This window comes from Gemmata palustris, from assembly GCF_017939745.1.
In the GTDB taxonomy this organism is placed as follows: Bacteria; Planctomycetota; Planctomycetia; order Gemmatales; family Gemmataceae; genus Gemmata; species Gemmata palustris.
In genome coordinates this window covers 115,343-173,013 of sequence record NZ_JAGKQQ010000002.1, presented here as the reverse complement: position 1 = coordinate 173,013, position 57,671 = coordinate 115,343, and the positions used below count along the sequence as shown (strand labels likewise).

At 63.5% G+C, this 57,671-nt stretch carries 37 protein-coding genes and 6 pseudogenes (2 of these 43 running past the window's edge); 15 read left to right on the top strand and 28 right to left on the bottom strand.

The features are described from left to right. Positions 1-1,159, bottom strand: the 5' end (the start) of a protein-coding gene (locus tag J8F10_RS35210; protein ID WP_210662621.1) for a hypothetical protein. Its footprint begins 2,879 nt before the window's first position; the window shows 1,159 of its 4,038 coding nt (coding positions 1-1,159); it begins with the start codon at positions 1,157-1,159; its stop codon lies off the left edge, out of view. 260 nt (positions 1,160-1,419) lie between these two features. Between J8F10_RS35210 and J8F10_RS35205 the strand changes: the two genes are divergently transcribed. Beyond that, positions 1,420-1,854, top strand: a complete 435-nt coding sequence (locus tag J8F10_RS35205; RefSeq protein WP_210662620.1) for a winged helix-turn-helix transcriptional regulator — start codon at positions 1,420-1,422, stop codon at positions 1,852-1,854. Positions 1,855-2,245: 391 nt separating this feature from the next. Here J8F10_RS35205 and J8F10_RS35200 read toward each other — a convergent pair whose 3' ends face one another. Then, positions 2,246-2,584, bottom strand: a complete 339-nt coding sequence (locus J8F10_RS35200; RefSeq protein WP_210663725.1) for a hypothetical protein — start codon at positions 2,582-2,584, stop codon at positions 2,246-2,248. 185 nt (positions 2,585-2,769) lie between these two features. Between J8F10_RS35200 and J8F10_RS35195 the strand changes: the two genes are divergently transcribed. The 7 genes from J8F10_RS35195 (at position 2,770) to J8F10_RS35165 (ending at position 13,008) form a co-directional block, all read left to right on the top strand. Beyond that, positions 2,770-3,624 (top strand): sugar phosphate nucleotidyltransferase, encoded by an 855-nt coding sequence (locus J8F10_RS35195; RefSeq protein WP_210662619.1) that lies wholly within the window; start codon positions 2,770-2,772, stop codon positions 3,622-3,624. Between the two features lie 74 nt (positions 3,625-3,698). Next, entirely contained in the window at positions 3,699-7,022 is a 3,324-nt protein-coding gene (locus J8F10_RS35190) for a UTP--glucose-1-phosphate uridylyltransferase (protein ID WP_210663723.1), read from the top strand. 67 nt (positions 7,023-7,089) lie between these two features. After that, positions 7,090-7,935, top strand: a complete 846-nt coding sequence (locus J8F10_RS35185; RefSeq protein WP_210662618.1) for a metallophosphoesterase — start codon at positions 7,090-7,092, stop codon at positions 7,933-7,935. 326 nt (positions 7,936-8,261) lie between these two features. Next, complete coding sequence (locus tag J8F10_RS35180; RefSeq protein ID WP_210662617.1) at positions 8,262-10,187, top strand: serine/threonine-protein kinase; 1,926 nt, start codon at positions 8,262-8,264, stop codon at positions 10,185-10,187. Then, positions 10,187-11,020: a hypothetical protein gene (locus J8F10_RS35175; RefSeq protein ID WP_210662616.1), complete on the top strand. Its 834-nt coding sequence runs from the start codon at positions 10,187-10,189 to the stop codon at positions 11,018-11,020. The genes J8F10_RS35180 and J8F10_RS35175 overlap by 1 nt, the downstream gene beginning before the upstream one ends. Before the next feature lie 81 nt (positions 11,021-11,101). Then, entirely contained in the window at positions 11,102-11,995 is an 894-nt protein-coding gene (locus tag J8F10_RS35170; protein ID WP_210662615.1) for a hypothetical protein, read from the top strand. Positions 11,996-12,129: 134 nt separating this feature from the next. Beyond that, positions 12,130-13,008 (top strand): hypothetical protein, encoded by an 879-nt coding sequence (locus J8F10_RS35165; protein WP_210662614.1) that lies wholly within the window; start codon positions 12,130-12,132, stop codon positions 13,006-13,008. A 766-nt stretch (positions 13,009-13,774) separates the two neighbouring features. On the opposite strand, the gene J8F10_RS35160 is transcribed toward J8F10_RS35165, so the two are convergent. The 3 genes and pseudogenes from J8F10_RS35160 to J8F10_RS40485 form a co-directional block, all read right to left on the bottom strand. Further along, positions 13,775-13,999, bottom strand: coding sequence for a glycosyltransferase (locus J8F10_RS35160; protein WP_210662613.1), 225 nt, complete (start codon positions 13,997-13,999; stop codon positions 13,775-13,777). 988 nt (positions 14,000-14,987) lie between these two features. Further along, positions 14,988-16,821, bottom strand: a pseudogene (gene glmS, locus J8F10_RS35155) (glutamine--fructose-6-phosphate transaminase (isomerizing)). A 156-nt stretch (positions 16,822-16,977) separates the two neighbouring features. Further along, positions 16,978-17,451, bottom strand: a complete 474-nt coding sequence (locus tag J8F10_RS40485; protein WP_210662612.1) for a GNAT family N-acetyltransferase — start codon at positions 17,449-17,451, stop codon at positions 16,978-16,980. A gap of 656 nt (positions 17,452-18,107) precedes the next feature. Here J8F10_RS40485 and J8F10_RS35145 point away from each other — a divergent pair. Further along, complete coding sequence (locus J8F10_RS35145; protein WP_210662610.1) at positions 18,108-19,208, top strand: FHA domain-containing protein; 1,101 nt, start codon at positions 18,108-18,110, stop codon at positions 19,206-19,208. Between the two features lie 111 nt (positions 19,209-19,319). Here J8F10_RS35145 and J8F10_RS35140 read toward each other — a convergent pair whose 3' ends face one another. Both J8F10_RS35140 and J8F10_RS35135 read right to left on the bottom strand, forming a co-directional pair. Beyond that, positions 19,320-19,799 (bottom strand): hypothetical protein, encoded by a 480-nt coding sequence (locus J8F10_RS35140; RefSeq protein ID WP_210662608.1) that lies wholly within the window; start codon positions 19,797-19,799, stop codon positions 19,320-19,322. 79 nt (positions 19,800-19,878) lie between these two features. Further along, complete coding sequence (locus J8F10_RS35135) at positions 19,879-20,940, bottom strand: polysaccharide biosynthesis/export family protein (protein ID WP_210662606.1); 1,062 nt, start codon at positions 20,938-20,940, stop codon at positions 19,879-19,881. 204 nt (positions 20,941-21,144) lie between these two features. Here J8F10_RS35135 and J8F10_RS40115 point away from each other — a divergent pair, with 204 nt between their 5' ends. Both J8F10_RS40115 and J8F10_RS40110 read left to right on the top strand, forming a co-directional pair. Next, positions 21,145-21,897 (top strand): ISAs1 family transposase, encoded by a 753-nt coding sequence (locus J8F10_RS40115; RefSeq protein ID WP_210662603.1) that lies wholly within the window; start codon positions 21,145-21,147, stop codon positions 21,895-21,897. A 22-nt stretch (positions 21,898-21,919) separates the two neighbouring features. Further along, complete coding sequence (locus tag J8F10_RS40110) at positions 21,920-22,306, top strand: hypothetical protein (protein WP_315854250.1); 387 nt, start codon at positions 21,920-21,922, stop codon at positions 22,304-22,306. A gap of 57 nt (positions 22,307-22,363) precedes the next feature. Here J8F10_RS40110 and J8F10_RS35120 read toward each other — a convergent pair whose 3' ends face one another. The 13 genes from J8F10_RS35120 to J8F10_RS35060 form a co-directional block, all read right to left on the bottom strand. Beyond that, a complete protein-coding gene (locus tag J8F10_RS35120; protein ID WP_210662599.1) occupies positions 22,364-26,695 on the bottom strand; it encodes a tetratricopeptide repeat protein in 4,332 nt (1,443 codons plus the stop codon). 143 nt (positions 26,696-26,838) lie between these two features. Beyond that, the gene (locus J8F10_RS35115) at positions 26,839-27,579 is read right to left on the bottom strand and encodes a hypothetical protein (protein ID WP_210662597.1); all 741 of its coding nucleotides are present in this window, start codon (positions 27,577-27,579) and stop codon (positions 26,839-26,841) included. Positions 27,580-27,630: 51 nt separating this feature from the next. Then, complete coding sequence (locus J8F10_RS35110) at positions 27,631-28,746, bottom strand: hypothetical protein (RefSeq protein ID WP_210662595.1); 1,116 nt, start codon at positions 28,744-28,746, stop codon at positions 27,631-27,633. A gap of 59 nt (positions 28,747-28,805) precedes the next feature. Next, a complete protein-coding gene (locus tag J8F10_RS35105; RefSeq protein ID WP_210662592.1) occupies positions 28,806-30,083 on the bottom strand; it encodes a glycosyltransferase family 2 protein in 1,278 nt (425 codons plus the stop codon). 120 nt (positions 30,084-30,203) lie between these two features. Continuing rightward, positions 30,204-30,767, bottom strand: coding sequence for a serine O-acetyltransferase (locus J8F10_RS35100; protein ID WP_210662590.1), 564 nt, complete (start codon positions 30,765-30,767; stop codon positions 30,204-30,206). A gap of 252 nt (positions 30,768-31,019) precedes the next feature. Next, on the bottom strand, positions 31,020-32,360 hold the full coding sequence (locus J8F10_RS35095; protein ID WP_210662588.1) for a nucleotide sugar dehydrogenase: 1,341 nt from the start codon (positions 32,358-32,360) through the stop codon (positions 31,020-31,022). A 143-nt stretch (positions 32,361-32,503) separates the two neighbouring features. Continuing rightward, positions 32,504-33,517, bottom strand: coding sequence for a glycosyltransferase (locus tag J8F10_RS35090; protein WP_246524749.1), 1,014 nt, complete (start codon positions 33,515-33,517; stop codon positions 32,504-32,506). Between the two features lie 320 nt (positions 33,518-33,837). Beyond that, positions 33,838-35,220 (bottom strand): glycosyltransferase, encoded by a 1,383-nt coding sequence (locus tag J8F10_RS35085; protein WP_210662583.1) that lies wholly within the window; start codon positions 35,218-35,220, stop codon positions 33,838-33,840. Next, entirely contained in the window at positions 35,217-35,882 is a 666-nt protein-coding gene (locus J8F10_RS35080) for a polysaccharide deacetylase family protein (RefSeq protein ID WP_210662581.1), read from the bottom strand. Before J8F10_RS35080 ends, J8F10_RS35085 begins: the two co-directional genes overlap by 4 nt. 277 nt (positions 35,883-36,159) lie before the next feature. Next, entirely contained in the window at positions 36,160-37,311 is a 1,152-nt protein-coding gene (locus tag J8F10_RS35075) for an acyltransferase family protein (protein WP_210662579.1), read from the bottom strand. A gap of 139 nt (positions 37,312-37,450) precedes the next feature. Next, complete coding sequence (locus tag J8F10_RS35070; RefSeq protein WP_210662577.1) at positions 37,451-38,668, bottom strand: glycosyltransferase family 4 protein; 1,218 nt, start codon at positions 38,666-38,668, stop codon at positions 37,451-37,453. 200 nt (positions 38,669-38,868) lie between these two features. Further along, positions 38,869-40,269 (bottom strand): phenylacetate--CoA ligase family protein, encoded by a 1,401-nt coding sequence (locus J8F10_RS35065; protein ID WP_210662574.1) that lies wholly within the window; start codon positions 40,267-40,269, stop codon positions 38,869-38,871. Positions 40,270-40,323: 54 nt separating this feature from the next. Further along, positions 40,324-41,427 (bottom strand): glycosyltransferase, encoded by a 1,104-nt coding sequence (locus J8F10_RS35060; RefSeq protein ID WP_210662572.1) that lies wholly within the window; start codon positions 41,425-41,427, stop codon positions 40,324-40,326. A gap of 534 nt (positions 41,428-41,961) precedes the next feature. On the opposite strand from J8F10_RS35060, the gene J8F10_RS35055 reads away from it, so the two are divergent. Continuing rightward, on the top strand, positions 41,962-45,663 hold the full coding sequence (locus J8F10_RS35055) for an FG-GAP-like repeat-containing protein (protein ID WP_210662570.1): 3,702 nt from the start codon (positions 41,962-41,964) through the stop codon (positions 45,661-45,663). 205 nt (positions 45,664-45,868) lie between these two features. Here the strand turns inward: J8F10_RS35055 and J8F10_RS35050 are convergent, their stop codons facing one another. The 5 genes and pseudogenes from J8F10_RS35050 to J8F10_RS41165 form a co-directional block, all read right to left on the bottom strand. Continuing rightward, a complete protein-coding gene (locus J8F10_RS35050) occupies positions 45,869-47,056 on the bottom strand; it encodes a glycosyltransferase family 4 protein (protein ID WP_210662568.1) in 1,188 nt (395 codons plus the stop codon). Between the two features lie 135 nt (positions 47,057-47,191). Continuing rightward, on the bottom strand, positions 47,192-47,944 hold the full coding sequence (locus tag J8F10_RS35045; protein WP_210662566.1) for a class I SAM-dependent methyltransferase: 753 nt from the start codon (positions 47,942-47,944) through the stop codon (positions 47,192-47,194). Between the two features lie 284 nt (positions 47,945-48,228). After that, positions 48,229-49,356 (bottom strand): acyltransferase family protein, encoded by a 1,128-nt coding sequence (locus tag J8F10_RS41035; RefSeq protein WP_390891160.1) that lies wholly within the window; start codon positions 49,354-49,356, stop codon positions 48,229-48,231. Further along, entirely contained in the window at positions 49,295-50,467 is a 1,173-nt protein-coding gene (locus J8F10_RS35035; protein WP_210662562.1) for an ISAs1 family transposase, read from the bottom strand. Before J8F10_RS35035 ends, J8F10_RS41035 begins: the two co-directional genes overlap by 62 nt. Positions 50,468-50,493: 26 nt before the next feature. Next, positions 50,494-51,323 (bottom strand): annotated as a pseudogene (locus J8F10_RS41165) (IS701 family transposase); the annotation flags it as partial. 67 nt (positions 51,324-51,390) lie between these two features. Between J8F10_RS41165 and J8F10_RS41030 the strand changes: the two are divergent. Beyond that, positions 51,391-51,651 (top strand): annotated as a pseudogene (locus J8F10_RS41030) (transposase); the annotation flags it as partial. Here the strand turns inward: J8F10_RS41030 and J8F10_RS35015 are convergent. Further along, positions 51,652-53,154 (bottom strand): annotated as a pseudogene (locus tag J8F10_RS35015) (ISNCY family transposase). Positions 53,155-53,313: 159 nt separating this feature from the next. Between J8F10_RS35015 and J8F10_RS35010 the strand changes: the two are divergent. Next, positions 53,314-54,219 (top strand): annotated as a pseudogene (locus J8F10_RS35010) (IS3 family transposase); the annotation flags it as partial. A gap of 30 nt (positions 54,220-54,249) precedes the next feature. Here the strand turns inward: J8F10_RS35010 and J8F10_RS35005 are convergent. Next, positions 54,250-54,417: pseudogene (locus J8F10_RS35005) on the bottom strand (IS701 family transposase); the annotation flags it as partial. Between the two features lie 697 nt (positions 54,418-55,114). On the opposite strand from J8F10_RS35005, the gene J8F10_RS35000 reads away from it, so the two are divergent. Then, the gene (locus J8F10_RS35000) at positions 55,115-55,585 is read left to right on the top strand and encodes a hypothetical protein (RefSeq protein ID WP_210662552.1); all 471 of its coding nucleotides are present in this window, start codon (positions 55,115-55,117) and stop codon (positions 55,583-55,585) included. Positions 55,586-55,881: 296 nt separating this feature from the next. On the opposite strand, the gene J8F10_RS34995 is transcribed toward J8F10_RS35000, so the two are convergent. Further along, positions 55,882-57,671: the 3' portion of a HEAT repeat domain-containing protein gene (locus J8F10_RS34995; RefSeq protein WP_210662550.1), read on the bottom strand. Its footprint extends 13 nt past the window's final position; 1,790 of the gene's 1,803 nt are visible here — the last part of the coding sequence; the start codon falls outside the window, past its right edge; it ends in the stop codon at positions 55,882-55,884.

Genomic DNA, 57,671 nt, shown 5'->3' with positions numbered 1-57,671 from the left:
TGGTCGGGTCGTCGCTGAAACTGGTCCCGCGGTTGCCGTACTTGGCGAACGGCCCGGAGTGGACCGGGGACCGGTCGTTCGCGTAGGCCACGTGGCACGCCGAGCACCCGCTGCTGCGGTAGTCGCCGGGGTTGTCGTTGGTGCCCAGGAAGTTCAGCGTGGGGTCGAAGAGGCGCGTCTTGTTCGCGCTCACGAGCACGGGGTCGGTCCGGTTGCTGGTGCCCAGCCCGCGGAGGCTGAGCCGGACGCGCGTGCGCCCCGGCTCGTCTTTCATTTCCGGGATGCCGATTTCGGGCAGGAACCGGCCGCCCGGCTCGAAGATCCGCAGCACGTTACCGGGCTGGCTCATCTCGAACCGCGGGAGCGGCACGAGTTGGGCCACCACCCCGCGCTTCTCTTCTTCCGGCGTGGGCGGCGGGTACGTTTTGAGCATCAGCGGGGCGCCGTTCATGCCGTAGGCCTCGCCGATGATCGAGCGCTTCACCGGGAGCGTGCCGTTGTTGTACGCCGCGGCCCCGAGCAACATGCAGCCCGTGTTCATGATCTGCTTGCGGTTCGTTTGCACCTCTTTGGGGTGGCACCCGCTGGTACCGCAACTGATGTGCGCGATGCGGAAATCGCCGGGGTTGATGAACCGGACGAACGCGGGCGATTCGTTGTTGAGCAGCGTGTAGGACCGCACCGGGTTGGCGGTGCTGGTCCAGAACTGGGGCATCTTCGGCAGGACGTGCGCCTTGTTCTTGTCGGTACACGAGGCGTCCCCGCCGTGGCAGTCGGTGCAGCCGATGCGGAGCGTGTCCTTGCCGTGCGGGTCGCCGACCCCCTTGTGGCACACCATGCACCCGGCGGACTTGGCGTAGGCCTCTTCGTGCGTCTGCTTCATCAGCTCGACGTTGGCGAGTTCCGGGGGCATCGGGAACGGGTCGGCCGGGTCCGTGGACCACTCGGGGTTCTTGGGGTCGCGGGTACCGTCCCCGGCGGCCGGGAGTACCGCCGACTTGGGCGCGCTGACCGCGGGCGGCTGGTTGGCGTAGGCGACCACCGCGCACAGCGTGAGTACGCACGCGAGCGGCAGGAACATCACGAGTGCCCGGAGCGCCGCGCGGCGAGCGCGGCGGTGCGGATAGCGACCTGGAACCGGTGTATCGACCGCGTCCATGCGGAACTCCCCCCGATAATCCGCGGATAGCGCAGAGAACCGGCGGCTATACCCGGCCCCATCACGCTGTCAAGAGTATCCGAACGAAAAAGTATGGCCGTTTAGACTGGGTAAAATGCGGCCCTACGCCCGGCAGGACGCAACAGGTTAAAGGCGGTCATGGCTTCTTTCCTCGTTAGTGGTTGCGATTTGCAACTTAACGAGGTATACTGAAAGTGTGGTTGCATCTTGCAACCAGCTCGGAATATTCGGAGGGAGCCATGAAACGCACGAGTTTCGCGAAGGAGGAGTGCCCGATTGCGCGGTCGTTGGACACGGTGGGCGACTGGTGGGCGCTGTTGATTGTGCGGGATGCGTTTACCGGGAAGAAGCGGTTCGGGGAGTTCCAGACGAGCCTGGGTGTGGCGAAGAACATCCTCACGGTGCGGCTCAAGAAACTGGTCGCCGACGGGGTGCTGGAAATGGTCCCCGCGTCCGACGGGAGTGCATACAAGGAGTACGTGCTTACGGAGAAGGGGAGGGGGCTACTGCTCGTGTTGGTCGCACTGGGGCAGTGGGGGTGCGGGGAGTCCGAGTTCGCGCTCGTGGACCGCAAGAAGGGAAAGCGCGTTCAGCTAGAACTGCGATCGGAAGACGGGCGCAAGCTCGATTTGGCCGACGTGCAACTGGTGCCCGCGCCAGCGCCCGTGGAGTAGCGGAACGTCCGTGTTCCGCCGGAATCGGGCCGTGTTCCCGTGGCGTTTACTTCCGACCCGGAACGCGGAGCGCTCACCGGCCCGCCGGGGTTCCGTTTAAACTGGCGTTTGAACACAACCCCGACGGGCGGGGTTGGGGCCGGCTGTTCCAACGTTAGTTTGAACGGAACCCCAAGCGGGCCGGAAAAAGCGATCCTCGTGTCGTAAGGGCACAATCTGCTCGGACGACGCAACATCGTCCCGCTGCAACGCAGCGAGCTAAACCGACCACGAGAACAGGTTCACACGATACCCGGACCGCTGGCCGATGCAAGCGCCGGGGCAAAGGCTCGCGGAGCGAGCGGATCGTGCGCACGAATGCGGTAAGCGAGAATGGTTCGCAATGCCCGTATCAGTTGGGCACGAGGTGGCGGAACCAGTCGTCCGCGGCGCGGGCTTCGGCGGGCGAGATTTCGCCGTTGCCGTCCGTGTCGATCCGCTTGAACTGCTCATTGGTCCCGATGAATTCGGCTCGCGTGAGCTTCCCGTCGGTGTTCCGGTCCATGTTTCGGAACCAGTCCGTGAGGGCCGGATCACCCTCGGCCGCCATCGAGCGCGGGCGGCGCTCCTCCTCGCGGTTGGCGTGCTCGCCCCCGCGCCGGGCCTTGACAATTCCGGTCACAACGAGCGCCGCTACGAACAGCCCCAACAACCCGAACGCGATCACGTTTGCCGGCCGCAGTTCGCCCATCGGATGCCCTCGTGAGGCGCGACGGTTCCAGTACGCAGCGCGGGGGCGGACGGTTCAACAGGTGCCCGCATAACGTGCGTGACGCGGCCCGTTATGCGACCGCCCGGCGCGGCCCTTCCTTTCTCGGTTCTCATTGCCTATTCCTACCCGTCGCGGGCGTTTCCTCATTCGGCGAGTGCGGTACGATGAAAATCACCAGGGCGGTCATTACTACCGCCGGGCGCGGGCAGCGCGCGTTGCCCGTTCAAACGCTGGTCGATCGGGACGGCGTCGAGAAAAAGGCGCTGGAGATCGTCCTCGACGAAGTCGTAGGTGCCGGGGCCGAGGCCGTCTGTCTGGTGATCGCCCCGGGTGATGAATCGGTCTACCGAGCCGCGGCCGGGCCACACGCGCCGCTACTCACCTTCGTCACGCAGCCCGAACCGCTCGGCTACGGGCACGCGGTGCTGCTCGCGCGCGCGTTTACCGCGGGCCAGCCGTTCCTTCACCTCGTCAGCGACCACCTGTATGTGGCTCGCGGCGCGACGCGGTCCGCGCGGCAAGTGGCGGACCTGGCGCGGGCGGAAGGGTGCGCGGTGTCGGCGGTGCAGCCCACGCGCGAGAGCGTGCTGCGGTTCTACGGGACCGTGGGCGGGCGCCGGGTCGCGCTGCGCCCGGATCTCTACGAAATTCAGCACGTTCTCGAAAAACCCACGCCCAGCGAGGCCGAACAGGTGCTCTCCGTGCCCGGGGTGCGGGCCGGCTTCTATTTGTGCTTCTTCGGCATTCACGTGTTCACACCGCTGGTGATGGACATCCTCGCTGAACAAGCGGCACTGGACCGCGGCGGGCGCCCGCTCGATCTGTCGTCCACACTCGCTGAACTCGCCCGACGCGAGCGTTACCTCGCACTCGAAGTGGCCGGTCAGCGACACAACATTGGACTGAAGTACGGGCTGCTCACGGCCCAACTCGCGCTGGCCCTCGACGGTGTGGACCGCGAGAAGATCCTGGCCCAAATCGTCGAACTCCTCGCCCAGCGGAACGGCGCCGCCGAATGATGGAGCGCGTAATCGGGGGCAGCCCCCGGCGCGATTCTACCGTGGTGCGGCTCACCATCTTCGCACGGATACGTATGCTCCTCGACATCATCACGTCTTCTGACCCCGCCGTGCGGAACACGCCGCTGGCCGCCGCGTGCCGCAAGCTGAGTTATTCCGAACTGCTCGCCGAGCGCGCCGCCCTCGACCGGTTCCGCCGCGCCAGCACGAACCTCTACGACCGCGTGCGCGCGCTGTTCTTCCTCTACGCGATCGACCGGTTCCACCTGCCCGCGCGCCCGGAACTCCCCACCAGCGGGCGCATCCCCTATGCCGGCGTCGAGCGCCTGTTGGCCCGGCGCTTCGACGAGGCCGTGCGCCTGTTCCGTGCCGAAGAACAGGCCCGCGGGCCGAGCGATCCCGTGTGTAGCGCGCTGGCCGTGGCGCACCACGCGCTCGCGTTCCAAACACTGGCGGATCAGGTGCGCGCCAGCGTCCGCGGGGTTGCGGGTAACCGGTGGATGTTCCGCACCGGGTCGGCCGATGAGCACCCGCTGCGGGTGCGCCCCGAACTGCGCACCCGAGCGACCCCGGGCGGGGCGTTCCCGGTGCTGCGCGAGCGCACGCCGGTGCGCATGGACCTCTCGCACTCGTGCTGGAGCGACATCTTTTTCCTCGGGATGGACTACCCCGAAGGCGCGCGCGTTCTGAACGTGTCAATCGACCTCGGGGTGAACGGGCGCGACGCGCACCCGCGCCCGCCCATCGAGGTGTACTTCCGCGTGATCGACGAACCGGTGCTGCGGCTCGTCAGCGTCGATCTCGACACCGCGGCCGATGTGAAGTCGCTCGCCGAGGTGTTCGACTTCGCACGCGACTACTTGGGGCTGCTGAAAGCGGCGGTCATCGCGTCGGGTCTGATTCCGCCTGGGCTGGAGGGCGTGCGCCAGGAACTGAAGCAGGTGCTCGAAGCGTTAGTCGGGCCGGGGTTGGGCATCGAACTCGTAAGTGTTGTGAACGACATCCCGAAGGGCTCGCGGCTCGCGGTGTCCACGAACTTGCTCGCGGCCCTCATTTCGGTGTGTATGCGCGCGACCGGGCAAGCGAAGGCGCTGACGGGCGGGCTCACGGAATCCGAGCGCCGGCTCGTGGCCGCCCGCGCGATTCTGGGCGAGTGGATCGGCGGGTCGGGTGGTGGGTGGCAGGACTCGGGCGGGGTGTGGCCCGGGATCAAGCTCATCGAAGGCACTTTCGCGGCGGAGGGCGACCCGGAGTTCGGCGTCAGCCGCGGGCGGCTCCTCCCGCGCCACACGGTCCTCGGCCCCGATCGCGTGTCGCCCGAAGCCCGCCAGCGCCTCGAAGACAGTCTGGTACTCGTTCACGGCGGAATGGCGCAGAACGTCGGCCCGGTTCTGGAGATGGTCACCGAAAAGTACCTGCTGCGCGAGGAGCGCGAGTGGGCCGCGCGCCAGGAGGCGCTCGGGATCTTCGACGAAATCGCGTCTCACCTCCAGAGTGGCGATGTGAAGCAACTCGGTGGCGCCACCACGCGGAACTTCGCGGGGCCGATTCAAACGGTTATCCCGGCCGCGACGAATGCCTTTACGGAAGCGCTGATCGCGTCCGCGCGGGCACAATTCGGCACGGATTTTTGGGGCTTCTGGATGCTCGGCGGCATGTCCGGCGGCGGGATGGGGTTCATGGTCGCGCCGAACCGTAAGCGCGAAGCACAAACCTATCTGCGTGCGGAAATGGGGCGCTTGCGGAACGCGCTGCGAACGAGCCTGCCGTTCGCGATGGAACCGGTCGTTTACGACTTCGCGATCAACCCGAACGGCACCACCGCCGACTTACTTCCGCTCGATGAGGCGTTGCTGCCGCGCGGGTACTACGCACTCCTGGTGCCGCGCTGGTTGCGCGAAGACCCGCGCGCCGTGCCCGCGTCCCGGCGCGCGGAACTCGACCGCGTGGGGCAGGCCGCCCGCCGAAACCCCGATCTGTCCGGGCTGGTGGAATCGCTCTTCGACCGGATGTTGCCGAGCGCGCCGACCTCCCCGACGCGGAGTGGCAATATCACCGAACTGCTGACCGCCAACGGCTTCGACCGCGACCAGCACGAGCGCATCCGCACCGACCTGCGCCGCGGACTCATCGGCCTCGCGCTGAACCGGCTCCCGGCTTCGACCGTTGTGGAGGACGTGCGCGCGGGGGACGTGGTGGACGCACGCGGCGGTTTGAGTGCGGCCCACGAATCGCGCGGGCGCGCGGCGCTGGCCGCGGGGGAGGTCGCGGTGGTGACGCTGGCGGCCGGGGCGGGCAGTCGGTGGACCCAGGGCGCGGGCGTGGTGAAGGCGCTGCACCCGTTCGCGCGACTCGCCGGGCACCACCGCACGTTCCTCGAAATCCACCTCGCGAAGAGCCAGCGCACCTCGAACACGTTCGGCGCGCCGGTGCCGCACGTCTTCACCACGGGGTACCTCACGCACGACCCCATTGCCGCGCACCTTCAGGAAAATCGGTCTTACGGCTACCCGGGACCGGTGCGTCTTTCGCGCGGGCTGTCCGTGGGGTTGCGATTGGTGCCAATGGAACGCGACCTGCGGTTCGCGTGGGAAGAAACCGCGCACCAGGTGCTCGACGAGCGCAAGCAACGGGTGCGCGAGAGCGCCCACGCCGCGCTCATCGGCTGGGCGCGCGGAGCGGGGGAGGGCGCGGACTATACCGACAACGAGCCGCTCCAGTGCCTGCACCCGGTCGGTCACTGGTACGAGGTGCCCAATTTGCTCCGCAATGGTGTGCTGCGCGATTTGCTCGCCGAGCGCCCGCAACTGAAAACGCTCCTCGTTCACAACGTGGACACGCTCGGGGCCGACCTCGACCCGGCAATACTGGGTTTGCACCTCGAATCGGGTCGGCAACTCACGTTCGAGGTGATCGGTCGGCGGCTCGAGGATCGAGGGGGCGGACTGGCGCGCGTGAACGGCCGGGTGCGGATTCTCGAAGGTCTGGCGATGCCGCGCGAAGAGGAAGAGTTCACCCTCAGCTACTACAACTCGCTGACAACCTGGGTGGACATCGACGGGCTTCTGAGCTTCTTCGGTCTCACGCGGAGCGACCTTTCGGACCCTGTGCGCGTGGGCGCTGCGGTGAGCCAAATGGCGACGCGCCTGCCGACCTATGTGACGCTGAAGGACGTGAAGAAGCGCTGGGGGCACGGGCACGAGGACGTGTACCCGGTGTGCCAGTTCGAGAAACTGTGGGGCGACATGACCGCGGTGGACGGCGTGGGCTGCGGGTTCGTGGCGGTTCCGCGGGTACGCGGGCAGCAGCTTAAAGACCCGGCGCAACTCGACGGCTGGCTCCGCGACGGCTCGGCCGACACCGTATCGCAGTTGTGCGCGTTTTCTGCGGGCGGGTAGAATGAGCCGTCTTCTGGCGAGTACAAATCGGGCGATCGTTTCTGGCCCGAGTAGCGATGGAGCGCCCATGAAAATTCGATTGACGCGCCGCCGGTTCGTATTGGGACTCGGCGCCGCGGCGCTGGGGGTCGGGGTGTGGACCTGGCGCATCGAGCCGCACTGGGTTACGGTCGTGCGGCGCGAGATGCCGGTTCACAACCTGCCCCCGGAACTGGACGGCAAGACGCTCGCGCAAGTGAGCGATTTACACGTGTGCCCGCGCGTCGATTCGGATTACCTCGCGGCGTGTTTGCGGGAGCTGTCCGCCCTGCAGCCCGATCTGGTTGCTGTCACGGGCGATTTCATGAGTCAGGGAAACTCGGAACGCATTGAGGACGTCGCGCGCGTGTTCGAGGCGCTCGCCGCGCCGCCGCTGGGTACGTTCGCGGTGCTGGGGAACCACGATTACGGCGAGCGCTGGTCCGATTCGCGGATCGCAGAGCAGCTCGTGCGCCGGCTGACGGATGTGGGCATCACCGTGTTGCGGAACGCGAGCCACGTCGTCGCGGGGCTTCGCATTGTTGGCGTGGACGACATGTGGGGGCCGAACTTCCGCCCCGCGGCCGTGCTCCCGAGCTTGACCGCGGACGAACCGGCCGTTGTGTTGTGCCACAACCCCGACGCCGTTGATTCCCCGGTGGATTGGGGCCGGTACCGGGGGTGGGTTCTCTCCGGGCACACGCACGGCGGGCAGTGCAAGCCGCCGTTTCTGGCCCCGCCGCTACTTCCCGTATCGAACACGCGCTACACGTCGGGGGCGTTCGACCTCGGGGACGGGCGCTCCCTCTACATCAATCGCGGGTTGGGGCACCTACTCCGAGTGCGGTTCAACGTGCGTCCCGAAATCACCGTCTTCCGGCTCGTGAAGGCGTAAGGCACCTTTTGGGAACAACTTCGTTGCGTGGGGCCGTCGCGAACTGCCAAGAAAACTCCGATCGTTCGCGGCCCCGACCTCCCGAAACGAATATCGCGAGGCGCTCGCCGTGCGAAAGAGGTCGCTCGCACCGGTAGCGAAACCTGCGCGCAAAGCCCGAGACCGGCGCCCGCGGAGACGTGATCGCGCGGGCGCCGTCGGCGCGGAAGACCAAATATGTGTAACATGTTTCGATTTTTAGTTGGATCTGGTAGTTTCATGGTGAGGTCGCCCTCTCCCCGACCCCAGCGAGGCTCGAAACCGTCCGGAACCACGGAGCGCCACCGATGGAACCCGACTCGGACCAGCGCCTGAACGCGGCCCTCGACGAACTCTTCGCGCTCGATACCGCGGGGGCCGAGCGCTACTTGCAAGAGCTGCGAACCACCGACCCCGAAGTCGCCGGGCGGTTGGACCACTTGCTCGGAATGTGCGGGGAGCCGCAACTCGCACCGACCGTCGAATCGCACAACAAGCTCCTTCCCCCACTCGGCCCGCCGTCCCTCGACATTTCGGGGCCGAACGGCGAACCCACGATTTCCGCGGACGGGCGCGGGACGCTCAGCTTTCCGCAACCGGCTCCCGCGTTCTTCGTCGGAACCGGGTGCAACGAATCGACCGCGCCCGGCCAGCTCCTGGGGCGCTACCGGCTCGTTCGCATGGTGGGTCGAGGGGCGTTCGGCGAGGTGTGGCAGGCGTTCGACCCGGTGCTGCAAAAATTCGTGGCGGTGAAGGCCCAAATTCCGCGCGAGCCCGGGCGCGAGCTCCCGCGCGACACGTTTCTCCGGGAGGCTCGCAAGGCGGCCGCGCTGCGGCACCCGGCGCTCGTTCAGGTTCACGACGTGGTCGAGAGCGCGAGTGGGTGGTACATCGTTTCGGAGTTCGTCGAGGGCGAGAGCCTTCGGGTCCGCGCCGAAGCCGGCCGGCTCCCGTTCGATCGGGCCGCGCGCATCGTCGCGTCGGTGGCCGGTGCGCTGAACGCGGCGCACCTCGCCGGGCTCGTTCACCGGGACGTCAAGCCCGCCAACATCTTGCTCGACCGGTCCGGTAACGTCTACCTCACCGACTTCGGGTTGGCCGTTCGCGAGGACGAACTGTTCGCGGAGCGGAGCCGGGTGGCGGGCACCCTCGCGTACATGCCGCCCGAACAGATCCGCGGGGACACGCACTTGCTCGACGGGCGCGCGGACATCTACGCGCTCGGGGCCGTGCTCTACGAACTGCTCACCGGGCGGGCGCTGTTCCGGGCCACGCACATCGAAGAGTACCGGGAACTGATCCTACGGCGCGAGCCGCGCCCGCCCCGCACCGTCGAGCCCGCCGTTCCCGAGGAACTCGAGCGCGTCTGCCTGAAGTGCCTCGCCAAAGAGGTTCGCGATCGTTACCGGACCGCGCAGGATTTGGCCGCCGACCTCGAAGCGTGGCTGGCGGAAACGACCCGGCCGGCGGTCGCGCCCCACGCGCGGCGCGCCGCGGCTCCGGGGGACTGGCTGAAGCCCGCCGCGGTCGGGGCCGGGACCGTGCTCCTGTTGGCCGGCTTCATCGGCTACGTGGTCTATGCCGGGGGAAATCGCTCGGGGGCGATCGCACACGTGGAGCCCGCCCCGAAGGTGCCCGCGGTGAAGGAGCTGGTTTGGCCCACGGGCCGCGCGGAGTGCAAGTGGGAAATACTCCCCGCGAACCGGCTCAAGGTATCGACCGACGTGGTCGGCTTGCTCCAGCTCGGCGAGGCAAGGGCCGATTCGTGGGAGTTTTGCGCGACGCTTCGGCAACTCAACAACGTCGGCTGGATCGGGCTGTTCCTGGGGCACCGGTTGAACCCGGCCACCGGCACGGTGGACTTCGAGTTGATCCAGATCGTCGTGGACCGCGACAACAAGGCCCATCTCAACCGGTCGGTCGAGAGCTACCGGTTCGACGCGCAACTCCCTACCGTTCACGGGAAGACCCTGGAGAGCGCGCCGGTTCCGGCCCTGCACGAGGAGAACAAGCTCCGCGTGATCGTGCGGAACAAGCGATTGGCCGAGGTGTGGTTCAACGACGTGGAGTACAAGGAACTCGGGGGCGCTGTGCCCGAGCTCCAACTGCCCGCGACCGGGCCGTTCGGTGTGTACACCCGCAGGAGCGAGGGCCTGTTCTCGAACCTGACGCTGGACGGCGCTTCTATTCCCCTACTCATCGACTCCAAACCGCGTGCCCCGGAGGGACCGTAATGGACCATTTCGCCCAATTCGCGCTGGTGGGCTTCGGCGGAATTCTGGCCGGCCTCTCCTTCGGCTATGTGCTTTTGAAGGCGATCGTCATGGCACGTTTCGCGACCCCGACCATAACCATCAACAGCGCCCCCTGCGCGAGCGGGCGGATCACCATTGGCGGCGTGATCGATGCCGATAACGCCGAGTTCCAGTTGAGGGCGCTCCACGTGAAGGTCTACGACAACCCGGCGACGACCGTCCCCGCGAACCCGCTTACCGAGTCGGGAGTGACCCGCTACGCCGTCACCGCGCTCCCGATCACCCACCCGGTCCCGGGCGGCACTACGGGTAACGACCTGGTCGCGGTCTGGGGCGAGTACACCGCGTGGACCCACGGCTCCAGGGCGTACCCCGCGTGCCCGGCGAGTTCGTCAGGGTCCTCGACCCACATGGTCCCGAAAGTGGTGTCCCCGGACCTCGACGCGGTGCCGCGCGAGGTCCGCGTGACGCTCGCGGTAGCGGGGGAACCGGCGCGCGGACCGGCGGCGGAACTGGCCGGGGCGCTGGGCCGGGCGCCCGGAACGGTGCTCCGGTACGTGCCCGAAGAGTCGAGCCCGTCCGAACCGTTCTGGCGGGCGCTCGGGGGCACGGACGTGATCCACGAGGCGACCCTCCGCTTGATGCACCGGGTGGACGGTACGGGGGCGCTCCTGCGGGGCGCGATCCTCGTCGCGGGGCAGCGCGTGGAATTGGTTTGGGTGACGAGCACCTGGCGCGCGAACGGGGCGAGCCGCTTTGTGTGCGAGTCGGACGAACCCGGTGTTCCCGCGCTCGTTGTGACCCCCGCGTGATCGCGGACAAAACAGCACAGCAAAACGAGTCGATCGGGCGCCGTGGTTCGTTCCCGGATCTCATCGAGAGACCCTGCCAAAATGTCTTCCGCCCATTTGCCCGCGTGCCGGCACCGCGGGGAGGAGTTGCTCCCCGACCGGTGGTTGTGTTACTCGGACCGACTCGTGCTCCGCACGGGGTTGGTGCCGAGCGAAACGTGCCGGGCACGGTGCCCGTATGTGGACCACGAACCCGCATCCGCCGGGGGCACCGAGCCGGATGCGCCGGGCGTCCGCGTCGAGTACCACCCCGACCTCGTCGCGGTCGGGGTCATCACCGCGCCGCGCCCGGTCGCGACGCTGCCACAAACGCTCGCGGAACTCCGGCGCGCGGGGTTCGCGCAACCGGTTCACGTCTTCGCCGAACCCGCGGCGCCGGTGCCCGAGCACCCGGGGCTGGTCCTTCACCCGAACGCCGCCCGACTCGGGTTGTGGGGGAACTGGCTGTCGGCGGCCCGGTGGATGCTCGAGGGAACGGGCGCGCCGTTTCTCCTGATTTGTGAGGACGACGTGCGGTTCAGCTCGTATGCGGCGCTGGCCCTTCAGCACGCGATCGACGTACTCCCGCGCGACAGTTGGGGGTACGTTTCTCTATACACGCCGCGCCACAACCTGCCCGATGCGAGCGGACCGGCCGGTTGGCGCCACGTGCCAGTGGGGGCGGGCACGTGGGGCGCGCTGGCGTGGTGCTTCACGCGCACGGGCCTTCGGGCGCTTCTGAGCTCGCGCACCGTTCGGACCCACGGTGACACGGTCGGAACCGATGAGGTGATTTCGCTGGCCGTGAGTGAACTGGGGCGGAAGAGCTACTTCCACGTACCGAGCCTCGGCGACCACACGGGCGGGGACAATTCGACCCAGGGGCACTACCACGGTCCCGGCGAGGCGTTCGGGATCGGCTTCTCACCGGCGTACCGCGGGTACCTTCCGAAATAACTTCCCCAACTGCCGCGACCGTCCCGCGGATGCGGGTCGAACAACTCTCGGGTAACACCCAATCGAGATTTCCGCTTCGTAGGGAGAACCGGGCGTTCGGCCCGGGCGCACCAAACGCAACGCGGAGAAAGTCGATGAGGACGTTACTGGCGAGTGTGCTCGTGGTCGGGTTGAGTGCCGCGGGCGCCGGGGCCGCCGACGAAACGTACACCATCAAGCTCTATCAGGGCAAGAAGGGCGACACGAGCGCGACCGAGAAGAGCGAGGGGACGAAGGTCACGGTTTTCGTCGACACCGCCGACACGAACGAAAAGGACGACGCGACAACGGACTCGCGCGAGTCCTACACCGAGGAGATCCTGGAGAAGAAGGCCGGCGACTCCCGGGCCACGAAACTGCTGCGAAAATATACCGTCGCCGAGAAAACCGTTCGGGGTGAGAAAGCCAGGGCCGTGTACGCGGGGAAGGCCGTTCTCATTGAAGAGAAGGGCGGTGCGTACCAGTTCAGCATTGACGGCAAGGCGCTCGACGAACGCGACGCGCCGGAGTTATACAAGAGCTTCAAGAAGAACAACAGGCCGAACAGTCGGGACTTCATGCCCCAAAACGCGGTCAAGGTTGGCGAGAACTGGAAGGTGCCCGCCGCCGAGAGCGCGAAAATGTTCAAAACACTCGGCGACGACAAGATGAAGGTCGATGCGGAGAAATCGACGATCGAAGGGACGTTGCTGAAAGCCTATAAGCGGAACGGGGCGCAGTTCGGTGTCATCGAGCTCACGGTCACGGTTATTGTGACCGAGGTCGAACTCGACGGACAATCGTTCAAGACCACGGCCGGTAGCAAAGTGGTCCTCAAGGGCACGCTCGATACGTGCATTGATGGCACTGTCGAATTCGAGGACGCGAAGGGAGAAACGATCATCGACATCACCGCCGAACTCCCCGACTCCGGGTCGATCACACTTCAGAGCACGATTACCAACGCCGCGAAGGTCGGTGCTCTGAAGAAGTGACTATCGCTGTTCGCTTCGCGGATTGAAGGGGAAGAGGAGAGTGCCAATAACGAAGCCGGGCGCACGTTGCGCCCGGCTTTTGCACTTCCTGCCTTCTCAAAACCACAGGTGAACCCCGCCCGCCAGGGCGGTGGGTGTGCTCATCGCCCTGGCGCTCGCATCGACTGCTCGCCCCGACCCCAGGTGAACCCCGCCCGCCAGGGCGGTGGGTGGAGGCGAGCACCCCGCCCTGGCGGGCGGGGTTCACCTTCCCGGTGTTACCTCGCGGCTAATCGGTAGTGATCCAGTGTGCCACGGGGAAACGTGTCCGGCGCTTCAACACGGAGCCAGCCGTCGGGGTCGAGATGGGCCCGGTGTCGAAGCGCCAAGCGTTCGCGCCGTGGCGGACGTAGACGAAGGTGCCGCGGTTCGGGAGCCGGCACAGCCGGTGGCCGCGCCCGAGTATGGCACGGAGAAGGGTCGCGTCCTCGCCACAGTTAACGGCTGGGTACCGTATCTGATTGTCGAGTAGCGATTTGCGAAACACGAGCGTGCCCCGTGGACGTCCCCGGCGAACATCCGCGCGTGCAGCGGGGCGGATCGACCAGAACTCGCCTTCCGGCAAAACGAGCACGCGATCGGTCACCAGCCCGGTGACGTCCGCGCCCGGGCGCAACGGTTCCGTCTGGTAGCTCAGTCGGTCGGCGGCGAACCAGTCGTCGTCGTCCCACTGGGCGATTAACGCCCCGCGCGAGTTCGCACGCGAGGTCGCGCTTCTCGCCGATCGTTACCACCCCGGGGAGCCGGAAGTAGCGCACGCCGGGGCGCCCGCGACCAGATCCGCCACGGAATCGGTGCCGTCGTCGATCACGACGAGTTCTTTATTCGGGTAGTCTTGCGCGAGGAAATTGTGGAGCGCGCGAGCGGAACGAACGCGCCGGTTGCGGGTCGGCATGATGCACGAGACGAGTTCGTCGGCCCGACTCGGCTCCGGGGCGAAAACGTCGGGCACGAGGTGCTCCTGTGGTGGCTGTGGCCGAATCCTACGAAATCAACGTCGACTCCGGCACGCCATTTCTGATTCGACATTTAGTGTTCGTGTGCCCATGAGGTGCGGCGTAAAATTGTGGACATGCGATCAGATTGGGTGGGGTCAAAAGACGAAATACCAATCAGCGCCCACTGCGGGCGCGAGCTTTTTTGACGTTTTTCGTAACAAATTGTGGTTTATGTGTTTGTGTCGAATGGCTAACAATTGCGGCCCCGAAAATGTTAGCCATTGTTAGTGGTTGTTTTCCTGTGATATTCGTCTGATTGGCTGGAAGTGGTGATCGGGAGCGATTGCTTGTTCGTGTTGGCTGGCACTGTTTCTGAAATCGCGACTCAACCGTGCTCCGGGTTCCGCAAAGGCGAAACGGAGTGCGTGCCCCGCCCACGTGCGGGGAAATCGAGCGACTCTCGAGCGAGGAGCTACTAGTGCCCCGGTCGGTGAACTTCAACATGGTTACGACCACGAAGTACGCACAGACCAAGAACGGTCCCACGAGGAACACGGCCAAGCGCCCGATACGGTCCTTGATTAACTGGCCCGCGGTGGTCGGGAGGACGCGGTTGCGCTTGTTTTGATACGTCGGTGCCGGAGGCGGCTGGAGTCCGATGGGTGGAATGGGTTACGCTTGGCATGGAGCGGCTCCTCAGCAGTTCTCGCGATATTCCCGCAGAAATCCGTTCTGAGGGGAATTGAGAGATAATTTTGAGGCGTCCGTTCCTCGTGGCTCCGGGCAATTATGGAGCCCCGCGGATTCGATTGAAACTTGAGCCCGGTGTTACTGCGACGGATTCAAATTCCAACCGATTTGCGTCAGATGTTGTTGTGTCAACTCCGGGTTAAAGCGTAAGGGGAAATTATCACAGTCTGTGACGAGATGGAGCGCCGAGGCGAAAAAATCCCTGTTATTGCGAGCCTCGACGCACATATCTCAAATTGCCTATTTAACCCATTACTCGACGGTGACACTCTTGGCGAGGTTGCGGGGCTTGTCCACGTCGCACCCGCACAAGATCGCGATCTCGTAGGCAAGGAGCTGGAGCGGGATCGCGGTGACGATGGGCTGGAGGTACTCGGGCACGTCGGGGATCTCGATCACGTCGTCGGCCACGGCCGCCACCTCGTGGTCCCCGGGGCTCGCGATCGCGATCACCGGCCCCCGCGGGCCTTGATCTCCTGCATGTTGGACATGACCTTGTCGAACACGTTGCCGCGGGACCAGGAACACGCTCTCGGGGTGCTCTCGTCCACCAGCGCGATGGGGCCGTGCTTCATCTCCGCGGCCGGGTACCCCTCGGCGTGGATGTAGCTGATCTCCTTGAGCTTCAGCGCGCGCCCTCCAGGGCCACCGGGTACAGGTACTGGCGGCCGAGGTACAGCACGTTCTTCGCGTCCGCGTACTTGGCCGCGACGCGCTTCACCTGGTCGTGGCACTCGAGCGCCTTGCGGATCACGTCCGGGAGCGCTTGCAGCTCGGCGATGATGCGCTGGCCCTGGGTGCTCGACAGGTGCCGGGTGCGCCCCAGGTACAGGGCCAGCATCGCGAGCACGGCCACCTGCGAGGTGAACGCCTTGGTGCTCGCGACGCCGATTTCCGGTCCCGCGTGGAGGTACACCCCGCCGTCGGCCTCGCGCGCGATCGAACTGCCGACCGCGTTGCAGATGGCCAGCGTGGTGTGGCCCATGCGCTTGCTCTCCCGCAGCGCGGCGAGCGTGTCGGCCGTTTCGCCGCTCTGCGTGAGCGCGAGCACGACCGTGTTGCGGTCCATCGGCGGGTTCCGGTACCGCAACTCGCTCGCGTACTCGACCTCGACGGGTATGCGAGCCAGTTCCTCGAAGAGGTACTCGCCGACGAGTGCGGCGTGGTAGCTCGTGCCGCACGCGGTCATCACCACGCGGTCGATTTGCCGGAGCTGTTGGGCGCTGAGGTTGAGGCCGCCGAAGTGTGCGGTGGCGTTGTCGGAGTCGAGGCGCCCGCGCATCGCGTTTGCGAGCGTTTCGGGCTGCTCGTAAATCTCCTTCAGCATGTGGTGCGGGAACTCGCCCTTTTCCGCGTCCCCGTCGCCGAGGAAGTGTGCGATGTCGTGGACCGGGACGTCAACTGTGTCGAAGTCCTGGTTCCGGATGACGTATCCCGTTTCGTCGATCTGGCACACCTGTCGGTCGTTCAGGTAGACGATTTTTTCGGCGAACCCGGCGAGCGCGGTCGCGTCGGACGCGAGGAAGTGCCCGTCCGGTCCGATCCCGATAACGAGCGGGCTCCCGAACCGCGCGCCGACGATCACGCCCGGCTCGTGCCGGCACAGGACCGCGATGCCGTAGGTGCCCTTCACCAGCGCGAGGGCGGCGGTCACCGCGCTCAGTAGGTCGTCCCGGTAGAAGCGAGAGATCAGGTGGCACAACACTTCGGTGTCAGTGTCCGAACGGAACTGGACCCCGTCGGCCCGGAGCTGTTGTTTGAGGGTGGCAAAGTTTTCGATCACGCCGTTGTGTACGAGGGCGATCTCGTTCTTGGCGTCGAAGTGCGGGTGAGAGTTGCGGTCGGTGGCGCCGCCGTGGGTGGCCCAGCGCGTGTGGCTGATCCCGTGGCACCCCGGAGCCGGTTGTACCGCGAGCAGCTTACCGAGTTCGGCCAGGCGCCCGGCTTTCTTGCGCGCGTGCAGTTGGTTCCCCGTGCTCGTCACGAGTCCCGCGCTGTCGTACCCGCGGTACTCCAGCCGGCGCAGGCCCTCGAACAGAATCGGCGACGCTTCCCGGCGGCCGGTGAATCCGACGATGCCACACATGGGGTAACTCCGGCGTGCAAAGGAGAAAGAGTTTTGAGTGGAGACACAAGTGTGTCGGTGCGGGGCCGCTGGGGGCACGGTGTGTCCGCGGCCCGCGCAGCTTCGGGGTGCCGAATGGCTTGTTTAATTTGGCTCGGATCGTGTCGCAAAAGGCCCTTAGATCGTCGTGCCGTCTGCGGCGACGAGTGCGGGCGATTCGGAAACGGGAACGAACCCGCACCCTTCGTAGAGGCGGCGCAGGCTCTCTTTGCTGGTGAGCATGACGTAGGGGGCGCCCCGCAGGAACGCTTGGTTCGCGGTCTCGGTCACGAGTGCGGACGCGATGCCGCGGCCGTGAGCCTCGGGGCTGACGACCACGTAATCGATCTGCCAGTTGACCGGAGCATTCACGAGGAGGAACCCGTCCGCGCGCCCGTCCAATTCGCGGTGAACTGCGACGAACCGCACCCCGCTCCACACGGCGAGAAACTTGCTGCGCGTGCGGAAGTGCGTGGACACGAGTTCCCAGAGCCGCTTACACGCGGGTTCATCGGCGAGGAATTCTTGCGTGGTGAGAAAATCGATCACGCGGGCGACGGGGTGTAGAGCGGTGGGCTTGCAGATGTAGTGCAGTTCGGATTCGGTCGACACGGGCGACTCCAGAGTTTGGTGTTAGGCGAATACCGAAAGCGGAGTTAGGAGGTGGAATGGTAACGGGCAACTACACCGTCTACAACGGAAGTGCGGATAAAATCGATGAATATTCGCGCCTGTTCTGAACGGATACCACCGTTTCGCCGAAACATTAATCGTAGATAGGGACGATTGAATTATTATTGAGACTAACGGGAGTGTGGGCGACCCGGCTCAGAAGCGGGTAATTGGGTACCGGATTTCGTGCAAGGCTTCGTCTCATTTGCTCGACCCTTTGAGGGCGGGACTCGAGCTTCGAGCGGGCGCTGACCCTTGTGTCGAGCGTGGGCTCGGCCGCGGTAACGGCCCCAGTAGTGCCGAAGTGTCGGAGACAAGGGCGGACGGAGAAAAGATAAAGAAAGTCAGTGCCAATCGATACCGGGGCAAGCAAACTAACCCTGTGCGACTGGGGCGCGAAATGTGGTGGATTCGACCCCAATGGCGTTCGTGACTTCTCCGGTTCCGCGACGCGGTCCCGTGCTCTAGACTGATTGGTAGCCCCAGGGGATTAATCCTGCGCGCCGGCGGGCGCCTCCAAAATAGTCTCGTCCCGAGTGTGCCGAATGTCGCAGTCAGATGGTGCCACTTCCCTTACGTCATCGGGAGTATTCGCCTTGGCAACCAGACTACCCGGCGGCCTCGACGTTCACGCCGTTCACCGGACGAGCGGGGAGGTCCGGTCCCAGTGCATCGGACAGCCGTATGCCCTTTTGGGGCGCGCGCCGCGGGCCGGCGTTCGCTTGGACGATCCGAGCGTGAGCCAGTGTCACGCGTACCTGCAACTCGTCGACGGGGTGCCGTACTGCATCGACCTCGGGAGCCGGACGGGTGTGCTGTGGGACGACGGGGGGCAGGGGCGCGGGTGGATCCACTCGGGGCAAACGGTCCGGATCGGTATGTTCGACGTTCAGATCACCGCAACGGGGGAACTCCCGGGCGAATCCGAGTGGCACGAACCCGGGTTCAACCCCGACGCGGTCCCGCTGGCGACGCTCGACGTACACGCCCCGGGTGGACCGAACGGGCGCTTCGCGCTCGATCAACCGGTCACCCTGATCGGGCGCCATCCCAACTGTAACCTCCGGTTCTTGGACGAGGCCGTGGCGTATTTTCAGTGCGCCATTGTGAAGACGCGGGAGGGGATTTGGTGCGTCGACTTGCTGAGCCGCGGGGGGACCGTTCTGAACGGGCGCCCGACCCGGGTCACGTCGCTCCGCGACGGCGATCTGATTGAACTCGGGAAGATCTCGCTGTTGCTGCGGGTCGGCGCCTCGACCGCGCACCCGCCGGTTCCGTTCGGGATGAGCGGGGTTCCGGCCCCCTTTGTGCCGGTGCCCGACTCGACGAACGCGGTCGGCCTTCCGCTCCGCGAGATGATGGAGCAGTTCCAACAGTGCTTCGTAACGATGGCCCGGATGTTCACAACGATGCAGCAGGAGCACACTGCGATGATGTGCGAGCAGATGCGGCAGGTCCAAGAGCTGATGCGCGATGCCCGCCCGCCGGTGCCGCCGTCGGTTTCAATCGTGGCCCCCGCAGTGGCGGCCGCCGCCCCCCTGCCGACCGTTGCGCCACCACCGCCGCCACCGGCTCCGAGACCCGTTCCACGGGTCGTGGATCCCAACGAAGCGCACCTGTTGGCGGACGCGCACACGTGGTTCCTCGATCGCCTCGTTCAAAAGGCGCCGAACTCGAATGGGAAAAAGTCTGGCTGATGTCGATCGCTCCGAACGCGACTGTTAACCGTGCGGCCCCGGTGATTCTTCTCGCTGAAGGAATCACCGGGGCCGCACGGTTAACTCGGGCAACGCAAACACAGTGAGGGTTTACTTCTTCCGGGGGGGCGGTGTCCCGAGGGCTCCTCCCCCCATTCCCCCGGGCAGCCCGGGGGGGCGCATTTGGGTGGCGTTCATGCGATTGTTTCCGCCGGTGCTCGAGCGGTTCGTTCCACCGGAGTTGCCCATTTGCCCGGCGCCTCCGGTCATGAAGTAGTTCCCGTAATTCAGGAACCCGGCCTGGTGACCCGTCGTGGATACGTCACTGCCCGACGCTCCCGATTCGATGTTGCTGATCGCTTGTTGGTTCGCGCCGACGGCCCCCTGGAGGTTTTGAATCGACTGGCGCGCCTGGATCTCGGGGCGAACGAGTCCATAGTAATTGAGGGCCGGCGATCCACCCTGTCGGGCGAGATTGAGGTACGGGCTAAACGCCGGGCGCTGCGTAGGGGGGCCGACTTGCGGCTGGGCGGAAGCGGCTTCTGTGGCGAGAAGCAAAGCTCCGACCGCCACGATGACGCGATACTTCATCTGGTTCCTCCGCGGGGGTGATTCGGGGCTCGGGTTGGCGCGACCCTTACCCGGGATATTGTACCACTATATTGCCGCGTTAGTTGCTGCCGCCACTGCCGCCGGCACCGTTGAACGAGTTGAAGAACCTGATTCCTTTTGCGGTACTCGTGCCTAGGAGAGTGATCCCGAGTAGGCGCTCGATGGGAGCGAAGGCCCGGGCCATCGTGCTATCGACTCGGACCATCGGGTAAGCGGCGACGAACACGCGGTCCCCGGGCATGAGTTGGTAGTTCGTAGTCGTGTCCCCGCACTCGGTCACCGCGCGCCAGTCGACTGGCAGAATTTGGTGCCCGGCCCCGACGGGCGCCGGGCGCGAGACCCAGATCCGGTCCTGGCTCGCGACCGGTGAGAGCCCGTTCAACTGCGCGATCGCGTCGAGGACCGTGTCGTTGCCCGTAATGGGCAACCGGGTCACAGTCTGCCCCACCCCACCGCCGTCTTGAATAACGTAAAACAGTTTGCTGTTGTACCCCTGCACGTCCACCGAGATCTCGGGTTTTTCGAGGAACGCGGACAGGTGGGCTTCGATCGCCTGCCGGATTTCGGCCAGTGTCATGCCCGACACCCGGACGCTTCCGTAGGTTCCGAGCGAAACGGACCCGTCCTGGCGGACGAGGTGCGGGCCGTTGATGCGCTGGGCCGCGCGCCCCTGGGCGAGCGACACCGTGAGACGCGGACCCTTCAGTCCGACCACTTTTTCGAGGTGCTTTTCGATCACCTCTTTGATTTCCGGGATCGTCAACCCCACGACCTTCACCGACCCTCCGTACCCGGCCCCGAGGTTGATGGTCCCGTCCGACTCGATGCTGACCGGTCCGGCCAGCGGCTCGCCCGGGATGGGCTCCGCTAGCTGAAGGAACAACACGTCGAGCGGTTCGGCCCGGTACGGCGGTTTGGGGATCGCACGAACGGCTTCGATCAGGAGCACGTCGGGCGGTTCGACCCGGTAGTCCGGTAGTGAAACTTTGACCAGTTCGCGTGGGAGATCCGCGGTTGGTACGGATGGCCGGCGCGGACCCGCGCTCAGGCAGCCTCCGCTGGCCAGTACCGCCGCGATCAGAGCAAAGGTCGGGCCGGTGGTCTTCCGAATCGCGCCCATATGCGCCTCCCTGCCGTGGCATTCCAACATCGTATCGATCTAATCGGCACAATCGGTACCTCGGGTGAAATGAATCGGGGTGCGGAAGGAGTTCCGCGCCCCGGGCCAGGGCTATTGAAAGTTTCATCTTGGTGAAATGGGGGGATGTGCTATTCCGGTGCCCCGCCGTCGCAATTGGAGCGGCGGGCACTTGGAGTTGCTTCGATGCCTCCCACTTGCCTGTTGGATGCGTTGGCCGCCGTTCCCGATCCACGAGATGACAAGGGACGGTCCTTCCCTTTCGCTCCCATCCTCGCTCTGCTGGTCGTCGGCATCCTCTTGGGCCGACGTTCGCCCGGTGCGATCATCCAACTCGCCGACGATTATGGTGGCGACTTCGCCTTGCTCCTAGGGTTCCCACGACGACGATTGCCCACCGCTTCCACGCTCTCCAAACTGCTCCCGCGGGTCGACGTTCGGGCGCTGGAGGCGGTTCTGCGTAAGTGGATCGCGGCCCGTCTGCCGCCCGACGACGTGCTCGTCGTCAACATGGACGGCAAGTGCGCTCGCGGCAGCGCCGACCGAGCCGCGCAACTACCCGGCGTTCACCTCCTGGCGGCATTCGCGCCACGCTTCCAAGCCGTTCTGGCTCAACTGCGTGTCGATACCAAGACCAACGAGTACAAGGCCGCGCTGGAGTTGCTCAACATCCTGCCCCCGCGCCCGGGCGGGTACATCATCACCGGCGACGCGATGTTCACACAAGCCGATGTGTGCCAAGCGGTTCGCGATCGGGGCGATGACTATGTGCTGGTGGTCAAGGACAACCAGCATGCCCTGGCCGTGGATATCGACGCGGGACTCGCATTCGCCGCTCAAGCGGCGACATTTTCCCCCCGACGGGCGGGTGCCGCCGAAGGAACCGGCGCCCGGTCCACGGTTCGCGCGAACGACCGAGAAGGGGCACGGGCGCGTTGAGCACCGGAGTTTGGAGAGCACGGTGATCCTAACGGTGCATCCGAAGTGGCCCGGGCTGAAGCAGGGGTTCCGCGTGCGCCGCTGGGGGATTCGCAAGGGCAAGGCGTATGAGGAGGTGGTCCACGGGATCACCAGCCGGCCCCCGGAGAAGGCCGACGCGAAACGGCTGCTGGAGTTGGTGCGCGAGCACGGGCGGATCGAGAACAGTCTGCACTACGTCCGGGACGTGACGCTGGGCGAGGATGCGTGCCCGGTGCGCCGCGGTTCCGCGCCGCAGGTGCTCGCCGCGTTACGCAACGTGAGCGTTCATCTCCTCGCACACGTCGAAGCCGACAACCATGCGCGCGCTATACGGAGGTTGGCCGCTCGATTCCACGAAGCGATCAACCTCCTCGCTTCACCACTGTGAAACTTTCAATGGCCCTGCGCCCCGGGCGACTTTCGGAGTGGGTCGGCGCGTGCGGGATTACTTTAAGAGGGCCGACACCCGTTCAAACTCGGCGCGCTCGAGCGGGTGCAGGTCGGCGAGCTTGATCCCAAAATCTTCGGCCTGCTGCCAGGCCCGTTTCGCTTCGAGCTTGCGGTCCCCGGCGGCGAGTTCCACTTGCGCGAGGTGGTAGTACGCCGTGCCACTCGGGTCCTCGACGGTGACCGTTTCAAGCAACCGCCGCGCCGCTCCGAAATCCTTCTTTTGCAGGAGAATGAGGGCCTCGGTGTCGAGCAGTTCTGGTAGCGTTCCGCCTGCACCTTGGGCGCGCTTGATCAGTCGGAGCGCCTCGTCGTGGTTCTTCTCTTGGGCCGAGACCAGGAACGCGAGGTTGTTGAGGGCCAGTACGTCGTCCTTATTGGTGTCGATCGCGTCGCGGTAGAGCCGCATCGCTTCGGCGTAGTTCCCCTGAAGGTTTCGGACCGATGCGAGGAGCTGGACAAGGATCGCTTTGGTTTTTGCGTCGGCTTTCTTGGCCGCTTCATCGAGCCAATCCGCGACGCGGTTCGTGTCTGCGGGTGCGGACACGGGGTTACTGTAAAGGGCCTCGACCGCGAACTTTCCCGCCAACGCCGTTGCTGCGGGAACCGCTTTCCGAACCTCGTCGCAGATCCGGAGCGCGTCGGCCGTTCGGCCCCGGCGACCGTAGAACCCGGCGAGCACGAGCGGGGCCTCGGGTCGTTTTTCTTTGGCCCGGTCCGTGGCTCGTTGGAACAACCGCTCGGCGTCCTCGTAAAGTTTGATGCTCTCGCAGATGGTTGCGACGGCCTGCACGGGTGCGCCGGGCCGGTCCGCACGGGGGACAATGATGTTGCGGGCGGCGGCCAGGTCCCCTTTGCCCTTGGCCGCGGCGAGTCGGGCCTGCAACTCCGCGGTTCCGAAGGCATCGGGCTGAAGGGCGCCCAGGCGCTTCACCCATTCCTCTGCCGCTCGGGAGTCGCCAATCAGGAGCAGCCAGCTTCCGTAGAACCGAACGTAGAGTGGAACCTCGCCGTTTTTCTCGAGCAGATTGGACATGACCAATCGCACCTGGCTCCGATCCCCAACCATACGGTAAAGCTGGGCGAGTAAAAACTGGTCCTCGGGGGTGAGCCCGCGCTCAGTGCCTTTCCGGTCGGCTTCGAGCATACCGATGGCTTCCAAGCGGCTCGCCCGATCGCGCTGGAACGCTAGCGCCATGAGCCGCGATCGGCGGTCGTCCTGCGCCGCCCCGAGTTCCAAAAGTGCTTGCCGAGAAACGGCGTAGTTGGGACTGGAGGCGAGGATCAGTACGATCCTTTGTCGGGCGGCATCCTTATCGGCGGGCGAAGCGGTCGAGAGCGCGAGCACTCGCCGGTACGCTTCAACTGCCTCCGTGCTGTGCCCGTCTTTATCGTACTTGGCGTATTTGAACAAGAAATCCGCTTCTGCCTGAAGTGTCCGCAGATCGGTGGGGCGTTCTACCCGTGCTTGTTTGTACGCTTCTGCAGCCTTATCACCCTTTCCGAGGATCGTATGCGCCAGGGCGAGGAACAGCGTCCTTTCGGCTTTGGCGACCTTGTCTTTGGCCTCGTCAAATGTTCTTTCGCCTTCATTCTTGTCTTTCTTGCCCTGCGTGAGGGTCTGGTGCTCGATGAGTACCAACCAGCCGTCCAATGCGTCCGGGCGCACCGCGGTCGCTTTACGGAACGCGGCTTCGGCTTTGGTCGCGTCCCCCGCGCGGGAAAATATCTGTCCCTGCCAAATGTATTCGGCGGGGTTTGTTGAGTTGTCGGGTATAGTCCGCTCCGCGTAGGTGATGGCCAGAGCTTTATTGGTCGGGAGCGACAACTCGGCCGCGAGCCGCAGCATCGAACTGTTCGCGAGGGCCTCTTTCGGCAGTTTTGCGAGGTAGCTTTCAGCTTCCTTGGAGCGGCCGGCCGCGTGAAGCAGCTCTATTAGTCGGCGGAGCGCATCGGGGCTCGTCTCACCCGCCTCGACCGCCTTCTGATACTTGGCGAGTGCCGATGGCTGGCCGCGCAGGTCGTCGACCAGAGCTTGCGCGAAGACGACCCGAGCCCGTCCGCTTCGCTCGCGCTCCAGCCCAGCGAGCAGCAGGTCGGCTTCGTTGAGACCGGCCGGCTCTTTCTTGTTTTGAGCGCGCCAGATGAGGACGAGGGCCCGGCTGAGGCGGGCCGCGGACCCCGCTTCACCATCGATCTCGCGGATTTTCTCCAAAACACTGGCGATTTTGCTCTCGTCTCCGGATCGGACTGCGAGGTCAAAACGGGTCAACTGGACGCCGAGGTCGAATTGCCGGAGCTCGGCCACACGGTCCCACAACTGGCCCCCGAGCGGACCGGTCACCGTAGCCGTTGCCAGTTCCGCCAGCCCAGAGAGCAGAAACCGCTGCTGTTCGGGGGAGAACTTGTGCAGGTCGGACGCGAGTGTTTGAAGCTTTTGAGAAAGTTCTGGCTCCTTGACGTCCACCCAGAGCTTCGCGCGCGCCAGCCGAAGCGTGTGCGAATCTCCGATTTCTTTTTCGGCCGCGTTGAGGGTTTCGAGGGCCTGTTTCGGTTTCCCGTCGTGCTGATCCTGGGCCGCCAACGCGATCCACACGGCCGCGTCTTTGGGCCTCTCGGATTTGAGTACCTCGAGCCGCGTTCGGGCTTCGGCCGCGTTGCCCTGGGTAGCGAGAAGGGTCGCCCTCAGAAGCCGAACATCCGTGCTCTTTGGCAGAATCTGTTCCGCGTTCTTGAGCGCCTCTTCAGTATCCCGCCAGTTGCGGTTCTTGTCGGCGGGAGTTTGGAGGGCCTTAAGCATTTGAAGGCGCGCGACCTGCAACCACACTCCGGGAGCTTGCGTTTGGAGTTTCATGTAAACTTGTAGTGCGGCGTCCGTCTTCCCGAGCGCCGTCTCCGCTTCTGCAACACCCAAAAGTGCGGGCACCCAGAGTGCGTCCGTCGTATCGACGGGGACGGCCCGATTGAAGGCGTCCAGCCGCCGATCTTTAATGCCCAATTGCTCGTAACACCGCCCCAAGTACAGATTCGCCTCGCGCTCCAGTGCGGGATTGTCTACTGTGGTCGTTCGCACGCGCTCCAGGGCTGCGGCGGCTTCGTACCACTCACTTCTGAGTATTAGAATGCGCCCCTCGTAGAGTTCGGCTTGTGTGGGCGTTAGTCCGCGGCCTTTTAATTTACCGAGCGTCTCGGACGCGCCCGGCGCGTCCCCGGCAAGAATTTGATAGCCCAAGAGGGCCTGCGTCAATGGGGGCGAGTCGGGAATCGCCTCCAGTCCGTCCTTGATGACGGTCGCGGGATCTTTTTCCTGGCGCTGCTCAGATTCTCGTGCGGCGAGGGCGAGATAAAGTGCGGGCGCTTGAGGGTACTTGACCAACCCGGCTTTCAGAATGCCGTGAGCCTCGGTGAACGCTGCCGCAGCCTTGTCCCGATCCTCTTTGTCAGGTGATCGGGCCAGTTTGTAACTACGGAAGCGTGAAACGTCCGAAACAGCGAGGATGACGTCGAGATTGTCTGGGGCCAGTCTTTTCGCTACCTCTACAGCGTTCGCGATCGCGTCCGCAACTTCCGCATGTTCCTTTAACTTTTGCGCCGCCGCAACTAAACTAGCAGACTCAAACGCGCTCTGGCCGAGTCCCCAAAACGTGCGCCAATAGTCCGCTATCAATAGGTGTGCACGAAAATTTTCCTGGTTGTTCTTGAACAGCATTACGACGACTTTATCCGCCTCCTTAGCCTGTTTGAGTTCGACTCGGAGTACCGCCGCTAACCCAGTATAGGCATCAAGTAGATCGGGTCGGACCTCGATTGCTGCTAGATACGAGTGCTTAGCCTTGTCGTATATTTTGGCCTGAACGAAACACCGGGCCTCCAGTGCCTTGAGTTCGCCATCACCCTTTCGTTTATCGAGCAGAATTTCGACGTCTGCGAGAGCTTCCGTGTACAAGCCGAGGCGATTCAGTGCGAAATCGATGGCGAATCGACGCAATTCGTCGCGCGCCGGATCGCGGCGCAGGATGTCCTGGACAACGAGGTAACCCTCCAGCATGTCCTTTCCCGACTTTGCGGACGTGCAGAGCAATCGTCCCAGTCGCTCGCGCACGTCGTTTTCGTTTGGCCGCGCCATCACGTATCGCTTGAGGTAGGCGATCTCTCGCTCCGCTGCTTTTTCGTCACCATCCTTTGCATCGCGTGCGGCGTCGGCCAAACGCAGAAACGCCCCGACTTGCTGGCGCACCTGCCAGCGGTGGGTGAAATGAACCGCGATCAGGGCTACGATCGCCACCGCGGAGAGTTTCACCAGGAAACGCCAGTTGATTTTGAACCACATGGGAGAAAAACCAGGGTGTCGGTCGTGGGGTAGCGACGAAGTGCTTGAAGTTTAGCAGAGACAAACGGAAAACAAAGTCGCCTGAGTAATCATAATGACTACCCAGGCGACGCGATTTTCAGGGTGCCAAGTAACGGCGCAGTTTAGGCAACGGTCGCGACTTCGCTCTTGCGGAGCCGGCGACGGAGCATGCCAGCGAACGGCAGCACGGTCGCCAGCATCACGAGACCGGCGGGAGCGGGAGCTGCGTTGACGCTACCAGTGCCGCTAAAATTCGCAGAACCACCCGAACCAAGCGTAACAGTAAACACTTGGCTCAGAGAGTACGGGTTCGTTGTTTGCTTGAAGGTGGTGTGGGAGTCACCGCCCGAGTTCGGATTCGAGAGTGTAACAGCGCTCGTGCTGGTGGGGTCACCAGCGCCGGCGGGAATGTTACTAGCGATCGTGACTACCGAAACATTGCTCCCGGTTCCAGTGACTTGCAGCAGAGTAAGGGCGTTGAGCAAATTCAGTAGGCCGCTCGCCGGAGCGACGGGGGTCGTGAGGTTATCTTCCAGAACGGTAATCGTAAGGGGACCGGAAATAGCCCCTCCGGTGCGGAAAACTCGCAAGGTCGTATTCGTCGTGAGCTCAGAAGATATAGCGCCAGGCGTAAAGGACGAGGTCAAACCGATACGGTAACCGCCCACAACGACACCGCCGGTGGTGGAGTTGGTGGCAGCGGTGGGAGTAGTGATGAGGCCGTCGTTGTCACCATCGGTCAGGATAGTGGTGTTGGCACCATCTTTGATGGTGACGGTGAGGGCCGCTTCGCTCTTCGCCGGAGCGACCAGAGCTGCGGCGGCAGCGACGGTCGCTACCATGAGAAACTTCAAACGGGACATTGGGGCGTCCTCCTTGGGGAACGGGACCCGCGGTGGGCCCACTGGGCGAAATTACCCGAGTGGGATGTACCGGAGCGAACGTGCTTCTTGGATGGTCAGATCCAGGTCGCGATCGGCCGCGAGAGCGATGTTTGCCATCTCCCGCGCCGTTACATAGTGGAACCGGAAAAGGGGATCCCGGTTCGCTCGCTCCGAGAGCATCTCGTGGAACCGAACCATCGACTCACCGAGGAGCACGTCTTGGTTGGGTTCGTTTACTCCGTGCGTGTGCAATTTAACGAAATACCAGTTTGGCTTCGTCGGAATTTTAACGCAAGCACGCAGCCAGAGTTCCAGTCGATTTTTATCTGGTGGTTGACTTTTCTGCAAGCACGCATTCTCGATTTTTGGGAGAAGTCCCCACTTCTTTCGCGCCCAGTCTAAAGCCAACGGACCTTGAATCATCAAAAGGCTGTCTTTTGGTTTGGGTGCGGTGCCCAAATCGACGCCCGTGTCGTGTGATTTCGGCCGGTTCGGATCGTCCACGGCCCAATAAATACTGTTGATCTTCCGCGTTTGTGTCTCGCTCGGTGCGGATGGTAGGGTGAAGTCCGCGTAGCACCCCGTCTCTCGCAGCACGTCCAGTTCGTTGTTCACTCCGCACCAGCGGCCGTCGCGCCGACAGTTGTCGAGGCACCAGTTTCCGTGAATGAACCCGTATACGATCTCGCCCGTTTCCTTGTCTCGCGAGAGCAACCCGTGTCGCTCGGCCAGCGTCGTTTTGAAGTTCAACAGCGTGCGCCGCAGGTTGTCGGCCGTGTCGTTGTCGTGGTGGAGGTGGATCTCCACTTCGCCGTAGCGCTGGCCGCTCTTGTGCCGGCACAACTCCGCCACCATGTCAACGAGTTCCGGCTCGTACTCGTCTTCGGGATAGAAGAACGAGTATTGCGGCGGCATGCCGTCCGCGTCGCGGAACCGGTCGAAGAGTCGCGGGTATTCCTCGATCCACTGCTGCACCCGCGCCCGCGCTTTTTCCGGCGGTGCGTTCCCGCGCTTGGGTTCGTAATGGTCGCAAATCGCCAGGAGCAGGTGAACCGGTTGCCCTTGCGCCGGCGCTCGGCGCTTCGACCCAGAGAGTAAGTACGGGACGAGCCAACGATCCAACCCCCGGCCGCCCAATCCCAACATTCCTGCGCTCCAGCGTGTCCGTCTACCGATCCCCTATACCTACTCCACTGCAAAGGACTTTATTGCCCCGAGCCCACGGGATGAACTTCGGGCAGGCTCACGCCTTCAGTGGTTCGGTCCGTTCGCTTCCACGTCCCGCCCTGGCGCCCGAGGCACCAGCGGAAGAAACCGAGGCACAGGGCCGCGTTCATCGACACGAACATCGTCGGGAGGCGGAAGTACCGTAGGACCCGCGGGCGTGCTGGGAGCCAATTGCCGACCGCTGCCAGAGCGTAAAACGCCGCTTGCACGCTCATTGTCCAGGCGTACAGGGGGTCGCTGAGCAGTAGGGCGTTTGCGCCCAACATTCCCAAAAGAAAGAACGGGCACGCCCAGCGCAGAACTTTGTGGCTCAGGAAGGTGAACGCCACCCAACCGTTCGTCGGTGCAAGGAGCGGCCACAGCATTCCGATACTTTGGAACCCACCGGCCCCGATCCGAACCCGCCGGCGGAACTCCGCTCGCATTGTGGGTGCGGTTTCCTCGTGGGCAACGGCGTGTGGGTCGTAAACGATCCGGCACCCGGACCGCAGTTTCGCATTGAGCGGGATCACAAAGTCGTCGATGATCGTACCCGCCGCCACACCGGGGAAGAGCGACTTGCGGATCGCGTAGATGGCACCGTTCGACCCGAGCAGCGCCCCCAAACGGCTCTCGCATTTTTTGAGGAACGTTTCGTACTTCCAGTACAACCCGTCGACATTTTTGCCGGTCCGCGCGTCCGTCAGAACGAGGCGCCCGCAAACGACCCCAATGTCCGGGTCCGAGAACCACGCCGCCAACCGCCGGGCCGCGTCCGGCGCCATGTGTGTATTGGCGTCCGAGAGGATCACGACTTGTCCGGTCAGGCGCGGGACCGATTTATCGAGAACCGACGCCTTACCCTGGTTCAGTGAGTACGCCAGAAGTCGCACGCCCCGGTCCGCGAACCGCCGGACGATATCGTTCGTCCCATCAGTGCTGCCGTCCGACGCGATCACGATTTCGAGTTTGCCGGCCGGGTAATCGAGAGCGAGCGCGTTCTGGATACGAGCTTCAATGTCCGCCTCTTCGTTGTGAGCGGCAATGAGGAGCGAAAGTGTCGGCAAAAAATCGTCCGGGCTCGCCGCGTGCGCCTGTTCTGCCACCGCGAGTTCAGCGGCCGCGGATTGCGGCTGGAGCTTAACAAGTGTGTCGTCGGGTACTCTTCGCCCAAACAAATTGGCGAATATAAGGATCAAGATCGGGTAAATAATGTACGTAAACGATCCCAGGAACAAGCATGTCCAGAACGCGATGGAGAGGGCGTCGGAAAACATGGTTAGTCTCGCTGGGGCGGTCAGCGTTGGGCGGTTAAAGTGTAAAGAAACGGTAGGAAAGTTCAGTTTGTGATGGTAATAGCGGCTTGAGCGTTTGTCAAAGGGTAATCCGCTAAAAAATCACTTTGCCTCAGCAATGTATTGTCGCGTCTCAACTGGGTTTGGTTCCACAATCCGAACAACTTTTGCGGGGATACCGACCGCGGTCGCGCCGGCGGGGATATCGGTCAGAACGACAGCGTTTGCTCCGATCTTTGCTCCGTCCCCGAGACGGACCGCGCCGACGATTTTGGCCCCCGCCCCCACGAACACGTTGTTTCCGAGAACCGGGCTTTGTCGCTTTTCGGCCCCGATCGTGACTTGGTGCTCGATTTTGACACCGAAACCGCCGGACACGTTTCCGTTAATTACGACTCCGAGTGAGTGGATCAGGACAAATCCGGGACCGAATTCTGCGCCGCGGCCAATAATGCACCCGCAACACATTGTATTCATCCGGTTGAAGAGCATTTCGAGCGGGGCGAGTCGCCAGCGCCGCGCCCACTGCATGAGGCGGTACCAGATCATCGCGGGTGTGCCGTCCGTGAGCAGAACCTTAATAATCCCCTTCCACCCGCGCGTCTCGTAGCACCACTCGGCTTTTGCACGAAGGTCGGAGAGGATGAGACGGACCGTTCGGATCATGGCCTCGGCCCGTTGTTCGTTGGAGCACTTTGAGCGGTTTCGCGGTTGGCGGTGGAATACTGGTTTTCATGGGCCGAGTTCGGCAGCGCCGAACTTCCCAGCGCAGTGGCGCGGATTCAGCATGCCATCTTCATCCTCTTCACTCCCAAAGAGCGAAGGCCGGACGGTTCTCAACAATCCACTGAGAGTTTCAACGCGGCATCAGTTCCCGGGTGCCACGAATACATCGAAACATCATGTCGGCACCACACGTCACGCTTTGACGATTTTCGCGCGGCCGGCGGCGACCTTCTTCGTCGCGTTGCGCGTATCGATCACGAGCGGGCTGTGCGCCACGATCCACGAGTAGTCGTAAGCGGTGTGGTCGGTCGCGATCAGGACACAGTCGAACCCCGCGAGCGCTTCGGGCGTGAGCGCGACGCTCTCCATTGGCTCCAGGTGCGGCCAGTGGCGCATCTTCGGCAGGGTCGGGATGTGCGGGTCGTTGTAGCTGACCTTCGCGCCCTTCTTGAGCAGCAGATCGAGCAACTCGAACCCGGGCGATTCGCGGGGGTCGTCGATGTCCTTCTTGTACGCCATCCCGAGCAGCAGCACCTTGCTCCCCTTCACGGGCTTGCCCGCGTCGTTGAGTGCGTCGGCCACTTTCGAGACCACGTAGGTGGGCATCGCGGTGTTCACCTCGCCCGCCAGTTCGATGAAACGGGTGTTGAGCCCGTACTTGCGCGCGATCCACGTGAGGTAGAACGGGTCGATCGGGATGCAGTGCCCGCCCAGTCCGGGACCGGGGTAAAACGCCTGGAACCCGAACGGCTTGGTCTTGGCCGCGTCGATCACTTCCCACACGTCGATGCCCATCCGATCGTAGAGCACTTTCAACTCGTTCACCAGCGCGATGTTGATTGCCCGGTACGTGTTTTCCAGGATTTTGCACGCCTCCGCCACCTCGGGCGTGGACACCTCGACGACGTTCGCAATCACCTGGCGGTACATGGCCGCCGCGAGTTCGAGGCTCGTCGGGTCCAACCCGCCGACGACCTTCGGAATCGTGGTCGTCGAGAAGTGTGCGTTGCCCGGATCTTCCCGTTCTGGGCTGAACGCGAGGAAGAAGTCCTCGCCGGACTTGAGACCGGCCTCGTTGAGGATCGGGAGCACGACGTCGCGCGTGGTGCGCGGGTAGGTCGTGCTCTCCAGCACGACGAGTTGGCCCTTGCGCAGTGTCGCCGCGATCGCCTTCACGGAGTTGACGATGTAGGTCAGGTCCGGTTCGCGCGCGTCGGTGAGCGGGGTCGGCACGCAGATGATGACCGCGTCCGCTTCCTTAAGTCGCGCGAAGTCGGTGGTGGCGTCGAACTTGTTCTGCCGCATCTGCTTGATCGTCGCGGCGTCGATGTGCCCGATGTAGCTCTCGCCGCGCGCGAGCTTCTCGACCTTCACCGGATCGACGTCGAACCCGAGCACCGGGAACCCCTTGGTCGCGAACCCGCGCGCGAGGGGCAGCCCGACGTACCCGAGGCCGATGATCCCGACGACCGCAGCGCGGGATTCGATCCGCTCGCGGGCGGTACGAAAATGGTGGTCGGGAGTTACTGGCATAGTCATTTTTCGCACCTCAGTATCTGCCGAACCGTTTCGGCCGGCGCCCGAATATCATGTGAAACGGACGATAAATTTCACCCCGGGACCGCTACAACCAAGTGGTTCAGACTGTAGTTCCCGGATGGTCTGTTGCTTGAGTTTTAGTTGGTTTCCAGGAGCGGGACGAGATGGCGCTCGATTTCCCGCAGTCGCGTGTTCCACCCCTCGGTTCGGACCGATTCGCTCACCTCGGTGCGCGGCGGCGGGGAACTCAGCACGCTGTTCAGGTGCGCTACAAATTCGGTCGGAGAGTTCGCGAGTAGGCAGCGATTGAGTACGCGAACCTCTGGAATGTTTGTCGAAACGACGGGCAACCCGGCGGCAAGGTACTCCCGTGCCTTCAGCGGGTTCGCGTTGAGGGTCACTTCTGTTACGGGGAACGGAATGACGGCGACATCAAACCCTTTACAGTATCCGGGAAGGCTCTCGTATGACTTGCGCCCGAGTATATGGACGTTGGGTTCGCGCTCCAGCGCGCTCACGTCCATCGTTACCTTCCCGAGCATGACCAAGGAACCTGTGGGGAAACTTCGCGCGGTGTGGACTAAGAGGGGCAGGTCCACCCAGTCATCCGCGATGAGGCCGAAATACCCAATCACGGGGCGTGGGAGCTTGGCGATTTCGTCGGGAACGATTGTTTCGGGGCGCAGGGCCGAGGCAAAGTGCTGGAAGTCGACCCCGTGACGTATTAACAGCGTCGGCACGTGGGCCGCGCGCTTTGTGTGCAATAATTTCTCTGCCGAAACGATCACGAGGTCCGCGCGATCTATCAGCGCCCGCTCAATTGTCGCAAGAGCCGTGGTATCGACTCCCTTGAACGCGGTGTACTCGTCCACGCAGTAGTAGATGACTCGATCTTCGCCGAGCGAGCCCGCAAGGGGGCCGGCCGCGGGGTTGAATATCCAATTGATTGGTCGGCGGAACTGGAGCCGCCGCATGACACGGCGAACTTGCCACCGGAGGAACTGCGCGTTGAGAGCCCGGAGCGCGCGGCTGCCCCAACTCGGGACGACGAGCGGGCTAAACGTGAAGATGTTCTTTTCGACCTCGCGTACCGGTTTGGATGCTTCTTTGAGTTTCTGGACGATTCGGGCGAGGTCCTTCTTACTTCCCAACGACGGAGTTCTGTAACCAATCGAGTTCACCCAGAGGACGCGGTTATTGCGAGCTAGGAGCCGCATCAAATGGGTCTTTGAAAGCGGGTCGCCGGTCCAATCGTGACTGAAACACAACATGTCCCTCCCGGTGAGCGGAGGTTGATCTAAAATCGTCATTCTAGGCAGCCTCACTTCTTTGAACACCGGACCAGTCTGGCAGCGGGTGGTGTCGAATGCGGTGATAGCTTTAAGACTAAACGACAAGACCCTGATCATCATCGAAAATTGCTGGAAAACGGCAGGTAGGCAGGGATTTTGTCTGGTAGTCCTTAACACCGTTACCAGGAAGAAATCTCGTTCATGAAAGCAGCGAGTTGTCCAGCCTCGTTGTCGCGCGTAAACGGGGAAGCGTCCCAGCCCCCAGCCTTAGTCAAAGGGAAATTGCCGGCCCGATGTGCCCGGATCGCGCCGGTAAGCCACGCGGCGACACCTTCAACCTCGCTCGGGGAGAACTGCCCCCCAGTGTAGCCACGGAGCAAATCTCGGGCTTCGCCGGGGGGAGAGATGGTCAGGATCGGGCGGTTTGTTGCTACGTATTCAAACAGTTTCGCGGGTACCACGCGCCCCGCGCCGGGCAGGTCGCTGAGGAGCAGGCACAGGGCCTCGCTCCCGCGCATGAGCCCCACTGCTTCGGAGTGGTCCAGATACGGGAGCTCGACGAGCCGGCACGGTAATGTGCGGAGGTCAGTTAGGAGCTGGGCTTGCGGCCCGGTTCGGCGCCCAGCGAACACGAGTTCGAGCCCGGCAACCAGTTCCGGCACGGTCGCGGCGATACGCTTCACCGCTTCGACGAGTGGGCCCACCGAAGTCAGGTTCCACAAGGTTCCGGTGTACGTCAGTCGGAACCGCCCGCCTTCCGCGCGCGCGGCCGGCTCGTGCGAGTCGAAGTCATCGGGGTCGAACCCGTTGTACACCCAGGCGGTCCGCGCGTGCCCCCCGGCCCGGCGGTTCATCGCGCCCAGGGCTTCCGCGCTGAACCGCGTGGTCGCAATCAGGCCCCGGGCGGCGCGAATGACCTTTCGCTGCATCCGGCCCTGAACGAACCGCGAGAGCGGGTCGAGGCGCTTGTTCTCCCAGTATTCGTTACTGATGGTCCATTCGTCTCGGTAGTCGAGGACGAGCGGCACTTTCGAGTTGCGCCCCAGCGCGGCCGCGAGGAGGAACGTCGAGAACGGCGGGCCGCTCGCGAGGATCGCGTCGTGCCGCACGCGGCGGAGCAACCGCTTCCCGTCGGCTAGGGCGCCGGGCATCCAGAGGATCTGCGGGTCGGGCTGAAGTACGAGAGTGGCGAGCCGACGCGCGGCACCGGTGAGAAACGTTTTGAGCCCGCCCCGGGCGCGCTTCTCCCCCTGCTGCCCGGCGGAAACGGACGCCTTCAGCGCGTACCCCGGTTCCCACGAGCGCGCCCGGGTGATAACGGTGCCGGGCGGGATGTCCTTCGCCAGACTGTCGTCGAAGAGGGGGACGGACGGGTTCGCGACGGTGAGGACCGAAACGTCCCAGCCGTGCCGGGGCAGGTACTTGACGAACTTCGTAACGCGCTGAACGCCGGCTCCCCCGACCGGCGGGAACGGGTAGGTGACGATCAGCACGCGCTTGCGCGGGGGCTGATCGGCAGGGTCGGCTGCCGGGGGCGTCGGGGGCGGGGCCACAGCCGTCATTTAGCCCACGCCTCCACGGTGGTGAAGTTGAGCTTCCGGTCGCGTGTGACGGCGATCAGCTCGGGCAGAATGTCGAGAACCTTCGTCTGGTCGTCGTGCAAGAGAACCAGGTCGCCACTCTCAAGCGGGCGGTCCCGGAACCAGCCCTCTACCTCGGCGGTGGTCCGGCGGACGGAGCAGTCCTTCGGGTCCACGTTCCAGAGCACGGTCGTCGTTCCCGCGCGCCAGAGCCGCCACATGTCTCCCACGGTTACCTTCCCACGGGGAGGTCGGTAAAGTGTGGGCGGCTTCCCCAGAATTCGGCCGATGGCTGCGGCCCCGTTGGTGACTTCCGCGGCGGCTTCGCGCCGGGAAAGGGACTCGCGCCGCGGGTGCGAATACGAGTGATTGCCGACGGCGTGCCCCTCGGCGGTCATTCGGCGGACCAGATCGGGGTACTTTTCGACTTCGCGCCCGATGAGAAAGAACGTGCCGGGCACGCGCAAGTCGCGTAACAGATCGAGCAGCCGGGGGGTGACTTCCGGGTGCGGTCCGTCGTCGAACGTGAGGCAGATCGAATCGGACTGACGCGGGCCTTGCGTCATGTAGACGCGGCGCGGCAAACTCGCCGCGAGACCGCGCCTGACGATTTGGCGGGACCACATGATCGGGCGGGGCGTCACGATCGCGTACTCCTCATCCCGGTGCATGGGCGGATGAATTGGTCGGTCAAAGGATGATATACGTTACGAATCGGGCTTCGGTCAGTCGTTTGTGGGCCTTCTAACAGGCTTTGACAGAACCTTGCTCTGCTGAAACCCTAACTGGTGGCGGTGGAAGCGGATCGATTCTGATCACGACCGGTCGGCGGATCTCGTGTTGTTCGTGGGTGGACGAAACAAGGGCCTCGACGCGCCGGTCTCCACAAGTGGACCAAACCAGTGGCCACGGCCACGATCGCTAACAGTCCGGAGGCGTGAGCGCCGGATGCCGCGGGGACACGAAGAGCGATTTGAGTCGCAGAATCGGGCACTCGATGAGGAACCAAGAGGCGCCCCCGGCGATCACCGCAACGGCGCACTTGGCCAAGAAACCCGTTACGGTATCGGGGTCGAAGCACCCCGGAGCGTACCGGACCGCGAGCTTGCCGAGAACGACCTCCGCCGGGCGCTGGAGCAGGTAGATGCCGTAACAAATAGTGCCGAGTCCTGTAAGTGGCGTCCATCGGAGCCAGCTGGTCGGAGCCGTGCCCCGACGGTGGATGGCCCAGGCTACGAGTACCCACATGGTGAATCCGACCACGGTGTACCCTGCGACTCGACCGAACCACGTGGTTCGGTCCAAACCGCCCGTGACGAAAACGCCTACGAACACAAGAGACACAATGGGCAGCAAAATCCCTGTCGCCCGTTTACCCGGTACCGCTGCGTACCCACGGAACGCGAGCGCGAGCAAGCCCCCGAGCGCTAGTGTATCGACCCGACTCAGCGTGAAGAGGTATTGGATGCGTTCGTTTTCGACCCACCAGATTGCAGTTGCGAGTCGGAAAGCCGGCGCAAAACACACTAATACCCAGAGTAGTAGGCGGAGACGGTAAACGGGGAGGGCCGCGACGAGGAGCGGAAAAGCGACATAGAACTGTTCCTCGATACACAGGCTCCAGGTTGGAGCGAGGACGTAAGCTGGCGCCGATCCGGTCAGGGCTTCGCGAAGGTTACCCAAGTACAAGAGGTACCACCACGCAGGCCCGGACTCTTGCACGAACTCACCGGGGTTCGTGGCCGCTTGAAGACGCGGGATCAGTATGTAGGCCGCGGCGACGAACAGAAAATAGAGAGGAAAGATGCGGAGCACGCGCCGCGCGTAGAAATTCTTGAAATACCCTGCGGAGCCGCGTGTGTCTAGCAGGATGCCAGTGATGAGGCACCCCGAAAGCACGAAGAAGAGGTCCACCCCAACCCATCCCAAGTGCGGGATCGCGGAGTGAGCGGCCAGTGGCCCAGACCGGGGCCAAAAATGGTGAACCATGACCGCGAGAATGGCCAGACCGCGGAATCCGTCAAACTCTCGGACGTAGCCTGATAGGGGCGAAGGAGAAGGGGATGAGTTCATTGCGTGGCTGCTCGCGTTGGTTCCATCAACCTTGTAATTTACACATCGAGAAAAGAATTCTTGTTTACGATTCGCGTAAATTCCGGCGTGACTGGCGGACTAGTGCGTATTGACGTTCCTGGTTTTGATCGCGCAGGGGCTAAATTGTCGAGGCGACTTCTGGCCGGAAGAGCGTTTTGCTCGCCACCGAAGGGTCTTTTTGGACGGCGGACTGAAACACTGCGCTGAGTTCCTGCGCGACGATCGCCTGAGTTCGGCCCGCTTGACTGGTCGGTTGTGCCGGGGGACGAGCGAGCACTTCGGCAATCGCGCTCGCGAGCTGGTTCGGGTCTCCCGGCTGGAACAGTCGGCTCGCGCCGAGGTGCGCGATCTCGGGCACCCCGCCGACGCGACTGGCGACGAACGGGGTGCCGCACGCCGACGCTTCTAACAGTACGTTCGGCACCCCTTCGGACCGACTGGGCAGTACGAGCATCGTCGTGGCCCGGAACCAGTCGGGCAAGCGGTCGTGCGGGATCGTACCGTGGAACCGGGTCCGGTCGGCGATTCCGCGGTCCGCGACTTGTCGTTCCAGGGTCGGGCGCAACGGACCTTTACCCACAATGTGGAGGTCGAACGCGGTGCCCTGTTTGGCGAGCAGGCCGCACGCTTCAATGAGGATGTCCGGCCCTTTGACCGGGACGAGATTGCCGACGTAGAGCAGCGCCGGCCGGTCCGGGTCGAGACCCACGCGCTGGCGCGCTTCGGACCGATTGCCGGGGAAGAAGACCTGGTGATCGACGCCGTTGTAAATGAGATGCACGCGATCGGGGTCGGTTCCGAATTCGAGCACCTTGGTCGCGAGATCGCGACTCACGGCCACGACGCGGTCGGCTCGTCGGAGCGCTTCAGCGGTTCCATGCAGGCGAGCGGGGTGCTTGTCGAGTTCGAGAACGTCCGATCCGTGAACCTTCAGCACGACCGGCAATCCGGCCTTGTGCCCGAGCCGAATCGCGGCCCAACCGTCCGGGTACGCCCAGGTCGCGAACACGACATCGGGGCAGAACTCGCGCACAACGCGGCGGAACGGCTTCGCGAGGGACCACTGGAAGAAGCGCCCGTAAGAGCCGCGCAGGACGCGCGGAAGGAACCACGACCGCGGGTACTCGACCGGCACCCCGTCCCATTCCGTGCGCCGACCGCGGGGCAGGGGGGGGCTCCCCGCGCGCCGGGCGGCGAGTTCGTCGGTCCACGCGATCGGCGAGATGACGGTGACTTGGTGCGCGCGAGAGAGTGCGCGCACTTGTTCGCGGTTGAACGTCGCTCGTTGCGGTTGGAACGGGTTCGGGTACAGGTTCGTGACCGTCAGAATCCGCATCGCATTTCCGTCCGGGCGCTTCTCGCGCGTCTACGTTTTGGTTGACTTGGCTCGTTTGTCGCGGCACGAGATCGGGGCGCGGTCGTTGAAACGACGGTGCCGGCGCGGGTGCTCTGGCGTCGCGGTAATAGTACGACGTCCCGTGCCCGAACCTTTCACGCGCCCCGCGATCACCGCGAAACTGGTGAGAACGCGTGCGTTTACCCATGCGGATTCGCGGCTGTGGTCGGTTCTGGAGACGCGCCGGTCGCGCGCGGAGTCGTGCGCACCACGACCCGGAGCTTCCCAGCGGCCGTCAGCGGGATGTCGGTGACGGGCGTCACGTCGATGGCGATCACGGGGCCGAGAACCTTTCGCAGTTCGGTATCGAGTCGATTCCGGCTCGCGTCGTCCCACCCCGAGCGGAGTACCACGCGAATTTCTACCCGCGCGTTCGATTCCTGGACCACCTGGAACCGTTCGATTGCCGGGAAGTCTTTGAGCAGGTGCGGGAAGAATTCGCCGGGCACACTCCGCCCGTCCGGGGTGTCGATCATGTCGAGTTGCCGGCCGACGACCTTCCGTAGGAGCGGGAGCCCGCGCCCGCACGAACATTCCGTGAATCCGGCCACCGCGCGATCGCCGTTAATGTACCGCACGAACGGCATGCCGTAGTTCGTCAGGTCGGTGACAACGACGTTCCCCTCTTCCCCGTCCGGGGTCGGGCGCCCCTGGTCGTCCACGACCTCGACCACGAGATTCTCGGTAGTGAGGTGCAGGCCCGTGTGCCGGTCGCACTCGCCCCCGATAATCATGAACTCGCGCGCGCCGTAGGTCTCGAACACCGAGGCGCGGAACACGCGCTCGATCAGCTCGCGCTGGAACGGGTAGATCTTCTCCGCGCCGACGATGATCGAGTGCGGCGAGTACGGCACCAGCTTTTGCTCTTCGAGGCCCTGTGCGAAGGCGTAGAGCGGGTTCGTGTAGGCGACTATGACGTCCGGGCGGAACCGGCTCAGCCGGCGGTGAAACTCGGGCACCTTCGCGCGGCTGAACTCGAACGAGTTGACTGTGATGCGGCGGTTGAGCCAGTCATAGATCCGGTCCTTTGTGCGCTGGCGCCAGGTCCGGTTCCCGAGGGCAACGCCCCAGAGGAAGAATTGCTTGGTTCCGGGGCCGGCGCCGGCCCAGTTGTACCCGCGGTACGTGGCGGCAACCCGGCGCTCGTGGCTCTCCATGTTCAGGTCGAACTGGAGGGGCACCCCACTCGACCCGCCGGTGGCCTTGGCGAGCATTTGCTGACCCGGAACTGCCACTCGCATCTCGGTGCGGTTGGTGCGGATCGCATCTTTGGTGAGGACGGGCCAGGCGCTGAAGTCGGCGAGGGTCTGAACCGCAACCGGCTTCAAACCGAGGCGGTCCCACTCGCGCCGGTAGTACGGGCACTTCTGGTAACTGTACTCGAGCAGCCGGCGCAGGGATTCGAGTTGCCGGCGCTCGAGCTCGGCGCGCGGGAGCCACTGCGTTTGTTCCAGCTCGCGCCAGTGACGAAACGTGTTCCGCCCTTTGACCGTCCCCTCGAACGGGCGGAGCACGAAATTACGATGGAGCCGGGCCAGCATCGTCGGGTTCTCGTGATGCAATACGGGTTTTATCGGTATTCAGTCAACTCTATCTCATTGGTCAAGGTACAGTTTCTCGTACTCTGCCACCATCTGGCGGACGTCGAAGTGCTTCTCGACGCGCCTCCGACCTGCATCGCCCATTTTCCGGCGGCGGGTTGGATCTTGCCAGAGTTCCAGAAGAGCTGCGGCGAGTGCTTCCGGATCCGAGGCGGGTACCAAAAGGCCGGTTTCATTTTCCGTGATGACCTCAGGGTTCCCGCCAACTCGGGTCGCGACAACTGGCAGGCCTGCTGCCATTGCTTCGAGAATGGTGAGCGAAATGCCCTCAGTCAGGGACGCCAATGTGAAACAGCTTGCCTGGGTTAACAGAGTCGGAATGTCGCTGATCTGACCGAGAAGTCGTACCGCGCCACCCAAATTCAGGTCGGTAACCTGTTGGCGGATATCGGGCATACATCTTCCATCCCCTGCAATTTCGAGACGGAACGTCGGGTCCGATCGAACGGCAATCGCGGCGGCGCGAACTAGGTTCGTAAAATCCTTCTCGGGGCTGAAACGGCCTACCGCAAGTACCGGGTTGTTGTGCTCCGGGGTAGCAGGTCGAAGCCTCGTAATGTCGATGCCGTTCAGTAGCGTTCGGATTCGTTTGGGAGCGACGCCTTCGGTTCGGGTGAGCCGGGCGCTGTCGTGCGAGACACAAACGACGCGATTCGCTGTTAAGGCCGCGAGACGGAACATGACGTTCTCGCGGCGGGACGATCCGAACCTCTGCCCGTGACGGGTGTGGATTATACGTTTGACTCGCGCCAAACTCGCCGCCAGTCCCGCATAAAGCAGCGGGCGCGTGTTGTGTGTGTGAACGATGTCCGCGCCCAGTTTGCGGAACAGTAGGCTGAGTCGAATGACAAGCCACGGATTCAACCCAGGCGCCAGTTCGAGTGATTCGACCGGCCACCCGAGTGCTTCGATCTCGTCTCCAACGGTCCCGTTTCTCCCTAAAGCAAGGAAAACGAGATCGAATCGATCCCGATCGCAGTGCCGCGCGAACTCGACGAGCAGTTTTTCCATCCCGCCCACTTCGAGCTGGCCGACGATGTGAACGACGCGAAGGGTGGGTTGTGGCATTACAATCACGTTCCTTACAAGATCGCGCATGAGATCCGAATCGCAATTTTAAGCTCAGTCGCGGCAAATTCTAGGTGACGCTCGTGCCGTCTATCAGTAGGTGTTGAGGGGGCACCTTAATTTTGCAGTAGTACTTAAGTGTGGCAGGAATCAGATCGTCGGCGGAGAATATGGTTTGCTAATGAATCAGTTGGTGTTTGCCTGTCATCAGTCTGCCTTGGAGAAGGCGCAATTGAAATTTGCATTTCACGCGCGGGAATCTCCGGCGAAACGATTGCTGCCCTCAGCTTTTCAAGCATTCGGGCTTATTGCGACACCGGTTCTCGTGAACTCCGGCAAGATTCCGAAAATGACTTTTTAAGTTGCTTTAAGAGCGGGGGGAGCCCGTTAGACGAGAAAAATATGCTCTGACACTAAGTTGACTCATAAAATTGGCATTGTCGGTTCCTCAAGCTATATCCCAGTAATCACGTGAATGGCCACCCAGATCTTCAGGGGTAGTTCGGCGCGTGACCGCGGGAACTCGCACCCGCACACTATCCCAGCTCGCGCGCCCGCTGTAGGGTGCCGGCAACAACCAAGGCACATGTTTTTATGAAACGGAATTCTCCGTTCGGCCCTCGGCTTGAGGCACTTGAGTCTCGCGAGGTGCTCAATGCCGTAAATCTGACAAGTTTAGCGCTGTCGCAATCTGAAGTAAATTTGACGTGGGATCTCACGGGTACAGCGGACACGGCTGTGGTGGTCGAGCGCGCCGCGAAATCAACGGGCACGTTTCAAACGTTGACTGTCCTACCGTCCAACGAGAACACGTTTACCGACACCAGCGGCTGGGCCGGAACGGCCTACAACTACCGTGTACGAACCCTCACCGCGGCCGGTCCGACGCCCTACACCGCAGTGACAGTAGCGACTACCCAGTCCGTGCCATCCGGTGCATTAGCTCAGGTCACCACCCTCCGCGCGGTGGCTACCTCTTCAACCACAGCGGCCGTCTCGTTTACGGATCCAAATACCAGTGACACTAAGCGTGGATACATACTGGAGCGATCGGCTGACGGAGTGTCATATCAAGTAATTAAATCACTCCTTACTTCGACGACGTGGGTGGATAAGGGACTCACACCGGGGGCGACTTATTCCTACCGGGTTCGCGGTTACTCTTGGAACGCGCCGACCTCCGACTACTCAGCCCCGGCCGCGGTAACACTGTCTGCACACGCGGCCGGAATCCCACGCGAACCGTCGGCGCTTGGGGCGGTTGCGAACGCGGCGACGTCTGTTACGATTTCCTGGACGAATAACGACTCGGCGGGTACCCGGTTTAAAGTTGAACGCGCGGTGTACGACCCCTACCACACAATGACTTGGACTCAGATCGGCTTGACGGCGCCGGGGGTGGCATCGTTTACCGATACCGGAACGGCGGCCGAGCGCGCGTATGTGTACCGGGTGCGGGCGACGAGCGGCGCGGGCGATTCGGGTTACGCTACGCCGTCAAGCGAAGTGATGTACTCGATTTTCGGGACGGAGATTGGTGTGGTTACCCCAAGTGCCGGGACCGGAGCGGCCCGCGTGTACGACATCGGGCCGGGCCAAAAATATCAGAAAATCGCCGATCTGGATTGGAGCAAACTCGGGCCGGGGGATACGGTCAACATCCACTATAAGGCGGGCGGCTACCACGAGCTGTTTCAGATCTCGACGCGGGGAACGGCGAGCGCCGGGATTACCATCAACGGAATTCCCGACCCGGTGACAGGGGCTTTGCCCGTTATTGATGGCTATCAGGCCGTTCTTGCGCCGCAGTTTGTCAACAGCTACGCTGCGCTCAGTGGGGCCGGCGCAGTGGTTGTGGGCGTCCGGCCCGGCTACGCGGTCGGTTACAAACCAGGGTACATTACGATCCAGAATCTCCAGATCCAAAATGCGTACCAGGGGAATGCGGATAACACGTTTACCGATTACAACGGAACGAAAAAAGTATATGGGCGAGTCGGTGCGGGCATCTACTTGGAGCGGGCCGAAAATGTCACGATCAAGGGCTGTACCATCAATGATAACGGGCAAGGGGTGTATGGTGCGGGCCAATCTGGGTTCGATCGCCTGATGATGGGCGTCACCCTTGATGGGAATTATATCTACGGAAACGGGAATATCGGGAGCGATCGTCAGCATAATACTTATCTTGAGGGTGTTGATACTTTATACCAGAATAATCGGTATGGCCCGCTCCGATCAGGAGCTCTCGGCGCGGGTTTAAAGGACCGTTCGGCTGGGCTCGTTATCCGGAATAATTATATCGAGGGCGGCGCGCACCAGCTCCAGCTCCCGGAAGCCGATAATCAATTCGATTTGGCCATCACTCTTGCTAAATATCATCAGGCGTTTGTATACGGAAATACGCTCGTCGCTCCGCCCGGGAACGCCGCGTCGATTGTGTATTATGGTGGGGACGGCGGGTTGACCCCGCTATATCGGAAGGGAGTGTTGTCGCTATATAATAATACACTGGTGACTCGGTCGGATCTGTCCCAGGTTTATAAAATCATCGCTGTTAAACTGGCCACTAACGGCGAGACCGTGGACGCGCGGAACAATATTTTCGCTACTGTCCCAAGTACCCCTGGCGCTAAATCACCTTATTTTAACTTGGTGACTGAAAACAACAACGCGTATTTCGGGCGAAACTGGGTGCCTTCAAATTACGCGCTTTCGTTCTTGACTTTTTCCGGGCACGCGAGTGGAACTCAAAACCTTATCGTCGGCTCGTCCGGTGATCCCGGTTTCGTGTCTCCGGGCAATGGGGACTATCATCTCAAAGCGACTTCGACTGCAATCGACACCTCGGGTCAAATGGCGGGGGGGGCCTCAGCACACCCAGTTGATCGCGAGTACCTCGACCCCCGTACGAGTCGCCCCCGATTGGTTGCTGGGAAGGCTTTGGATCTCGGGGCGTTTGAGTATAGCGGCAGTGTGACCAGTGGAGGGACGGTCGTCGAGAACGTGCCTTCGGTCGCAAAGTTTGGCATTTCGGCTCCGGCGGCAGCAACCGCGGGTTCGTCGTTCACCATTACTGTATCCGCTCTTACAAGCAATGGGACCGCTGCGACGGGGTATCGTGGTGCGGTGCGGTTCACGAGTAGCGATGTTCTGGCCGGGCTTCCGGCGGACTACACATTTACGGCAGCCGATGCCGGCGTCCACACGTTTACGATCACGCTTCGGACCGCGGGCTCGCGCTCCATCAACTTGGTCGATAAGGCGTCGGCGGCACTAGTCGGTAGCGCCACACTCTCGGTTGCCGCAGTCGGCCTTCCGTACGCAGTGGGAACGGATGCTGGCCCGGTGGCAACGGTTACCCTTTTTAATCCGGACGGCTCGGTTCGGTTCCGTGTTCGACCGTTCGGTGACAATTACACGGGCGGCGCCAGTGTAGCGACCGGCGACGTGACCGGGGACGGGGTCGCCGATGTGGTCGTCGGGTCGAACGGGGGCATGTACTCGCAAGCCGTAATCGTTGATGGTGCAACCGGGAAAGTACGGCCGGAAAAATTCCTTGGCGCGAACTATACTTACGGTCGGGTGTCGGTTGCGGTTGGGGACGTAACGGGCGACGGAATTGCAGATATTGCAATGGGAACTGACGAGAGCGGGCCGCACGTGCGGGTGTACCGCGGTGGAGACTACGCCAAGTTGACCGAATTTTCGGCCGGTCCGTCGACCGGCTATTGGGGTCAAACCCGAGTCGCTCTCGGTGACCTCGACGCGGACGGTAAAGCGGACCTCGTGGTCTCCGGGCTTTACGCAACGGGCACGACCGTGTCCGGTTTTGCCGGCACTTCGCTCCGGACGGGCAGCACTCCCGCCGCGCTGTTCAGCACCTTTTCGCCCGGCTCTGCTATGGGGAAGGGGGTGTTCCTCGCAATCGGAGATGTCGATTCTGATGGGTACGGCGACCTCGTTCTAGGTGCGGGGGAGTGGGGGAACGGACGGATCGTCGTGTATTCTGGCAAGTCGCTCGTGCGGACTAACACCAGGACGGTGCTCGCGGAGTTCTTGCCACCAAACGCCGACCTTGTGGGAGGTACTCGAGTGGCGACCCGAGATGTTAATGGCGATGGAAAATCTGACATCCTGACGACATCAGGTGATCGCTTGATCGCTTTCGCAGGTGGAAATCTCCCTCCCGTCGGCACCCTGCCGCCGGTCCTTCGGGTGTCTGACCCGTACCCCGAGTACGCGGGCAAGGTTTGGGTGGGTTAATGGTGGCTGCGGATGGATTGTTGGGTATTGACTGTATGGTGCCTGGGGGGCGTTTATCCGCCCGTTCCCCCGCGTGAGCAACTGATCCCTCCACTGGTACGTCGCGGATTTCCGGTGGATGCACAACCTCACGGTCGCCGTTCCGGGTGCGGTCCGCATGCTCCTCGGGCTGCTGATTTTTACCCCAAGGGCCTCATGGGCTACGCTACTTCTTGCTCCGCAGGCGTTTAATGATTGGGAAGGCAAGTTCTTTGAGCAGAGAGGTAACGTAGAGCCGCCAGACGGTAGCGTTCCATTTTTGGGTTGGGTCGATTGCCACGGCGGCTCGGATGGCGCCAAGGTCTTCGCGGAAGGACCAGGATGCGCATCGGGTCGCGGCGATCAGATCCTGGGCTCGGTGGCGCCGATTGTGAATGTCGGAGGTGGCGATCGCCAGTCGTTGGGTGGTGCGGCGATAGATATCGAGATACTGGCGAGCGATCTCGGATTGTTGGAACTCCTTGAGGACAAACTCTCGACACTTGCGACCGCGCTCGATCATGCGAGCGCGGTCGGACATGGTGTTCAGAAGTAATTGGCCGATGCCGGCAGCGTCGAGGTCGGGTGAGTACAACGTCCCGCCGTATTCTTCGCGGACGCCTTCGTCGACGCCGACAACGCGAGCCGCAACGACGGGGCAGCCGCAGGCTTGAGCTTCGATCAACGCGAATGAGAGGCCTTCGTAGCGGGCAGTCGAGAGAACGCACCCGCCACTGGCGGCGACGTCGCGATAGAAGCCCGGCATGCGATCGCGCGAGAGACCGTCCCAGAAATCGACGTAGGGGGAGATGCGGTCGCGGAGTGACGGCGGGACAGCGTTCGGGCCTTCGGGGTCGGCGACCCAGATTCGGACGCCCGCCTGGTGCAGTGCGGGAACAATATCGGCGAACAGATCGAAGCGTTTCTGTTCAAAGTCGGAGGCCCGGCCGACCCAGGCGACGATGGGAGCCCCGCCAATGTATTCAGTGGGCTGGAAAACAGAAGTGTCAATGCCGTTGTAGATGACTTCGACCTCAAGGTCGGTCAAGCTTTCTAGTTCGGTAGCCTGTTTGGTGTTCACGTTAGTCAGTGCGAAGCAGTTTTTGGAATGCCAGCCCGGAATGACGACACCCTGTCCGGTCACGATGAGGCGCCCTCTCCAGCCAATGCGGTGGAGCTTTTTGGGCAGGGATACGCTAGCCGAGGACAGCGTAGTGTGGATGACATCGACAGGGCGTTCCCGCAGGAGTTGACTGAGCGGATTGATGGAGCCGAGGTGGGCGGGAGTGGAGCGTGAGAGGCGGGTAAAATCACCTTCGTCGCGTTCAAAGAACGCCGCACAATCGACGCCGGCTTCCTTCAACGCGATGCACATGCTCTGAATGAACGTACTTATCCCCCCCGGGGCGCACCGCTCCTGATAAAACAACACTCTCATAGGATTGATGAACCTCTTAGCGGCATGATGCGCGAATTTGCCCTGTACTCAGATGTTCCGGAGACAAGGATATCACTTCTTCAGAAACCGTTTCCGGACCGACCGGAGGGCGGCGCGAGGAAATTCACGGAGGAGACTGCCGATTGTGGGGCGGGTATTCATGTGCTCTACTTCCCAGAGCGCGGGATGGACGATCGATAGCGGATGGCCGGCGAATTTAGCCCGAGTTGCAACGAGACCGGGCATACTGTCTAAAATAGTTGCATCCACGTACAGAAACATATTCTGACGGTAGTGGACCTGGACCCGGTCGTTTTCCCAGATCAGCGGACGGAAGCAGTCGACCAACTCGTAGCGACATTTTAGAAATTGATCTCGCCAGTACACCTGCCACTGTTCGTTGATGTGGTTAGTGCCGCCTTGGCCGGGTATGGCGGCAGAGAAGAGGACGGCGCCCCCAATCGCGACGAGGCTGGAGACGAATCCTTCGGCAGAGCTCTCCGGGAGGTGTTCGGCGACCTCGAGGCAGACGACCAAGTCGAACGAGCGGTCGAGTTTGAATGGCTTATTGAGGTCAATTGGGCGGAATTTGTCCTCTGCGATTAGCCGATGGGATCTGTCGATGTAGTCCACGTCGATACCCATGATGTCGGTCACGCCGTTTTCCGCGAAAACGGCGAGCCAAGCACCGAGGCCGCAGCCAACATCAACGACGCTTTTGGGGTGGATGAGGTCGAGCACCATAGGAACGATAACGTGGGCCGACTGCCGCGATCCGGCGACATGGTCGCTGAAGAATTTCTCGGAATAGACGCGGTCTTCCATTGGTCTCAGACCTCGCATGCCGTGAGTTGGTGCCTGCCGGAATCAGCTCGCGGCGGAGTGATTGTACGGGCTGGCGGGCGGGCAGAGCCAACTCGCATTTGGGGCCGAAAACATTTTCGGCCAAGGTTTTACCTCGACACCCGCCACCCGCTTGTAGCCCTCAAGAAAACTGGGCGTGCGTTGTGCCGAGCGGCCATCGCCGGTCGCGTATCGGCAGACCGCTGTCTTGGAGCTAAATCAGTGCTCCAACTGGCCAGCCAACTGAATGCCCCTGAGGCCGACATCTACTGGGGGACGCGCAGCGGTGGGTTGGAGCGTCCCTCGCCCTCAATTTCGGACCCTCCGCGATTCCGAGCTTTCAGACGCAGGAACGGTCGCTCGATCAGGTAATGGCACGCGGTGGCCGCGGCGACAGACAGCGCGAGGTTAACTGGCCAACGCGCGACCCAAGCGTCAGAGTGCGGGTTCAGGAATGGCCCTTGCCAGAGGTAGAGCGAGTAGGAGAGGGTACCAATCCATACGAGCGGGCGGAATTCCAAGAGGCGGGTGACTCGGCTGTGAGCGTTGGCGACGGCCGCGAGAGTTACCAAGGCAACGAATCCGGCGACGAGGGGGCGCGCGATAGTGATCGCCACCTTGCCCGATAGGGAGCTCGCGACGAGTGACAGGATGATCCCGCAGACGCCGACCAGAAACAGGCCAGTAGCCCGCCGTCCGGCCCAGGCCAAGACGGTCGGCCCGGCCCGACCTGTCAGTAGATAGGCGAGCAAGCATCCGACAGCCAGTGTGTCCATTCGTGCGGGCGTTGCGAAATCGATGTCGAGTCTATCTCGGAGAGTCAGCCATAGGACGTAGCGTATGGCCGGGGAGGATGCGACGACGACAACGAGAAGAAATCCAGCCGCCCGGCGCCCGAAAAGAACGAGCGCGAACGGCCAGAGGAGATAGAAATGTTCCTCCACGGACAAGCTCCAAAGGTGGCCAATTGGCCACCTTTCGTCTAGCCTGGGGAGGAAATTGACAGTGTATGTCAGCGATGCCACCCAGTCCGACCCGGTTAGGGCGTAGACGCCAAGATAACTGAGGAGAGCAACGACGAGCAGGTAACTAAGGTACGCTGGGATGATCCGTAGAACTCGCCGCCGCCAGAAGCCCCAGAGGGAAATCTGACCGGTCCGCCCGCTCTCCCGGAAGAGGAGGAGGGTAATGAGAAAGCCACTGATGACGAAGAATACGTCTACCCCGATTGCCCCGTGCCGGGAGATTAAATCCGGGCGAGGTAGATTCAACCCTTTTGTTTTGGCGAGGTGACTTGCGTAAACGAGGGAGATGGAAATGGCTCTTAACCCATCAAGGCCGGGAACGCGACCTGATGAGAGAGGCAGGGCGGGAGTAGTGTACAAAGATGGCACAGAGGCGGATTTTATTGCTCGATTCAGCAGAGTCAATAGATCCGAGCGAATGCGATCTGCCACTACAAGTGGATCGACACAGACCGAACACCAGGGTCAACGCATCTAATCGGCTTTGAATCCCTGTAGAACCTGTTTGAGGTAATCCTGATCCCAGGAGGCATTGAGCCTCTTGGCCTTGATGCTGCCCTTGTCCTGCTTGAGGAGCGAGGCGGCGACCCGCCGGATTACGCCCAGGTTGGCCCCGGCGTTCGTGTCCCGCGTCCGGTTCTCGTCCTCTCGGAACGCGACGTCGAGGCACCAGTGCAACCCGTTCTAGACGCCCCAATGGCCCCGGATGTAGCCGGCCAACTCCTGCGCCGGGCTGCGCAAACTGGTGATGTAGAAGTGCGCCGAGTGGGTGTTCTTGCCGTTCACCTCGCGCTCCCGACCGACCATCACCACCGCGCCCACGTCCACCCCACTCCTTCGGCAACCCTTCGGGGTCGCGGATCACGGTCACATACCGCTCCTCGTGTCGCCCGTGACCATCCTCCACCGACGAGACCATCTCGCATCCGGCGAACTCCGCGTCGCCCGCCAGCTCGAAGGCCGCGACAACGGCTCGGTGCAACGCCTGCTGGTTCCCCTTCACCGTCACCAGGTAGTCATCGCCTTGCTCACGGATCTGCCCGATGATCGCCTTCTGGCAAAAGGCCGCGTCGATCGTCACCAGCGCGCCTTTGAGGTCCAGCACCTTCAGCAGCGCGGGCAGGGCCGCGATCTCGTTGGACCCGTCCGCCACCGCCACTTGGCCCAGGAACAAGTTGTTCTCCACGGCCCAGGCGTTGACCAGGTGCAGGCAACCGCTGAACGTATCCCCGGGTGCCGCCCGGCACGCCTTCCCGTCGATCGCGATGGGTCGCAACCCCGCGTCCTCGCACAGGTCCGTCATCCACCGAGCGAAGCACGCCGAGAACTGATCCCGGTCCAACACCGAGAGCACCCGGTTGAAGGTGTCGTGACTGGGGATCCCGTTGGGCAACGTCAGGAACGTCTTGAGCCAGTCCTCGCGGGCGTCCCCGAAACGCTCGATCTCCTCGAAACTGTCGGCCCCGCAGATGACCGCCACAGGGTGACAACCAGGATATCTAGGTGTTACGCAGTGCGGTGGTTTGGGAAGCCAATGTGGGGTCGTGTCAGGTAGTCTCGCACGGCCTCACGAATGATCGCGGTTTTGGCTTCGACCCAACTGATGCCCGTCGCAAAACAATGCGCGCCTCGAACCGTAGGAACGCGCGCAGGGCCAACCCGATGTGGTTGCGGCTGGGCGCGGGCCGTTCGGCACTGACACCGCTCGATCCCGGTGCATTGCTTGATCCCCGGTGGTAGTGCTCGATGGCCCAACTGAACTCGGCGAGTTGCACCCGGGTCAGGTCCGTCATCCCCAGATCGTTGGTGGCCCAATACGCGGTGCCCCGTCTGGGGTGGCAATCCCGAATACCTTGACCAACCCGAATCCGGTGAGCCACACGTCCGTGCCGGTCGCCGCGATGGTCGTGTGCTCCAGCGCCCGTGTGCCCTCTCGATCCTTGTTCACGAGCCGGTTCGACTTGAGCCGGGTGAGCTACACCCACCCGCAGTTGCGGATCAGTTTCAGATTATCCAGGCTGCTGTACCACCCGTCGAACACGACGCCCCGGGGCTTGAAGCCCCGGGAGCGCCCCGGATCATGTCCCCGAAGTGGTCGTTCTTGGTGCGCGCGTCGGCGTCCTTGTTGTAGATCCGGTAGTCGCACGGGATGTGTCGGTCCCCGTCGGTCCACAGCAGGGACACTAGGTTGATCCCCGAACGACCGCGTGGTGCTTGCCGGACCAGTGCCGGGTGACCAGTTCGATGGCTCGGGCGTAGGGCTTGTCCAGGGTCGAATCGTCCACAACCAGCACCCCGTCGTCGCGCCGGACCTGGGTTCGTGCTTCGGCCCAGAGGGGTTGACCTTCCCAGGTTTGGTGGAGTCCGAGTTAGCGGTGTACACTCAGAGCGAGGAGTTCACCGATGCCCCGTCCCCGAACGACATACACGGCCGAGTACAAGCTCGCGGCCGTCAAGATGATCACCGACCAGAAGCTCTCCGTCGCCGAGGTGGCGCGCCGACTCGATGTCTCAGAGACGCTGCTCCGCGCTGGCGCAAGGCGGTTCTCGCCGGTGGCGGCGCGCCCTTTCCCGGTCACGGCAACCCGGCACCGGCCGACGACGAGGTGCGCCGCCCGCGCCGAGAACGCGCGACTCAAGGCCGAGCGGGATCTGCTAAAAAAGCTATGCCGGCAAGCCTGACTGGCGGGCCAGGTTTTCCAGGCTTTGAGGTAGCTGGCGGGATCGCGTCGGAACTGCCGCTGTTGGGTCCGGGCCGCTTCACGAAACCCGAGCTCCTCTCGCAACTCGCGCCAGGCGAGCACCGACGTCGGTGCCAACTCCTCGGCCGTCGCCTCGCCCAGCCGCGTCATCAGCCCGGCCACCAGCCGCACGCTCCCCGCACGACCAGCCCCGGCGACGCCACTTTCCGACCGCTGCACCGCCGCTCGTGGTGCCGGTGGCCCCGAACAGTTGCTCCAGGTCGTTGTTGGTCCGCGGCAGGTCCCCACGTCGTAGGTGTGGAACAAGCCCGGCTCGTAACTGCGGCTCACCTTCACGAAGTGATCCAGCGGCTCGGACAGGTCGGGGCGCTGTCGGCTCATCGCGTCCATCTCCCGGACCCGTTCGTCCCACCGCGCGGACCCCGGCCCCGGTCCGGCCGTCGTAGTTCGAGAGCTCGTGGGCGACCCGGTACACCCGATCGAACAGCTCCTTCACCGGCGCGAACAGTGCCGCCGTCCCTTCGAGCCCGCGTGTGATCATTCCGTGCAACCGGGTCAGCTCCCGGCCCGCCCCTTTTCCCCGCCCAGCTTCTTCAGGCTCCCCGCCACCGCGTCGAGCCGCCCGCGCAGCCGCAGCCCGGCCGAGTCCAGCGGCGGACGCCCGTCGTCGGTCAGCGCTGCGGACCGCGGAACAGTACCCGCGCACGACCTCCGCCTCCGCATCGCTCCGGTCCTCGACTCGACGCTCGACCTCGCGCACCCCGCGGACGCGCTTCTTGAGCTCCTTCTTGGCGTGCCGGTCGGCCTCGTAAACCGGCCCGGCCGCCTCCCGCAGGTAGTGGAACTGGCACAACTGGTGCGGCACTCCGGGCAGCTGCTTGGGCCACCGCGTTGCGGATCGAGTGCTGCCCGTCGGACACGACCCCGGCGATCGGCACCCCGACGGCTTCGGCGGCCTGGGCCAGCAAGGCGGCCAGATCCGCCCGGCACGCCGACAGCAGCGACTTGGCCAGGACCACACGCCCGCTGAGCACGTCGCGGATCACCCACAGCACCTCGTGCCCGACGTCCGGCTGGAGCCCGTCGAGCGCGAGTAATACCCGCCCCTGCTTCTCGAACGCCGGGCGCATCCGGTCCGGGTTGGTGGCACCCAAGTGCGCAGCTCGTCGAACCGGTGGAGCAGGTTGGTGACCGTGCGAACTGACAGGGCCACACCGCGGGCAACGAGTTCGGCGTGGATCTCGGGCGCGGTCCGGTGCGCGGTGTACCGGCGGTTGCCGGCGTACGCGACGACGTCGAGCCCGAACTCGTGGTGCGGGAGGGCGATTCGGCCTTCGGCCTCGGGTCGGAACGGGACCGAATACAGGTCACACGGGCGGTGACGGCAGCGGCCGATGCGCAGTGTGTACCGGGCGACGCCGGCCAGCGTGGTGACGGTGCGGAAGTTGGAGTAGTCGAGGTACAGGTGATGCCCGCACGCCACACACGCGGTGGCGACCGGGGTCAGCGTTTGCTCGGCGGTTGGCGCGGGACGACAGGTGCGACGGGCCATACGAACACTCCGTGGAGGCGCAACCCATCATCACTCAACGCCTTCTGCACCACCAGTCAGGCTTGCCGGCATAGAAAAAGCCGCCGCGTACTTCGCCAACCCGCCCACCTGACGTTCCGGTTCATCGCCGACCACGCCGACGAGTGGCCCGTCGCTTGGATGTGCGAGGCGCTGGAGGTTTCCGTCAGTGGGTACTACGCCTGGGGCGCCCGACCCGACAGCCCGACCGAAGCGTGGCGGCGGGAGCTGGTCGGCGCGATCGAGGAGATCCACGCCGAGGTGAAGGGCCGTTACGGGAGCCCGCGCATGACCGCCGAGTTGAACGCGCGCGGGCACGAATGCTCGGAGAACACCGTGGCACAACTGATGCGGGAACACGGGGTCCGCGCGAAGGCCCCGAGGCGGTTCGTCCGCACGACGGACTCGAATCACCGTCTGCCGGTGGCCGCCAACGTCCTCGATCGGGACTTCGATCCCGAGGGGCCGAACGCGCGCTGGTGTGCCGACATCACGTACATCCCGACCCGTGAGGGCTGGTTGTACCTGGCGGTGGTGGAAGACCTGTTCAGCCGGATGATCGTGGGCTGGTCGATGGACGAGTCGATGGAGAGCCGGTTGGTGGTCGATGCCCTGGAGATGGCGGTCCAGCGCCGTCGGCCCGAAGCCGGTCTGGTGGCGCACTCGGATCGTGGGAGCCAGTACGCCCGTGACCACTACCCGCGGGCGCTCGCGGCGGAAGGGATCGTGTGCAGCATGAGCGGCGTGGGCCCGTGCTGGGACAACGCGCCGATGGAATCGTTCTTCGGACGACTCAAGTGCGAGATCGCGTCGGGCCAGATGTTCGCGACCCGGGATCAGGCGCGAGCCGAGATCTTCGAGTACCTGGAAGTGTTCCACAACCGCGTCCGCCGTCATTCCTCTCTGGGGTTCTTACCACCCGAAGAGTTTGAACGGACCTACAACCCGAAACGCCGTTAACTTCGACTCCATTTTCCTTGGGGAAGATCAGGTGTCGGGATCGGGTTCCACGCGCGCGAGCAGACGGGTAAACGCATCGTGGGCCGGCGGGTCGGGTTGGCTCGGTTGTACCCGAGCCGCCTCCGTACCCGAGTACCCCTTCGGGGTCGCGATCAAGAAGTCGATGTAGTCCTGCGGGAACACCTTGGGCACGCTCATGACACGATCGTAGACCCACACTCACACCCGCGCAAGGCCCAAAAATGCCGCACTGCGTAACATCTAATATCATCGAGCCGGTGCCACTTGGTCCGATCTACACGCGGATCGGACAGGTCGGCAAAGTGCCTCGCGAAACTGATCTCGGACTTCGGCATGGCGGTACCTCCTGGGCTACCGCCGGTGTATGCTTATCCCTTGACGTTGTCAGCAGTTCAAGATGCGTGGACCCTGGACTCATTCCTGGCCGCGTAGAGTATAGATGCGTTAGCCCTGGGGCCTCATGAGCCACGCTACTTCTTGCCCCGCAGGCGCTTAATGATCGGCAAAGCACGTTTTTTGAGAAGGAAATAACGTAGATCCATCAGACGGTAGAGCTCCATTTATGGATTGGGTCGATTGCCGTAGCGTCTCGGATGGCGCCAAGTTCTGGATCGCCAGTAGGTCCGCGGAATGAACGGGGAGCCCAGTGCAATCAGTAGAGAATCCGCGTACAACGAACGAACGAGCATTCCGTACTTCTCTCACAAATCGTACCACCGGTGTGACTGTTCGGCACAACCGACACAAATTAAGGACAAAATCCCAAGTCTCGGATGGGCGTGAGGTTGTCCGTTGGCGTGTGAGAGTGAAAAATGACCTCAAGGATTACGCACCCGCTACGGACGGCCTAATTCCGCCCGACCGGAGTGTACCCGTGCCAGCACCTGCCGTCAGCGTTGTTGTTCGTGAGATTCTTACCGGCGACATCAATTTGTCGGCCGACGAGGTCATCAAGAAGGCTAAAGCGCGCGGGGTGGTCGGAACCGACACATCCATCCGATACACCGCCCACAACATTAAGAGCGAGCTCAAGAAGAAGTTGGCAAAGGGTGCTGCGTTAAAGGCGGTTCCGGCCGCTGCGCGCGCGACGAGTGCGCCGCCGGCCCCCGTTCCCGCGCCCGAGGTGCTAGTCGCCACGACTCCGGTTGTCGCGCTCGTCCCGGCTCAGACTCTGGCCCCCGACCTGGCCGCGGTGCTCGCGAACGTGGCGCTGGTCAACACAGTGGTAGGCGCGTGTGGCGGCGCGGACTCGGCCCGGCAGGTGGCCGAAGCAGTGCACGCGTGCGGGAGCGTGGAGGCGTTCCTCCAGTACCTCGACTTGGTCGCCGGTATCCGCAGCGCTTGAGCTATCGATTGCTTGGTTCGCTGGCCGAATCGCCCTTCGGCAAACGATTAACGATTTGGCACCCACTCTCCTCGGATCGGCACGTCCGCGAAACACTTAGAATCTACAATCGCGCCTCGAGGTGGAACCCGAGACGTCCCACCGGTTCTCCGGCCCGAACCAGCTCCCGGGCGTCTGCCAGACGGCCCGCTCTCGACGCTCAGGTGCGGTCGCCCGCGGGTTACCGAGTCGGTCGCGATTTCGGCGGCATTTGCGAAGCCCGGTGCGGTGGGGGCACGTGCCACCAAAGCCACGAGTCACTTCAGGGGGACCAGGAACCAATCCCGTTGCACGGATTCGACCACACCCGGCTCCGGGATCGGTTCGCCGGTCAATCGGTTGAGTGCCCATCGGCAGGCGTTCGGCACGGTGCTCGCTGAGGGCTCCTTGCCATCGGAAGTATTGCGGAGCACTTCGAGGGACCGTTTAGACCCCATCCGCCCCAGTGCCAGCGCCGACATGCGCCGGACGCGCTCGTCGTCGTGCCCGAACATCCCGTCGCCGGTGATGCGGCCCTCGAGCAGTGTCGCGAGGGCGTCGTCCGGCTTTCCCTCGTGGAGCAAACCGAGCCCCCAAATTGCCGCGGCGCGCGCCGCCGGGCCGACGGGGGTGAACCCCGGGGGCAGGCCCGGTTTGATGATGCGCGGGACGAGCGCCCGGAGCGCGGAATCGGCCGCCCGGTACCGCGCCTGACCGATGAACTGGATGAGGTGGGACAGTTGCTGGTCCACGGCGTCGGTCGGGGCGTCCATAATGTTCACCTTCGTTCCCAACAGGAGCAGATCCGCGTGGCGCGCGCGGACGTGCTCCAGCACTTTGGGGAGCGTTTCGGGCACGGCCAGTTGCCTCAACCCCCAGGCCGCCGCCACAAACACCTCGGGGCGGCTCGCTTTCAACAGTTCCACCAGGCGCCCGGCCGCGGGCTTGTGCCCGAGTTGGCCGAGCAGGATCGCGGCCTGCTCCTGCCCGCGCCAGTTCCCGGTCAGCGCCGCCGCGCCGCGCTCGATCACGAGGGCGCGCCTCGCATCGGCCAGTCCGCAGAGGCACTGGCGGGCGCGGACCCGGACGGCCGGGTGCGGGTCGTTGAACGCGCGCGCGAGCTCCCGGGCGTGGTCGTCCGACGGGTTGCGGAACATGGCTTCGATACCGTGCTCTCGCACCTCGGCATCGGGACTGGCAAGAACCGCGGTCAGAACCGGGAGGACGTGTTTGGTACCGAGTTCGCTGAGGCGGACGACGGCGACCGCGGCCACGGCCGGCTCGGTGTCCTGGGCGAACTTCTGGAGCAGCCGGATCGTTTCGTCCCCCTCGTGCCGCCGGAGGAGCGCGGCGCCGACGAGGCGCCCGGTTGCCCCGCGCGGGGTGGCGTCCCCGGCGAGTTGCGCGGCGTCTGCTTCGGACCCCGATTTGCGAATCTCGCCCAGCGCGCGGGCCGCGGCGAGTCGGAGCGGGGGAGGGGTATCGGGCGCCAGTGCGAGTTCACGGAGCCGGGGCGCGGCGCGTTCGTCGCGAACGGTTCCCAGGCACCGGACCGCGAGCAGCGCGCCGCGACCGTGCGGCGGGGGCTGGCCGATGCGCTCGATCCAGAGGTCGCGCGCGGGCTTGTGGTCCCAGCGGGCCAGCGTCAGCTCGACGGCGTCGCGCACGTCCGGGTTGCCCGATTTGGCGAGCCGCAGGAACGCGGGTGCCGCGTCGCGGGCGTCGAGGGCCGCGAGCGCGCGAACGGCGGCCGACAGAACGGCCGGGTGCTGGTCCGGCCGGTCGAGCAGCCGAACGAGGGCCGGGATCGTGACATTCAGGCCGGTCATCCCGCCCTCGTGGGCCTCGGCGATCGCGAGCGCGGCCCGGCTCGGGGACTCCCGGTCGGGCCGATCGAGCGCCACCAACCAGAGTTCGGTCAACCCCTTGGGGTACGCCTTTACTACCTTCGCGACCGGAACCTCCGGGTCGCGGTACATCACCGAATCCAGGTCTTCACCGCGCGCGGACCCGCTCGCGCCCGCGAGGAGGGCTACTGCGAACAGGATCGGACGGGCGGTCCGGGTCG

Excerpts from the sequence above, each read along its gene's own strand:
- J8F10_RS35105 (WP_210662592.1), bottom strand. The coding sequence starts at position 30,083 with ATGTTTTCCGACGCCCTCTCCATCGCGTTCTGGACATGCTTGTTCCTG.
- J8F10_RS35115 (WP_210662597.1), bottom strand. The coding sequence starts at position 27,579 with ATGTCCCGTTTGAAGTTTCTCATGGTAGCGACCGTCGCTGCCGCCGCA.
- J8F10_RS35195 (WP_210662619.1), top strand. The coding sequence starts at position 2,770 with ATGAAAATCACCAGGGCGGTCATTACTACCGCCGGGCGCGGGCAGCGC.
- J8F10_RS40115 (WP_210662603.1), top strand. The coding sequence starts at position 21,145 with ATGCCTCCCACTTGCCTGTTGGATGCGTTGGCCGCCGTTCCCGATCCA.
- J8F10_RS35185 (WP_210662618.1), top strand. The coding sequence starts at position 7,090 with ATGAAAATTCGATTGACGCGCCGCCGGTTCGTATTGGGACTCGGCGCC.
- J8F10_RS35200 (WP_210663725.1), bottom strand. The coding sequence starts at position 2,584 with ATGGGCGAACTGCGGCCGGCAAACGTGATCGCGTTCGGGTTGTTGGGG.
- J8F10_RS35065 (WP_210662574.1), bottom strand. The coding sequence starts at position 40,269 with ATGCTGGCCCGGCTCCATCGTAATTTCGTGCTCCGCCCGTTCGAGGGG.
- J8F10_RS35070 (WP_210662577.1), bottom strand. The coding sequence starts at position 38,668 with ATGCGGATTCTGACGGTCACGAACCTGTACCCGAACCCGTTCCAACCG.
- J8F10_RS35120 (WP_210662599.1), bottom strand. The coding sequence starts at position 26,695 with ATGTGGTTCAAAATCAACTGGCGTTTCCTGGTGAAACTCTCCGCGGTG.
- J8F10_RS35190 (WP_210663723.1), top strand. The coding sequence starts at position 3,699 with ATGCTCCTCGACATCATCACGTCTTCTGACCCCGCCGTGCGGAACACG.
- J8F10_RS35050 (WP_210662568.1), bottom strand. The coding sequence starts at position 47,056 with ATGTGCATCGCGTTGAAGGAAGCCGGCGTCGATTGTGCGGCGTTCTTT.
- J8F10_RS35085 (WP_210662583.1), bottom strand. The coding sequence starts at position 35,220 with ATGACGGCTGTGGCCCCGCCCCCGACGCCCCCGGCAGCCGACCCTGCC.
- J8F10_RS35110 (WP_210662595.1), bottom strand. The coding sequence starts at position 28,746 with ATGTTGGGATTGGGCGGCCGGGGGTTGGATCGTTGGCTCGTCCCGTAC.
- J8F10_RS35095 (WP_210662588.1), bottom strand. The coding sequence starts at position 32,360 with ATGCCAGTAACTCCCGACCACCATTTTCGTACCGCCCGCGAGCGGATC.
- J8F10_RS35075 (WP_210662579.1), bottom strand. The coding sequence starts at position 37,311 with ATGAACTCATCCCCTTCTCCTTCGCCCCTATCAGGCTACGTCCGAGAG.
- J8F10_RS35140 (WP_210662608.1), bottom strand. The coding sequence starts at position 19,799 with ATGAAGTATCGCGTCATCGTGGCGGTCGGAGCTTTGCTTCTCGCCACA.
- J8F10_RS35100 (WP_210662590.1), bottom strand. The coding sequence starts at position 30,767 with ATGATCCGAACGGTCCGTCTCATCCTCTCCGACCTTCGTGCAAAAGCC.
- J8F10_RS35170 (WP_210662615.1), top strand. The coding sequence starts at position 11,102 with ATGTCTTCCGCCCATTTGCCCGCGTGCCGGCACCGCGGGGAGGAGTTG.
- J8F10_RS35045 (WP_210662566.1), bottom strand. The coding sequence starts at position 47,944 with ATGGAAGACCGCGTCTATTCCGAGAAATTCTTCAGCGACCATGTCGCC.
- J8F10_RS35205 (WP_210662620.1), top strand. The coding sequence starts at position 1,420 with ATGAAACGCACGAGTTTCGCGAAGGAGGAGTGCCCGATTGCGCGGTCG.
- J8F10_RS35060 (WP_210662572.1), bottom strand. The coding sequence starts at position 41,427 with ATGCGCGATCTTGTAAGGAACGTGATTGTAATGCCACAACCCACCCTT.
- J8F10_RS35180 (WP_210662617.1), top strand. The coding sequence starts at position 8,262 with ATGGAACCCGACTCGGACCAGCGCCTGAACGCGGCCCTCGACGAACTC.
- J8F10_RS35165 (WP_210662614.1), top strand. The coding sequence starts at position 12,130 with ATGAGGACGTTACTGGCGAGTGTGCTCGTGGTCGGGTTGAGTGCCGCG.
- J8F10_RS35135 (WP_210662606.1), bottom strand. The coding sequence starts at position 20,940 with ATGGGCGCGATTCGGAAGACCACCGGCCCGACCTTTGCTCTGATCGCG.
- J8F10_RS35175 (WP_210662616.1), top strand. The coding sequence starts at position 10,187 with ATGGACCATTTCGCCCAATTCGCGCTGGTGGGCTTCGGCGGAATTCTG.